The 56,113-nt window shown below is 69.4% G+C and carries 55 protein-coding genes and 1 pseudogene (1 of these 56 running past the window's edge); 36 read left to right on the forward strand and 20 right to left on the reverse strand.

From position 1 onward, the window contains the following. The first annotated feature begins 19 nt into the window (after window positions 1-19). The 4 genes from AC07OA_RS16195 to AC07OA_RS16210 are packed head-to-tail and all read left to right on the forward strand — an operon-like array spanning window position 20 to window position 3,439. Window positions 20-1,321, forward strand: coding sequence for a replication-associated recombination protein A (locus AC07OA_RS16195; protein ID WP_494664837.1), 1,302 nt, complete (start codon window positions 20-22; stop codon window positions 1,319-1,321). Then, window positions 1,318-2,106 (forward strand): hypothetical protein, encoded by a 789-nt coding sequence (locus AC07OA_RS16200; protein WP_494664838.1) that lies wholly within the window; start codon window positions 1,318-1,320, stop codon window positions 2,104-2,106. The genes AC07OA_RS16195 and AC07OA_RS16200 overlap by 4 nt, the downstream gene beginning before the upstream one ends. Continuing rightward, entirely contained in the window at window positions 2,103-2,921 is an 819-nt protein-coding gene (locus tag AC07OA_RS16205; protein WP_494664839.1) for an RluA family pseudouridine synthase, read from the forward strand. The genes AC07OA_RS16200 and AC07OA_RS16205 overlap by 4 nt, the downstream gene beginning before the upstream one ends. A gap of 20 nt (window positions 2,922-2,941) precedes the next feature. Beyond that, window positions 2,942-3,439 carry a CC0125/CC1285 family lipoprotein gene (locus tag AC07OA_RS16210; protein ID WP_494664840.1) on the forward strand — a complete coding sequence of 166 codons (498 nt, stop codon included), beginning with the start codon at window positions 2,942-2,944 and terminating at the stop codon, window positions 3,437-3,439. Here the strand turns inward: AC07OA_RS16210 and AC07OA_RS16215 are convergent. Both AC07OA_RS16215 and AC07OA_RS16220 read right to left on the reverse strand, forming a co-directional pair. Next, window positions 3,436-4,677 (reverse strand): hypothetical protein, encoded by a 1,242-nt coding sequence (locus tag AC07OA_RS16215; RefSeq protein ID WP_494664841.1) that lies wholly within the window; start codon window positions 4,675-4,677, stop codon window positions 3,436-3,438. The genes AC07OA_RS16210 and AC07OA_RS16215 overlap by 4 nt on opposite strands. A 132-nt stretch (window positions 4,678-4,809) precedes the next feature. Then, window positions 4,810-5,940: an energy transducer TonB gene (locus AC07OA_RS16220; protein ID WP_494664842.1), complete on the reverse strand. Its 1,131-nt coding sequence runs from the start codon at window positions 5,938-5,940 to the stop codon at window positions 4,810-4,812. A gap of 141 nt (window positions 5,941-6,081) precedes the next feature. On the opposite strand from AC07OA_RS16220, the gene crcB reads away from it, so the two are divergent. From crcB to AC07OA_RS16235, 3 genes are all read left to right on the forward strand, one after another. After that, on the forward strand, window positions 6,082-6,468 hold the full coding sequence (crcB, locus tag AC07OA_RS16225) for a fluoride efflux transporter CrcB (protein WP_494664843.1): 387 nt from the start codon (window positions 6,082-6,084) through the stop codon (window positions 6,466-6,468). Next, the gene (locus tag AC07OA_RS16230) at window positions 6,465-7,454 is read left to right on the forward strand and encodes an RluA family pseudouridine synthase (protein WP_494664844.1); all 990 of its coding nucleotides are present in this window, start codon (window positions 6,465-6,467) and stop codon (window positions 7,452-7,454) included. Before crcB ends, AC07OA_RS16230 begins: the two co-directional genes overlap by 4 nt. A gap of 62 nt (window positions 7,455-7,516) precedes the next feature. After that, the gene (locus tag AC07OA_RS16235; protein WP_494664845.1) at window positions 7,517-7,723 is read left to right on the forward strand and encodes a hypothetical protein; all 207 of its coding nucleotides are present in this window, start codon (window positions 7,517-7,519) and stop codon (window positions 7,721-7,723) included. On the opposite strand, the gene AC07OA_RS16240 is transcribed toward AC07OA_RS16235, so the two are convergent. Next, window positions 7,720-8,919 carry a hypothetical protein gene (locus AC07OA_RS16240; protein ID WP_494664846.1) on the reverse strand — a complete coding sequence of 400 codons (1,200 nt, stop codon included), beginning with the start codon at window positions 8,917-8,919 and terminating at the stop codon, window positions 7,720-7,722. The genes AC07OA_RS16235 and AC07OA_RS16240 overlap by 4 nt on opposite strands. A 187-nt stretch (window positions 8,920-9,106) precedes the next feature. Between AC07OA_RS16240 and AC07OA_RS16245 the strand changes: the two genes are divergently transcribed. Then, entirely contained in the window at window positions 9,107-11,137 is a 2,031-nt protein-coding gene (locus AC07OA_RS16245; protein ID WP_494664847.1) for a M3 family metallopeptidase, read from the forward strand. Window positions 11,138-11,141: 4 nt separating this feature from the next. Here AC07OA_RS16245 and AC07OA_RS16250 read toward each other — a convergent pair whose 3' ends face one another. Together AC07OA_RS16250 and AC07OA_RS16255 are read right to left on the reverse strand one after the other, a co-directional pair. Next, window positions 11,142-12,443 (reverse strand): DUF1501 domain-containing protein, encoded by a 1,302-nt coding sequence (locus AC07OA_RS16250; protein WP_494664848.1) that lies wholly within the window; start codon window positions 12,441-12,443, stop codon window positions 11,142-11,144. Next, window positions 12,440-13,810, reverse strand: coding sequence for a DUF1800 domain-containing protein (locus AC07OA_RS16255; protein ID WP_494664987.1), 1,371 nt, complete (start codon window positions 13,808-13,810; stop codon window positions 12,440-12,442). Before AC07OA_RS16255 ends, AC07OA_RS16250 begins: the two co-directional genes overlap by 4 nt. A 128-nt stretch (window positions 13,811-13,938) precedes the next feature. On the opposite strand from AC07OA_RS16255, the gene AC07OA_RS16260 reads away from it, so the two are divergent. The 3 genes from AC07OA_RS16260 (at window position 13,939) to AC07OA_RS16270 (ending at window position 16,650) form a co-directional block, all read left to right on the forward strand. Then, window positions 13,939-14,664: an ATP12 family chaperone protein gene (locus AC07OA_RS16260; protein WP_494664849.1), complete on the forward strand. Its 726-nt coding sequence runs from the start codon at window positions 13,939-13,941 to the stop codon at window positions 14,662-14,664. After that, complete coding sequence (locus AC07OA_RS16265) at window positions 14,661-14,987, forward strand: YnfA family protein (RefSeq protein ID WP_494664850.1); 327 nt, start codon at window positions 14,661-14,663, stop codon at window positions 14,985-14,987. Before AC07OA_RS16260 ends, AC07OA_RS16265 begins: the two co-directional genes overlap by 4 nt. Before the next feature lie 130 nt (window positions 14,988-15,117). After that, window positions 15,118-16,650 (forward strand): acyl-CoA carboxylase subunit beta, encoded by a 1,533-nt coding sequence (locus tag AC07OA_RS16270; protein ID WP_494664851.1) that lies wholly within the window; start codon window positions 15,118-15,120, stop codon window positions 16,648-16,650. 51 nt (window positions 16,651-16,701) lie between these two features. Here AC07OA_RS16270 and AC07OA_RS16275 read toward each other — a convergent pair whose 3' ends face one another. After that, window positions 16,702-17,550, reverse strand: a complete 849-nt coding sequence (locus AC07OA_RS16275; protein WP_494664852.1) for an RsiV family protein — start codon at window positions 17,548-17,550, stop codon at window positions 16,702-16,704. A gap of 165 nt (window positions 17,551-17,715) precedes the next feature. Here AC07OA_RS16275 and AC07OA_RS16280 point away from each other — a divergent pair, with 165 nt between their 5' ends. From AC07OA_RS16280 to AC07OA_RS16305, 6 genes are all read left to right on the forward strand, one after another. Beyond that, complete coding sequence (locus tag AC07OA_RS16280) at window positions 17,716-18,204, forward strand: hypothetical protein (protein WP_494664853.1); 489 nt, start codon at window positions 17,716-17,718, stop codon at window positions 18,202-18,204. A 91-nt stretch (window positions 18,205-18,295) separates the two neighbouring features. Beyond that, window positions 18,296-19,207: a polyprenyl synthetase family protein gene (locus AC07OA_RS16285; protein ID WP_494664854.1), complete on the forward strand. Its 912-nt coding sequence runs from the start codon at window positions 18,296-18,298 to the stop codon at window positions 19,205-19,207. Further along, on the forward strand, window positions 19,204-20,160 hold the full coding sequence (locus tag AC07OA_RS16290; protein ID WP_494664855.1) for an ABC transporter ATP-binding protein: 957 nt from the start codon (window positions 19,204-19,206) through the stop codon (window positions 20,158-20,160). The genes AC07OA_RS16285 and AC07OA_RS16290 overlap by 4 nt, the downstream gene beginning before the upstream one ends. Beyond that, window positions 20,157-21,371 (forward strand): ABC transporter permease, encoded by a 1,215-nt coding sequence (locus tag AC07OA_RS16295; RefSeq protein WP_494664856.1) that lies wholly within the window; start codon window positions 20,157-20,159, stop codon window positions 21,369-21,371. Before AC07OA_RS16290 ends, AC07OA_RS16295 begins: the two co-directional genes overlap by 4 nt. Before the next feature lie 6 nt (window positions 21,372-21,377). Next, window positions 21,378-21,851, forward strand: coding sequence for a sterol desaturase family protein (locus AC07OA_RS16300; protein WP_494664857.1), 474 nt, complete (start codon window positions 21,378-21,380; stop codon window positions 21,849-21,851). Window positions 21,852-21,893: 42 nt separating this feature from the next. Beyond that, on the forward strand, window positions 21,894-22,334 hold the full coding sequence (locus AC07OA_RS16305) for a hypothetical protein (RefSeq protein WP_494664858.1): 441 nt from the start codon (window positions 21,894-21,896) through the stop codon (window positions 22,332-22,334). Window positions 22,335-22,496: 162 nt separating this feature from the next. On the opposite strand, the gene AC07OA_RS16310 is transcribed toward AC07OA_RS16305, so the two are convergent. From AC07OA_RS16310 to crtY, 3 genes are read right to left on the reverse strand one after another with little or no spacing between them, the layout of a single operon-like run. Then, window positions 22,497-23,429, reverse strand: a complete 933-nt coding sequence (locus AC07OA_RS16310) for a phytoene/squalene synthase family protein (RefSeq protein ID WP_494664859.1) — start codon at window positions 23,427-23,429, stop codon at window positions 22,497-22,499. Continuing rightward, window positions 23,430-24,950 (reverse strand): phytoene desaturase, encoded by a 1,521-nt coding sequence (locus AC07OA_RS16315; RefSeq protein ID WP_494664860.1) that lies wholly within the window; start codon window positions 24,948-24,950, stop codon window positions 23,430-23,432. Continuing rightward, window positions 24,947-26,134: a lycopene beta-cyclase CrtY gene (gene crtY / locus AC07OA_RS16320; protein ID WP_494664861.1), complete on the reverse strand. Its 1,188-nt coding sequence runs from the start codon at window positions 26,132-26,134 to the stop codon at window positions 24,947-24,949. The genes AC07OA_RS16315 and crtY overlap by 4 nt, the downstream gene beginning before the upstream one ends. A gap of 110 nt (window positions 26,135-26,244) precedes the next feature. On the opposite strand from crtY, the gene folD reads away from it, so the two are divergent. After that, a complete protein-coding gene (gene folD, locus AC07OA_RS16325; protein WP_494664862.1) occupies window positions 26,245-27,123 on the forward strand; it encodes a bifunctional methylenetetrahydrofolate dehydrogenase/methenyltetrahydrofolate cyclohydrolase FolD in 879 nt (292 codons plus the stop codon). Between the two features lie 39 nt (window positions 27,124-27,162). On the opposite strand, the gene AC07OA_RS16330 is transcribed toward folD, so the two are convergent. From AC07OA_RS16330 to AC07OA_RS16345, 4 genes are all read right to left on the reverse strand, one after another. After that, window positions 27,163-27,990 carry a DUF4760 domain-containing protein gene (locus AC07OA_RS16330; RefSeq protein WP_494664863.1) on the reverse strand — a complete coding sequence of 276 codons (828 nt, stop codon included), beginning with the start codon at window positions 27,988-27,990 and terminating at the stop codon, window positions 27,163-27,165. Window positions 27,991-28,170: 180 nt separating this feature from the next. Beyond that, entirely contained in the window at window positions 28,171-28,653 is a 483-nt protein-coding gene (locus tag AC07OA_RS16335) for an Hpt domain-containing protein (RefSeq protein WP_494664864.1), read from the reverse strand. A gap of 122 nt (window positions 28,654-28,775) precedes the next feature. Further along, entirely contained in the window at window positions 28,776-29,558 is a 783-nt protein-coding gene (locus tag AC07OA_RS16340) for an NAD kinase (RefSeq protein ID WP_494664865.1), read from the reverse strand. A 66-nt stretch (window positions 29,559-29,624) separates the two neighbouring features. Beyond that, window positions 29,625-30,746, reverse strand: coding sequence for a DUF2336 domain-containing protein (locus AC07OA_RS16345; protein WP_494664866.1), 1,122 nt, complete (start codon window positions 30,744-30,746; stop codon window positions 29,625-29,627). 150 nt (window positions 30,747-30,896) lie between these two features. On the opposite strand from AC07OA_RS16345, the gene glpK reads away from it, so the two are divergent. Next, complete coding sequence (gene glpK, locus AC07OA_RS16350; RefSeq protein ID WP_494664867.1) at window positions 30,897-32,387, forward strand: glycerol kinase GlpK; 1,491 nt, start codon at window positions 30,897-30,899, stop codon at window positions 32,385-32,387. Window positions 32,388-32,394: 7 nt separating this feature from the next. After that, window positions 32,395-33,345 (forward strand): SMP-30/gluconolactonase/LRE family protein, encoded by a 951-nt coding sequence (locus AC07OA_RS16355; protein WP_494664868.1) that lies wholly within the window; start codon window positions 32,395-32,397, stop codon window positions 33,343-33,345. Window positions 33,346-33,475: 130 nt separating this feature from the next. Here the strand turns inward: AC07OA_RS16355 and AC07OA_RS16360 are convergent, their stop codons facing one another. Continuing rightward, on the reverse strand, window positions 33,476-34,153 hold the full coding sequence (locus tag AC07OA_RS16360) for a uracil-DNA glycosylase (RefSeq protein WP_494664869.1): 678 nt from the start codon (window positions 34,151-34,153) through the stop codon (window positions 33,476-33,478). 2 nt (window positions 34,154-34,155) lie between these two features. Further along, window positions 34,156-34,758: a LabA-like NYN domain-containing protein gene (locus AC07OA_RS16365; RefSeq protein ID WP_494664870.1), complete on the reverse strand. Its 603-nt coding sequence runs from the start codon at window positions 34,756-34,758 to the stop codon at window positions 34,156-34,158. A 56-nt stretch (window positions 34,759-34,814) separates the two neighbouring features. Here AC07OA_RS16365 and folK point away from each other — a divergent pair, with 56 nt between their 5' ends. The 6 genes from folK to AC07OA_RS16395 all read left to right on the forward strand — a co-directional run bounded on the left by folK (window position 34,815) and on the right by AC07OA_RS16395 (window position 41,318). Beyond that, window positions 34,815-35,294 (forward strand): 2-amino-4-hydroxy-6-hydroxymethyldihydropteridine diphosphokinase, encoded by a 480-nt coding sequence (gene folK / locus AC07OA_RS16370; protein ID WP_494664871.1) that lies wholly within the window; start codon window positions 34,815-34,817, stop codon window positions 35,292-35,294. 104 nt (window positions 35,295-35,398) lie between these two features. Further along, window positions 35,399-37,447, forward strand: coding sequence for a M13 family metallopeptidase (locus AC07OA_RS16375; protein WP_494664872.1), 2,049 nt, complete (start codon window positions 35,399-35,401; stop codon window positions 37,445-37,447). Window positions 37,448-37,508: 61 nt separating this feature from the next. Then, the gene (locus AC07OA_RS16380; RefSeq protein ID WP_494664873.1) at window positions 37,509-38,108 is read left to right on the forward strand and encodes a YdeI/OmpD-associated family protein; all 600 of its coding nucleotides are present in this window, start codon (window positions 37,509-37,511) and stop codon (window positions 38,106-38,108) included. 155 nt (window positions 38,109-38,263) lie between these two features. Further along, window positions 38,264-38,623, forward strand: coding sequence for a DNA-directed RNA polymerase subunit omega (gene rpoZ, locus AC07OA_RS16385; protein ID WP_494664874.1), 360 nt, complete (start codon window positions 38,264-38,266; stop codon window positions 38,621-38,623). Window positions 38,624-38,718: 95 nt separating this feature from the next. Continuing rightward, window positions 38,719-40,935 carry a RelA/SpoT family protein gene (locus AC07OA_RS16390; protein ID WP_494664875.1) on the forward strand — a complete coding sequence of 739 codons (2,217 nt, stop codon included), beginning with the start codon at window positions 38,719-38,721 and terminating at the stop codon, window positions 40,933-40,935. Between the two features lie 2 nt (window positions 40,936-40,937). After that, window positions 40,938-41,318, forward strand: a complete 381-nt coding sequence (locus AC07OA_RS16395; protein ID WP_494664876.1) for a DUF6869 domain-containing protein — start codon at window positions 40,938-40,940, stop codon at window positions 41,316-41,318. Here AC07OA_RS16395 and AC07OA_RS16400 read toward each other — a convergent pair. The 5 genes and pseudogenes from AC07OA_RS16400 to AC07OA_RS16420 form a co-directional block, all read right to left on the reverse strand. Further along, window positions 41,315-42,910 (reverse strand): PAS domain-containing sensor histidine kinase, encoded by a 1,596-nt coding sequence (locus AC07OA_RS16400; protein ID WP_494664988.1) that lies wholly within the window; start codon window positions 42,908-42,910, stop codon window positions 41,315-41,317. The genes AC07OA_RS16395 and AC07OA_RS16400 overlap by 4 nt on opposite strands. Before the next feature lie 33 nt (window positions 42,911-42,943). Continuing rightward, window positions 42,944-43,855: pseudogene (locus AC07OA_RS16405) on the reverse strand (GAF domain-containing protein); the annotation flags it as partial. 58 nt (window positions 43,856-43,913) lie between these two features. Beyond that, entirely contained in the window at window positions 43,914-46,373 is a 2,460-nt protein-coding gene (locus AC07OA_RS16410) for a PAS domain-containing protein (RefSeq protein WP_494664877.1), read from the reverse strand. A gap of 67 nt (window positions 46,374-46,440) precedes the next feature. After that, window positions 46,441-47,292 carry a 3-deoxy-8-phosphooctulonate synthase gene (kdsA, locus tag AC07OA_RS16415; RefSeq protein ID WP_494664878.1) on the reverse strand — a complete coding sequence of 284 codons (852 nt, stop codon included), beginning with the start codon at window positions 47,290-47,292 and terminating at the stop codon, window positions 46,441-46,443. Between the two features lie 146 nt (window positions 47,293-47,438). After that, entirely contained in the window at window positions 47,439-47,843 is a 405-nt protein-coding gene (locus tag AC07OA_RS16420; RefSeq protein ID WP_494664879.1) for an NUDIX domain-containing protein, read from the reverse strand. Window positions 47,844-47,918: 75 nt separating this feature from the next. Here AC07OA_RS16420 and AC07OA_RS16425 point away from each other — a divergent pair, with 75 nt between their 5' ends. From AC07OA_RS16425 to era, 10 genes are all read left to right on the forward strand, one after another. Then, the gene (locus tag AC07OA_RS16425; protein WP_494664880.1) at window positions 47,919-48,167 is read left to right on the forward strand and encodes a type II toxin-antitoxin system ParD family antitoxin; all 249 of its coding nucleotides are present in this window, start codon (window positions 47,919-47,921) and stop codon (window positions 48,165-48,167) included. Next, entirely contained in the window at window positions 48,164-48,469 is a 306-nt protein-coding gene (locus tag AC07OA_RS16430; RefSeq protein ID WP_494664881.1) for a type II toxin-antitoxin system RelE/ParE family toxin, read from the forward strand. The genes AC07OA_RS16425 and AC07OA_RS16430 overlap by 4 nt, the downstream gene beginning before the upstream one ends. Before the next feature lie 31 nt (window positions 48,470-48,500). Further along, window positions 48,501-49,085 carry an orotate phosphoribosyltransferase gene (pyrE, locus tag AC07OA_RS16435; protein WP_494664882.1) on the forward strand — a complete coding sequence of 195 codons (585 nt, stop codon included), beginning with the start codon at window positions 48,501-48,503 and terminating at the stop codon, window positions 49,083-49,085. Window positions 49,086-49,090: 5 nt separating this feature from the next. Continuing rightward, a complete protein-coding gene (locus AC07OA_RS16440) occupies window positions 49,091-49,846 on the forward strand; it encodes a pyridoxine 5'-phosphate synthase (RefSeq protein WP_494664883.1) in 756 nt (251 codons plus the stop codon). Next, window positions 49,843-50,244 carry a holo-ACP synthase gene (gene acpS, locus AC07OA_RS16445; protein ID WP_494664884.1) on the forward strand — a complete coding sequence of 134 codons (402 nt, stop codon included), beginning with the start codon at window positions 49,843-49,845 and terminating at the stop codon, window positions 50,242-50,244. Before AC07OA_RS16440 ends, acpS begins: the two co-directional genes overlap by 4 nt. 99 nt (window positions 50,245-50,343) lie before the next feature. Beyond that, window positions 50,344-52,047 carry an Hsp70 family protein gene (locus AC07OA_RS16450; RefSeq protein WP_494664885.1) on the forward strand — a complete coding sequence of 568 codons (1,704 nt, stop codon included), beginning with the start codon at window positions 50,344-50,346 and terminating at the stop codon, window positions 52,045-52,047. Continuing rightward, window positions 52,044-53,771: a J domain-containing protein gene (locus AC07OA_RS16455; protein ID WP_494664886.1), complete on the forward strand. Its 1,728-nt coding sequence runs from the start codon at window positions 52,044-52,046 to the stop codon at window positions 53,769-53,771. Before AC07OA_RS16450 ends, AC07OA_RS16455 begins: the two co-directional genes overlap by 4 nt. Before the next feature lie 362 nt (window positions 53,772-54,133). Then, window positions 54,134-54,982 (forward strand): signal peptidase I, encoded by an 849-nt coding sequence (gene lepB, locus AC07OA_RS16460; RefSeq protein WP_494664887.1) that lies wholly within the window; start codon window positions 54,134-54,136, stop codon window positions 54,980-54,982. After that, window positions 54,979-55,683, forward strand: a complete 705-nt coding sequence (gene rnc / locus AC07OA_RS16465; protein WP_494664888.1) for a ribonuclease III — start codon at window positions 54,979-54,981, stop codon at window positions 55,681-55,683. The genes lepB and rnc overlap by 4 nt, the downstream gene beginning before the upstream one ends. A 159-nt stretch (window positions 55,684-55,842) precedes the next feature. Further along, window positions 55,843-56,113: the beginning of a GTPase Era gene (gene era, locus AC07OA_RS16470; RefSeq protein WP_494664889.1), read on the forward strand. 683 nt of this gene lie beyond the right edge of the window; 271 of the gene's 954 nt are visible here — the first part of the coding sequence; its start codon is at window positions 55,843-55,845; its stop codon lies beyond the right edge, outside the window.

Below are 56,113 nucleotides of genomic sequence, written 5' to 3' on the forward strand. Positions count from 1 at the left end.
TCCCTGCTAGAAGAGACTCATGTCCGATCTCTTCCAGGCCGCCGGCCTGACGCCTCATGCGCCCAGCCCGCTGGCCGACCGGCTGCGGCCCCAAACCCTCGACGAGGTGGTGGGCCAGGAGCACCTGCTGGGTCCCGAGGGGCCCATCGGCCGCATGGCCGCCGCCCATCGCCTGGCCTCGATGATCCTGTGGGGTCCGCCCGGCACCGGCAAGACCACCATCGCCCGCCTGCTGGCCAAGGCCGGCGGCTATGAGTTCATGCAGATCTCGGCGGTGTTCTCGGGCGTGGCCGATCTGAAGAAGGCGTTCGAGCAGGCCCGCGTGCGCCGCTCGGCCGGCCAGTCGACCCTGCTGTTCGTCGACGAGATCCACCGTTTCAACCGCGCCCAGCAGGACGGTTTCCTGCCCTTCGTGGAGGAGGGGATCGTCACCCTGGTGGGCGCCACCACCGAGAACCCGTCGTTCGAGCTGAACGGCGCCTTGCTGTCGCGCTGCCAGGTCTTCGTGCTCAAGCGCTTGGACGAGGCGGCGCTGGAAGCCTTGCTGGTCAAGGCCGAGACGGCCGAGAACCGCAAGCTGCCGCTGGACCCCGAGGCCCGCTCGACCCTGGTCGCCATGGCCGACGGCGACGGCCGCTATCTGCTGACCCTGACCGAGACCCTGCTGGCCATCGGCACGGACACGCCGCTGAACCCGACCCAGCTGGGGCAGTTCCTGCAGAAGCGCCGCCCCGCCTACGACAAGGACCGCGAGGAGCACTACAACCTGATCTCGGCCCTGCACAAATCGGTGCGCGGCAGCGACCCGGACGCGGCGCTGTACTGGCTGGCGCGGATGCTGGAGGGCGGCGAGGACCCGTTGTTCATCGCCCGCCGCCTGGTGCGCATGGCCAGCGAGGACATCGGCGCGGCCGACCCTTTGAGCCTGCTGCTGACCACGGCCGCCAAGGACGCCTACGACTTCCTGGGCTCGCCGGAGGGCGAGCTGATGCTGGCCCAGTGCGTGGTCCACATGGCCAGCGCGCCCAAGTCGAACGCCGTCTACACCGCCTACAAGGCCGCCCGCCGCCTGGCCAAGGAGACCGGCAGCCTGATGCCGCCGGCCCACATCCTCAACGCCCCCACCAAGCTGATGAAGACCCTGGGCTATGGCGACGGCTATGCCTACGACCACGACGTCGAGGGCGGGGTGTCGGGCCAGAACTACTTCCCGGACGGCATGGCGCGGCCCGTCCTCTATGAGCCCAAGCCCATCGGGGCCGAGGCCAAGGTCAGGGAACGGCTGGACGCCTGGAACCGCTTGCGGAGAGACGGCAAGTGAGGCTTTCGCCCGCGGTCCGGACGATCGCGCTCATATCCCTGGGCCTGCTGCTGGCGGGCGTCGTCCTGCTGGTCCTGGCGGCGATCACGCCGTGGCACACCGATTCCAACGCCTATTTCGGCGAACTGCAGCGCATCCGCGCCACGCTCTATTTCGGCCAGCCCAGCGCTGCGGACTTCCACCAGGCCACCCTGCGGTTCGACACCCTCCAGGCGCGCTATGCGACCCACAAGTGGCTCTATGCCGATCTCGGCTATGCCTGCCTGACCCTGGCGGTCTGCATGGAAATCCTCGCGGCCTTGGCCGCCCGGTTCGGCGCGCGGCTGTTGCGGACCCAGAAGAACGCCCTGATCGTGCTGGGCGTCACCGTTCTGGCCCTGGTCGCCACCCTCGCGGGCCTGGCGGCCGAGCCGCTGCACCGGTTCTATCGCGAGCAGTTGCCCGAGTGGTCGGACGCTCTTGAGATTCCGTTGGCGGGCGCGGTGATCACCATGATCCCGCTGACGACGATCACCCTGCTGCTGGTGGTCCCGCCGCTGATCCTGCGTCGCCGGGCCGAGGGGGCGCTGCTGGTCTTCACCCGGCCGCCGCACTGGCCTTCGATCCTGGCCAACACCGTCTACGGCCTGCCGCTGCTGTTCGCCGTGTTCCTGGTGTCGAGCGTCGCCTCGCGCGGCGGCTGGGCCCTGGCGCCGGCCGGACTGATGCTGTCGTGGCTGTTCCTGAACGGCCGGGCGCTGTGGATCGCGCCGCCAGAGCTCTCGAAAGCGGAGGTCGCCGCATGAGCCGTCCGCCCCCCGGCAAGCCGCCCCGGCGCCCGCCTGGCGTCGCCAAGCCTAAGGCGTCCGACACGCCCATCGTCCTGTCGCCCGAGGAGATCGCCTTCACGCGGTCGCTGGTGATCCACGAGGACGACAGCGTCTTCGTGCTGAACAAGCCCGCGGGCCTGTCCAGCCAGGGCGGGCGCATCCAGGCCCACACCCTGGACGACCTGCTGTGGGCCCTGGCCCGGCGCGACCGGCCCCGGCCGCGCCTGATCCATCGCCTGGACCGCGACACCTCCGGCGTGATCCTGACCGCCCGCACCAAGCCGGCAGCGACCTTCCTGGGCAAGGCCCTGATGGGCAAGCGGTTCCGCAAGACCTATCTGGCCATCGTCACGCCCGGCGCGCCCGAGCCGCGCGGCGGCCAGATCGACAGCCCCCTGCGCCGCGAGTCCATCGGCCGCGAGGCCTATATGCGGGTCTGCGCGCCCGACCACCCGGACGCCGAAGCCGCCCGCAGCCGCTATCGCACCCTGGCGGCCACTGACGGCGCGGCCCTGGTCGAGCTCAGCCCCGACACCGGCCGCATGCACCAGCTGCGGGTCCACATGGCCTCCATCGGCCGGCCCATCGCCGGCGACAGCCGCTACGGCGGGGCGCTGATGCTGGGCGGCGCGCCGGTGCCGCGCCTGATGCTGCACGCCGTTCAGCTGGTCTTTCCGCATCCCGAAGGCGGCGAGCGGCGGATCAGCGCGCCGATCCCCGACGACATGCGTATGGTGCTGGACAAGCTGGGCCTTGCCATTCCGGAACAGGTGCGGCCGGATACCCGTTAAGCCTGACAGGAGATTCCGCCATGAAACGCCTGATCGCCATCGCTCTTTCCGCCGCCGTCCTGACCGCCTGCGCCACCTCGCCGACGCTCTACGCGCCCAAGTCCGCGCCGAACGGCTCCGGTTATTCCGAATATCGCCTCGAGGCGGGCCGCTATCGCGTCACCTTCCAGGGCAATCCCGGCGCGCCGGTCAACCAGGTGTCGGACTACGCCCTGCTGCGCTCGGCCGAGCTGGCCCTGCGCGACGGCTACGACTGGTTTCGGGTCGCCGACCGCAACACCCAGCAGACCGGCTCGGGCCGGGGCTCGACCCTGTCGATCGGCGGCGGCTCGGGCAGCTACGGCCGCAGCAGCGGCGTGGGCGTGGGTCTGGGCACCAGCTTCAACCTGGGTCCGGGGCCGGCGGTCAGCAGCTCGATGGAGGTGGTGTTCGGCAAGGGCCAGCCGCCGCGCGACGCCGACGTCTACGACGCCCGCGCCATTGTCCGCACGGTGGGGCAGGGGCGGGCGGCGGTCTAACCCGCCGCCTTCTTGGCGCTGGCGGCGATGGGATTCGAGGCCCGGAGCGCCGCGTGGGTCAGGCCGGCCGTCTCGGCGGCGGCGAAATAGCCCTCCGCCGGCAGGCCCTGCAGCGCGACCATCGGGGCCAGGCCCTTGGCGTCGCGGCCGAAGGCCATGATGTCGGCGGCGATCTTCTCGGCCGGACCGCCCAGGTCGCTGGCGTCCAGGGTCAGGCCGTGGAGGCGGGCGTCGCGCAGGACGCGCAAGGCTTCCTTCTCGGGTGGCACCCGAGCGATGACGCCGCGCGTCAGGGCCTTAAGCAGGCCGACCACTTCCAGCAGGCGTCCGGCGGGCGTGCCGCGCGTGACGTCGACCAGCTCCATCATCACCCCGCCGCGCAGCAGCGCGAGGGACAGGCCCGAGGTGCCGGTCAGCATGTCGCGACCGCGCTGGGTGCCCAGGCTGCGGAACGAGGCCGGCACGATCAGGTCGGGGCGGTCGTGGCCCTGGGCCGCGCGGGCGAAGACGGCGGCGTACTTCAGGGCCGCCTCGTCGATGAAGGCGGCGTCGCGGTCGGGCAGGCGCGAGATGGCGCGGGCGCTGATCTGCTTGCCCGAGCCCAGGTGGGTGACCACCGGCTCGATGCGCACGGCCGTGGCGATGTTGCGCTTGAGGCTGATCACGTGCTCGAGCGTGAAGTCCACCCGCAGGGCCGCGCCGCCGGCGGTGGTGAAGGCCACCGGGGTGCGGCGGGTCTCTTCCAGCGGATCGATGTCGAAGCGGATGGGCGAGCGGACCGAGTCGCGGCGGGCGCGGGCGGCCAGCACCACGGCCGGATCGATCGGACGGCAGACGACGCCGCCGGCTTCGATGCCGATCACCGCGCGCACGCCCAGGTCGGTGGGCTCGGCCGCGCCCAGCAGATGGGTCAGCACGTCTTCCAGGATGCGCACGCTGGTGGCCTGGGCCGCCAGGCCCTGGTCGTTGTTCATGGCGATCAGGAAGTCGTCCTCGCCGACGCGGGCCCGCAGGTCGCTGCGGTCCAGGTGCTCGGCCAGCTTGCGCTCGACATAGGTCCAGACGTCGACGCGCTTCTTGTCCCACCAGTCTCCCGCCCAGCGGCGGATGGCGCGCACGCTGATGACGTTGACCGAGCCGCGAGCGATCAGCTCCGACCCCGCCAGCCGTTGGAGCACAGGTCCGCTAAGAGCCAGATGCTCGTTGCGATCGTCACTTTGGCTCGAATCGAAGGGCATGGGGGCCTTAGAGCGGGAGGAGCTCATAGGATGCCTTTTACAGCCTTAACGGTCGGTGCAGGAACAGGGTGTCCGAAACAGGTTAACGCACCGCGCCCAAAGGTTGAACTGGGCATTTCACCTTAGGGGCGACTAGTCGAAGATCGGCTCGGGGTCGGGGATGGCGTAGACCACCGGCACCAGGCATCCGCGATAACCCTCCGGCGGAGCCGCGGGCTTGGCGCTCCACAGCAGGCCCCGGGCCGCCTCGCCGAACGCGGCGGTGGGTTCCGACGCGATGACCTGGACATTGCCGACTTGCCCCCAGGGCGCGACGTCGAAGCGCAGATAGGCCCAGCCGGAGATCTTCCGGTCCGAATAGGCGCGGGGATAGGTCTTGGCGGTGGGCAGGTTCAGCGCCGCCTGGGTGATGTCGCAGCTGTCGCCGGGGCGCGCGAAGCTGGCCAGTTTCGGCTGGGATGGCGCGGGCGTCTCGCGCGGCGCGGCGGCGAAGACGCCGTAGCAGGCTTGGACCGGCTTGCCGGGCAGGAAGCGGCTGCCGGCGATGGCCGCCGCCGCCGAGTCCGCGAGGGCGGGGTCTCCGGACTGGGTCTCGACCCGGACGTTGATCGGGGTTCCCTCCGCGTCGATGTCGTAGGTCACCGCCGCCCAGGCCGGATTCAGGTCGCGGCCGTCGAAGCGGCGCAGGTCGGGATAGTTGATGGTCTTGGGCTGGCGGCGGTTGGTCCCGCAGTCGCCGGCCTTGGAGACGGTCTGGCGGACCAGGGCGGGCGTATTGCGGCGTTCGAACGCGATGATCTCGAACAGGCTGACGCGGCGGGCCTGGGTGATGGGCGTGCGATGCGGGACGAAGGCGACCTGGCAGCCGGAAGCCGGCGCGCCGGGGGCGAAGCGCCAGCTGGCCAGGGCGGCCAGGGCCGCGTCGGAGGGGGCGATCACGCGGGCGGTCTCGGCGCGCTTGATGTCGGTCACCTGGCCCGAGGCGTCCACCGAGAAGGACAGCGGCTGGGCGTCGCTGTCGACGATGGGCGCGCCGTTGGGCGAGGTCTTGGGAAGGGGCGGGCTCAGCCGAGGATGAAGGACGGCGGCCTCGACGACCCGCGCGGCGCGGTTCCCGTCGCAGACCACCTGGGCGGGCGGCGGATCGAAGGTGATCACGTCCATCTCGGTCAGCGACCGGTCGATCACGGGAAGGGGCGGGGGAAGGACGTCGGCGATGGCGGGCGTGGCGATCAACAGGCTCAGGACGAACACACGCAACATGAAGACACCCTCGATGACGTGGTTGAGATGCTACCTAGGGTTATGGCAGGAGACAATCACGGGCGTATGTCGGATGAACCATCTTTCGGCGCCTTTTCGGTGCGGCTTGGCGTTCGCGGCCGCCCGGCGCATAAGGGCGCGATGAACAAACTCCTCCTCGTGGCCGCCGGAGGCGCTCTAGGCTCCGTCGCTCGCTATCTGGTGGGCGGTCAGGCCTTGCGCCTGCTCGGGCCGAACTGGCCGTACGGCACCTTCACCGTCAACCTGACCGGCGGCTTCCTGATGGGGCTGCTGGCCGCTTGGCTGGCCCTGCGGGGCGGCGCGCAGCAGGAGCATTGGCGCGTACTGCTGGGCGTCGGCGTCATGGGCGGCTTCACCACCTTCTCGGCCTTTTCGCTGGAGACCGCGCTCATGATCGAGAAGCGCGCCTACGCTCAGGCCTTCACCTATACGACCGCCAGCGTGATCCTGTCCGTGGCGGCCCTTTTCGCGGGCCTCTTGATCGCCCGCCGGATTTTCGCGGCATGAAAGAAGTTCGAACCCTCTTTGTGGACGCCGGCGAGGACGGGGTGCGCCTCGACCGCTGGTTCAAGCGGCGCTGGCCGCACCTGAACCACATCCAGCTCAACAAGCTGTTCCGCTCGGGCCAGGTCCGGGTCGACGGCTCGCGCGCCAAGGCCGACACCAAGCTGGCCGCCGGCAGCCAGATCCGCGTGCCGCCGCTGCCCGACGCGCCCGACCCTTCCGAGAAGGGCAAGCTGTCGCCGCGCGACATCGCCTTCGCCAAGTCGCTGGTGCTGTACGAGGACGAGGAAGTCCTGGCCCTGAACAAGCCGGCGGGCCTGGCCGTGCAGGGCGGCACCAAGACCACCCACCACATCGACAAGCTGCTGAGCGCCTGGGGCGAGGGCGTGGACCGCCCCAAGCTGGTCCACCGCCTGGACCGCGACACCTCCGGCGTGCTGCTGCTGGGCAAGACCCCCGGCGCGGCGGCCAAGCTGTCGGGCGCTTTCGCCCGCCGTCGCGCGCAGAAGACCTATTGGGCCATCGTGGCGGGCAACCCGCACCCGACCGAGGGCGTGATCGAGCTGCACCTGGCCAAGCGCGGGGTGGGCGACCGAGAGCTCGTGGTGCCCGCTGAGCCTAAGGATCCGGACGCCCAGCCGGCCGAGACGGAGTTCGTCTCGATCAGCCGCGCCGGACCGCGCGTGACCTGGATGGCGCTTCGTCCGCACACCGGCCGCACCCATCAGCTGCGCGCCCACATGAAAGCCATCGGCCACCCGATCCTGGGCGATCCGAAATACAGCGACGACAAATCCGCGCCGCTGTCCGAGGGTCTGAAGCTGCAGCTGCACGCCCGGTCGATCATCCTGCCGCACCCCACGGTCGGCACCCTGGCCATCGAGGCGCCGCTCAGCCCCGAGATGAAGGCCGGCTTCGCCAAGTTCGGCTTCTCGGAGGACGAGGCCGAGTACGACCCGTTCGCGCGCCGCCAGACCAAGCGCCGCTAGTCGGCTTGAGTGCGCCTCTGGGCTGTGGAATGATCGTCGCTCAATCCTGAGGGGCGATCTCCATGGCCTTCGTCACGTTCACGCGCCCGGACGACTCGCCGGTGTCGGTCAACACGACCGAAGTTCTCAGCTTCGCGCCCGTGCCGCCCGACGGTCCGCTGGCGGGGCCGCTGAAGACGGGCACGCGCATCGCCTTCAAGACCGGCAAGCACCAGGACGTGAAGGAACTGGTCCCCGAGGTCGAGAAGCGGCTGAACGCGGCGGGCTAGACGAAAAAGACCAAGGCGTCCGCCAGGTCGTGCGATCCCCTGACCGTGGCGAATTCGGTCCAGGCGTCGCCGCCGCCGTTCTCGTCGATCCATAGCCGGGTGTAGCCGCCGGAATAGGTCTGTTTCAGATAGCCGCCGGCATAGGCGGTGGCGCGGTCGACGCTCAGCAGGTTGCTGATGTCGATGGTTTCGCCGTCGGCGTAGTCGTTGAGGGTGGCGTGGGCCAGCTGGCCGAACACGAAACTGTCGACGCCGGCCCCGCCGGTGATCTTGGCCTCGGAGAAGATCACGATCGTGTCGTCGCCGTTCTCGCCGCGAAGCTCGACCCGCTGGCCGCTGGAGGCGACCAGATAGTCGTCGCCGTCGCCGCCCTCGGCGTAGGAGAAGGGCGTCAGGACGTCGTTCCCGCCACCGCCGCTGATGCGGTCCACGCCCTCGATGGTGTCGTTATGAGCGGTGCCGACCACATGCGTCACGAACAGGCGGTCGGCGCCGAACTCGTCGCTGGTCACAACCACCTCGCCGGAGGAGTCGCGCTGGATGACGACGCCTTGCGTTCCCGCGCCGTAGGTGACGCGGCCGGCCGTGGCGAAGACGTCGGCGTCGCCGTCGGCGGAGGCCTTGATGATCGCCCAGGACGCCTCGACCGTGTCCTCGCCGTTGCCGTCGATCACGATGGTGGCCTGCGTCGAGGCGAAATCGTCCAGAACGATCTGGTCGTTGCCGGCCCCGGCGTCCAGCACCCCGCCGTTGGCCGCGCCGTTGTAATAGTCGTCGCCGCCGAACAGCCTCAGGGTCACGTTGTCCAGGCCGCCCAGCATGTGGTCGCGATATTGCGTGCCCAGGTTCGAATAGAGGATGGCGGTGTAGCCGGGACCCGCCGCCAGCTTGTCGCCGACTAGCGAGGCGTATTGGCTGTCGTTGGACGGATCGCTGTCGCCGTTGACGTCGCCATCGGCCCAGTAGGACGGATCCACCGCCGTGCCGTCGCCCCAGAACCAGCCCAGCGATGTGCGATGGGCGCTGGTCCAGATCGGCGCCTCGTCGACGCTGTGGTCGCCGATAGCGTCGGCGAAGTCGCCCAGCCTGTCGCCCGTGCCGGCCGGAGGCTTGGTGATGATCGTCGCCCCCGTCTTGGCGACGATCCTCTGCAGCTCGTCCCAGTCCACGGGATCGAGCACCCACATCTCCGCCATGGCGTCATCCTCAGCGATCAGTGCGGGAAAGCTGCACGCGATCTCAGGTGGAGCCAAGTGACAATAGTCTGAAATTACTGGTGAAGCTTGGAAAGGGCGCGCGAACGGGCAGGGCTCCGCCTAACGCTGTTGCCCGATGCGGCCGGCGACCTTAGCAATAGCGGGTCACGCTTTTCGGGGGACTTTCATGTCACGCTTTCGTCTCGCGGCGCTGGTCACCAGCGCCATGGTCGCCGCTTCCTCGCCGGCCTTCGCGGCCACGGCGACCGATGTGGAGGTCGATGCGCTGCTGAAGGCTTCGGTGCTGACCCAGACCGATCCGGCAGCCCTGACCCAGCGCTGCGACGCGATCCTGGCGCTGTCGACCAAGGCCAAGACCGATCTGGAGGGCCGCAAGGGACCGGCGACCCTGAAGGACGACTTCGCCGCCTACGACACCCTGCTGCTGGGCCTGGGCGACGGCTCCAGCGAGATGTACCTGATCTCGCAGACCAGCCCCTCCAAGCCGGCGCGAGAGGCCGCCGAGGCCTGCGTGCCCAAGCTGTCGGACCTGAACACCGCCATCTCGCTGTCGCGGCCGATCTACGACCGGCTGTCCGGGATCCCGCTGGCCGGCCTGGACGACAAGACCAGCTTCACCCTGAAGAAGATGCTGACCAACTACCGGCTGGCCGGGGTCGACAAGGACGAGGCCACCCGCGCCAAGGTCGCGGCGCTGCAGAAGGAGATCACCGAGATCGGCCTGAAGTTCGCGGCCAACATCCGCGACGACAAGGGCGACATCAAGCTGAAGCCCGAGGATCTGGCCGGCCTGCCGCAGGACTATGTCGACAGCCACAAGCCCGGTCCGGACGGCGTGATCCACCTGACGGTCGACTATCCCGACGTGTTCCCGGTACTGGATTTCGCCAGCAAGCGAGACACCCGCAAGACCGTGATGACCGCCTTCCTCAACCGCGGCTGGCCGGCCAACGAGACGGTGCTGAAGTCGCTGCTGGAGAAGCGCTACGAACTGGCGCGGACCCTGGGCTACACCGACTACGCCACCCTGGTCACGGCCGACAAGATGATCGGCGATCCCCAGCGGGCGGCGCGTTTCCTGGACGAGGTCAATGTCGCGGCGCAGCCGGCGGCCGAGGCCGACATGGCCGAACTGACGGCCTTCGCCAAGACCATCGACCCGTCGATCACCCGCCTGGAGCGTTACGACAACGGCTACATGCAGAACCTGCTGCGCAAGCAGAAGTACGCCGTCGACGCCGCCGAGGTGCGCCAGTACTTCACCTACGACAAGGCGCGCGTCGGCATCTTCGGCCTGGTCTCGGACCTGTTCGGCGCCCAGTTCAAGCCATGGAACACCCCGGTCTGGGACAAGAGCGTCTCGGCCTGGGAGCTGTACGACAAGAGCGGCGCCCTGATCGGCCGCTTCTATCTCGACATGCATCCGCGCGACGGCAAGTACAACCACGCCGCCCAGTTCCCGATCCGTACGGGCGTGGAGGGGCGTCAGGTCCCGGTCGGGGCGCTGGTCTGCAACTTCCCCGCCGACGGACCGATGGACCACACCGACGTGGTGACTTTCCTCCACGAGTTCGGCCACCTGATCCATGCCCTCTATTCAGGCCATACCCAGTACGGCGTGGAATCCATGGGCAACCTGCAGTGGGACTTCATCGAGGCCCCGTCGCAGCTGCTGGAGGAGTGGACCTGGGATTACGACACGCTGAAGACCTTCGCTTCGAACCCCAAGGGCGAGCCCATTCCCCAAGCGCTGGTCGCCAAGATGAACGCCGGCCGCCGGTTCGGCGAACCGGGCATGTGGAAGCGCCAACTGGGCTACGCGGCGGTGTCGCTGAACTACTACAACCGCGCGCCGGACTTCGACCTGGCCACCCAGTTCGACACCCAGGTGCAGCGCTATTCGCTGTTCCCGTCGATGGCCGGCACGCACGACTACGCCAGCTTCGGCCACCTGGATGGCTATTCGGCGATCTACTACACCTACGTCTGGTCCAAGGCGATCGCGCTGGACCTGTTCACCGAGTTCGACAAGGGCGGCATGCGCAATCCGGCCGTGGCGGCGCGCTATCGCAAGCTGGTGCTGGAACCCGGCGGGTCGCAGGACGCCAATGTGCTGATCCAGAACTTCCTGGGCCGTCCGATGAGCCTGGAGGCGTTCAAGACCGACCTGCAGAAGAAGAGCGGGCAGAAGAAGTAGCCGGTCAGACCAGCCCCGACACCGGCTTCGCCGCCGCGCTGTCGGGGAAGACCGTGGTCTCCAACGCCGCGCGGTCGACGCCCATGTGCTCGGCCAGCACGCCCTTGAACAGGCCGCGCATGTCGAGGGTGGGGCGCACGTCGCGGTTCTCGAACAGGGCGTCCTGGCGCAGGGTGGGCCAGTCGCCGATGATCCCGCCCTTCTTCAGGCCGCCGCCCAGCACCAGGGCGGTGGAGCCCGTGCCATGGTCGGTGCCGCCTGTGCCATTGACCCGGGCGGTGCGGCCGAACTCGGTGGCGGCCACCACGACGGTGTTCTTCCACTCTTCGCCCAGACCCGTGTTCAGTCCGTCGAGCACGGCGTCCAGATAGGACAGGCGGGTGTTCAGCTGGCCCACCTGGCCGGCGTGGGTGTCCCACCCGTCCAGCGAGATGGCGGCGATGCGCGGCCCGCCGTCCTGCACCATGAAGCCGGCCAGGGTGGCGCCCAGCTTGCGCGCCGCTTCGCGACCCTGGCGCTGGGTGGCGATGGCCGGGGGCGGCGGCGGCATGGCCTGGGTGGCGACGGCGTTCTGCCACATGGGCTTGGACGCCATTGGGGGAGCCATGGCGGCCGCGTCGGTCGAGACGGGCGTCGGGGCTGGGTTAAGGGCGGTCATCGCCGCCTGGGCCATGGCCTCGGTCTCCAGGCCTCGCGCGAAGGCGGGGCCCATCATCGGGTCGGACTTGTAGAGGTCCTGCAGCAGGGTGGGCAGGCGGGCGGTCTCGTCGACCCCCGCGCCCGGCGACCAGCTGGCGGCCTGGACCTTGCCCCGCAGGATCAGTGGCGCGGTGGCGCCCACCGACAGGGCCTCGACCTTTGACGGCCCCAGGACTTCCAGCGTGCGGTTCAGCCAGCCGGTATTGATCCCGTATACCTGGGCCGCGCCGGTCTCCAGCACGTCCTGGGCCTCGAAGTGCGAGCGGGCGCGGTCGGGGCTGGCGATGGCCGGCGCGATGCGGGCCTGGCCCTTCAGCGCCAGGGCGTGGACCGACTCCAGGGCCGGGTGCAGGCCGAAGGTCCCGTCCAGCTTCAGCGCCTGGTCGGGCGCCACCGCCACCGCGCCGCGCAGGGCGGCATAGTCCGGATCGCCGACCGGCGGGCTGACGGTCAAGCCATCCATGCCGCCCCGACAGATCACCACCACCATCTTGCGTTTGGCCATCGCCCCTTCGGCGGCGAAGGCCGAACCACCCACGAAACTGACCGTGACGCCCAGGCCGGCGGCCTGCTGGAGCAGCGAGCGACGAGAAAGAGGAGCGTTCATCGGCGTTGAAACTCCGGGCTCATCAGCAGCAGGGCCATGGCCTCGCGGCGGGTCTCGGCCCGGGCCACGGCCTTGGCCACCGGCGGGGTCAGGCGCGCGCCCAGGGCCGACTGGGCGAAGGCGTCGGGGTCCAGCCGGTCGGCGGTGACGGCGGCGAAGCCCTCGCTGAACCTCAGGCGCTTGATCAGGGCGTCGGGCGCGCACCAGGTCTGGGCCTGGTCGTCCCAGCCCTTGGGGGAGGGGGCCGAGAACGGCTTCTGGCCCAGGCCCGTCAGCACCGGCGACAGCTTGCCGATGGCCGACGGCTCGGCGCCCACCGCCCGCCAGGTGGAGATGGCGAACTCGTAGGGGGTCTTGAACTTGGCGGGCGTCGGGTCCCAGGCCTCGGGCGAGGCGACCAGGGTGCGGGCCAGCTGGTCCAGCCGGCCGCCGCTGTCGAGGTAGCTCTTCTCCAGCCGGGCGACGAGGGTGGGCGGCGGCGCATCGTTGACGAAGTGGACGGCCAGCTTGGTCGCCAGGTGACGGGCCGTGTGGGGGCTGGCGGCGAGGTCGGCCATCACCGCCAGGGCCTGGTCCTCGCCGCCCTGCGGATAGCGCTTGCCCATCACCGTCCGCGCGCCGGGCTCGTGGGCGTTGTCGCGGAACAGGAAGCGATGGGCATTGGGGTCCTGGGGGCGGCCGACGCTGAAGCCGGTCATGGCCCGGGCGAATTCGGTGACGTCGGTTTGGGAATAGCCGGCGTCGACGCCGACCGTGTGCAGCTCCAGGATCTCGCGGGCCAGGTTCTCGTTCAGCCCACCGGCGTCGTCGGCGTTCTGGCGGCGACGCAGATAGGCCGCCGCCTTGCTGTCGGGGCCGACCGAGCGGGTCTGGTCCAGATACAGCAGCATGGCTGGATGGGTGGACGAGGCCACCAGCAGGTCCTCGAAGCGGCCGAAGACGTGCGGGCGGATGGCCTCCTGCTCGAACGGCCCCACGATCGTGGCGGTGGTCAGCTTGGTGGCCGAGACGGTGAAGTGGTTGGCCCAGAACAGCGTCCAGCGCTCGCGGAAGGCCGCGTCGGTGTTCGTCCCCAGCCGGGCGCGGGCCAGGAAGTCGCTCCCGGCCTGGTCGCGCAGCATCTTTTGGGCGTCCTTCACCGGATCGGCCTTGGGGTCGCCGTCGGCCTTGGCGGCCTGCTTCTGCATCCGGTAGTCGACCAGTTCGGCCAGGCGCTGGGCCGAGCTTTCGCCGTCGCTTTCCGGCTGGTCGGCGCCTTCGGGGCGGATCTGGGCGGTCAGGAAGCCCTGGGGATCGCTGCGGGCCGCCGCGATCTCGCCCGGCCGCGCGCCCAGGCCGAAGCGGGTGGCGGCGATGGCGGCCATCATCTCGTCGGACGGAAGGCTCAAGCCGGAGATCTCCCAGGGATCGCCCGCTCTTGCGTCGGACGCATTGTTTGATCCATTCAACGCGTCGAAATCGCTCTTTTGATGTCCGGACCGAAAAGAAGTTCCCCTTGGCCGACAAGCCCGACCTGCTGCAACGTCCCCGACGCTTCTACAAGGCCGCCACCGCCGGTCCTGTGGAGGGCGGCTTCGCCGTGCTGCTGGACGGGCGCACCCCCAAGTCGCCGGCCAAGTCGCCGCTGGTTCTGCCGACCCTGGCCCTGGCCCAACTGGTCGCGCAGGAGTGGGAGGCCCAGGTCGAGGTGATCGACTCCACCGCCATGCCCGCCACGCGCCTGGCCTTCACCGCCATCGACCGCATCCGCGAGACCCGGGCCGAGGTGGCGCGCGAGGTCTCGGCCTATGCCGGCTCGGACTTGCTCTGCTACTGGGCCGAGCACCCCACGCCCCTGGTCGAGCGCCAGAAGCGCGACTGGGGCGGCATGCTGGACTGGGCGCGGGCGGAGCTGGACCTGCACCTGAAGCCGGCCAGCGGGATCATCCACACCGCCCAGTCGCCGGCCGCCCTGGCCTCGGTCGAGGCCCTGGCCCTGACCATGGACGACTTCACCCTGGCCGGCGTCGCCTACGGCGCGGGCCTGCTGGGCTCCACGGTGCTGGCCCTGGCCCTGCGGGCGGGCAAGGTGACGGGGCGCAAGGCCCTGGACCTGTCGCGGCTGGAGGAGATCTTCCAGGCCGAGACCTGGGGCCAGGACGCCGAGGCCGTGGCCCGCGCCGAGGCCCTGGCTGTCGAGGCCCAGGTGCTGGAGCGCTGGTTCGCGGCGCTGAGGCGTTGAAGACCGTCGTCCTTTACGTCCTGGCCGCCGCTTTCGAGATCGGCGGCTGCTACGCCTTCTGGCGGTGGTTGAAGCAGGGCCAGTCGGCGCTGTGGGCGGCGGTCGGGATCGTGGCCCTGGCGGTGTTCGCCTGGCTGCTGACCCGGGTGGACAGCCCCGCCGCCGGCCGGACTTTCGCGGCCTATGGCGGCCTCTACATCGCCGCCTCGCTGGTCTGGATGCGGGTGGTGGAAGGTCTGCGACCGGATCGTTGGGACTTGGCCGGCGCGGCCGTCTGCCTGGTCGGCGCCGGGATCATTCTGTGGGCGCCCAGGGCCGCCTGACGTCCTTAAGCGTCTCCGCGATCATTGCTGCACTGCCGCAGGGTACGGCTTGCCACGTAAAGCTCGCGCCATTACGGCTCGCCCCATAAGGTGGCAGCCAAGGCCCAGTAGAGAGCAGGGGAGCGTCCGCGTGCAGCATATTCTCGAGGAACTCGATCGTCGTCGCGAGCAGGCCCGGGCCGGCGGCGGCGAAAAGCGCGTGGCCGCCCAGCACGCCAAGGGCAAGCTGACCGCGCGCGAGCGCATCGACCTGCTGCTGGACGAGGGTTCGTTCGAAGAGTTCGACATGTTCGTCGAGCATCGCGGCGTCGAGTTCGGCATGGCCGAGCAAAAGGTCCCCGGTGACGGCGTCGTCACCGGCTGGGGCACGATCAACGGCAAGGTCGTCTACGTCTTCTCCAAGGATTTCACGGTGTTCGGCGGTTCGCTGTCGGGCGCCCACGCCCAGAAGATCGTCAAGGTCCAGAAGATGGCCATGAAGGTCGGCGCGCCGATCATCGGCCTGTTCGACGCCGGCGGCGCGCGCATCCAGGAGGGCGTCGACAGCCTGGCCGGATACGCCGACATCTTCCTCGAGAACGTCATGGCCTCGGGCGTGGTGCCGCAGATCAGCGTGATCATGGGCCCCTGCGCCGGCGGCGACGTCTACAGCCCGGCCATGACCGACTTCATCTTCATGGTGAAGGACACGAGCTACATGTTCGTGACCGGCCCTGACGTCGTGAAGACCGTGACTAACGAGGTCGTCACCGCCGAGGAACTGGGCGGAGCTCGGGTGCACGCGGCCAAGTCGGGCGTGGCCGAAGGCGCGTTCGAGAACGACCTGGAGGCTCTGACCCAGGTGCGCCGCCTGGTCGATTTCCTGCCGTCGTCCAACCGCGAGCCGGCCCCTGAGCGCGAGAGCTTCGACGAGGCCTATCGCGCCGAGGCCAGCCTCGACACCCTGATCCCCAGCGATCCGGGCAAGCCCTACGACATGAAGGAACTGATCCTGAAGATCGTCGACGAGGCGGATTTCTTCGAGATCTCAAGCGAGTGGGCCAAGAACATCGTCGTCGGCTTCGCCCGCATGGACGGCGAGAGCGTGGGCATCGTCGCCAACCAGCCTCAGGTGCTGGCCGGGGTGCTGGACATCGACTCCAGCCGCAAGGCCGCCCGCTTCGTGCGGTTCTGCGACGCCTTCAACATCCCGATCATCACCCTGGTCGACGTCCCGGGCTTCATGCCGGGCACCAAGCAGGAGTACGGCGGCCTGATCAAGCACGGCGCCAAGCTGCTGTTCGCCTATGCCGAGGCCACCGTGCCGAAGATCACCCTGATCACCCGCAAGGCCTATGGCGGGGCCTATGACGTGATGAGCTCCAAGCACCTGCGCGGCGACTTCAACTACGCCTGGCCCACCGCCGAGATCGCGGTCATGGGCGCCAAGGGCGCGGTCGAGATCATCTTCCGCCAGGAAGCCAAGGACCCCGAGGCCCTGGCCGCCCGCGAGGCCGAGTACAAGGAACGCTTCGCCAATCCGTTCGTGGCGGCGTCGCGCGGCTATATCGACGACGTGATCATGCCCCACAACACCCGCAAGCGGATCGTGCGGGCGCTGAAGAGCCTGAAGGGCAAGGAACTGTCCAACCCCTGGAAGAAGCACGACAACATCCCGCTTTAGGGGACGCGGCTGGGGACACGCGCATGCGCGTGTCCCCAGCCGTTGTACCGTCTACTTCGCCACGTCCATCGTCACGCTGAGCGTGCCGTCCGGATTGCCCATCGACTTGGGAACGCCGCCGAAGGCGCCGGCATAGGTCGGCGCCAGCAGGCCTTGGAACGCCGAGACCGGCACGGTGACCTCGTAGTCGCCCTCCGAATACGGCCCGACCACATAGGGATCGATGATCGCCGTCAGGCCGCCGATCTTGCCGGGCAGGGCCGAGGGAGCGGGGACCAGCACCGTCTCGCTCCACTTGGGGCACGAGAACATGTCGTTCAGCGGCACGGCGCCCTCGCGGTGGGTCTTGGCCGTGGCCACGGCGTCGCAGATGGCCTTGTCCAGCGCGCTCATGTCGGCGCCGTCGCGGAACAGGGCCTTGGGCAGGATTTCCTTGTTGGCGGCGGTGTCCCACAGCAGCGACGCGCCGCCGTGATTGGGGTGAGCGCCGCCGGTGTCTTCGAACCACAGGGCGCGCAGGGCCACCAGGGACGGGGCCTCGGCGGCCAGGAACCACTGGCCTTGCCGGCCGTAGGGCCGCCACGGGAACTGGCCGGTCGAGGCCTTGCGGTCGCTCTCGGCCTTGGCCGCGAAAGTCTTCAGCCCCGCCACCTCGCGGTCGTAGAGCATGGTGTGCAGGGCCGGATAGTTGGCGATCTCGGCGGGCAGGCGCAGGGCGACCTTGGCGGCCGCGTCGGTCTGGTCGAAGGCCAGGGGGCGGACGGGCGCGGCCGGCGCCGCCGGGGCCGGAGCGGCGGCCGGTGCGGGCGGCGGCGGCTGGCTCGTCTTGGGGCCGCAGCCGGCCAGGGCGGCGGCGAGACCGAAGGCTGCTATCGAGGCGGCGATCACGGGGGTTTTCATCGTCATCACTCCTGAACGCGGCTCGCGCTCGACCGGCTCCACCGTGCCGCGCCTTGCTCGGGCCGTCCATCGCGCGATTTTCGGGGATGGGAGCGGCGGCCGTTTGCCGCTAGACCGGCGAAGGGCTGGACGGAGGGGACGATGAGGCTTCGGGGATCTTGGATCGTGCCGGCTGTCGGCGCGATCCTGCTGAGCGCGTGCTCGACCACCGCGCCACCGCCGCCGACAGGCCTGGCCGGACCGGCGGCCGCGCCCGCCGGGATGAAGTGGAACGCCTTCGCCACGCCCGACGACGAAAGGCGCCTGGCCTATGGTCTGCCCGACAGCGACGTGGTCGGGATCACCTTCTCGTGCCGCCGCAAGACCCCGGTCGTCGGCTTCTCCACCACCGTGGCCAAGGGCAAGGCGGGGGGCGGGACCATCCGTTTCCGGTCGGGCAAGGCCGAAGGCCGCTACGCCGCCCGACTGATCCCGTCGGAACTGATCGACGGCCTGGAAGCGGCCGGCGACATATCGCTGACCGACGCCGTCCTGATCGCCTTCGAGAAGACCGGCCTGATCAGTCAGGTCGAGGACAAGACCTATCCTCAGGACGCCCGCACGGACGCGGAACGAGCGGATATCAAGCGCTTCTTCGGCTTCTGCCGAGGCTGACCGGAGCCTCGCCCCACGGGCGAGGACCTTTCGGTTGACGCCCGCTCGGGGGCGCCGTTCAAATGCCCGGGCCCGCGTCGGGGCGTACAGCATGGCCGCGACTCGAGAGATGGACGACCAGGCCGCCTTCATCCAGAGAGTCGAGGCCCTGCGCGCCGGGGTCGATCGGCGGCTGGCCGAGCTGGCCCCGGCCGTGGGCTCGGCGCCCGACCGGCTGGTCGAGGCCGTCCGCTACAGCCTGCTGGCCCCCGGAAAGCGTTTCCGCCCGATGGTGACCCTGCTGGCCGCCGCCGAGTGCGGGGCGCCGGAAGGGGCGGCCCTGGACGCGGCCTGCGCCTTCGAGATGGTCCACGCCGCCTCGCTGATCCTGGACGACCTGCCGGCCATGGACGACGCCGGCCTGCGGCGGGGCCTGCCGACCATCCACCGGGCCTTCGACGAGGCCACGGCGATCCTGGCCGGGGTGGGACTGCTGAATCACGCCTACGCCACCATCGCCGCCGATACGGGCCTGCCGGCCCCGCTGCGCGCCGAACTGGCGGGCCGAGCGGCCCAGGCGGTGGGCTTTTCGGGCCTGATCGCCGGCCAGGCCCGCGACCTGTTCGACCGCGACCAGACCCGCGACCAGGCCGCCCTCGAACGGCTCAATCACGAGAAGACCGGCGTCTTGATCATCGCCGCCGCCCAGGGCGGGGCCCTGATCGCCGGCGCCTCTGACGCGACGGTCGAGGCTCTGGGCCTGTTCGCCCGCCATATCGGCCTGGCCTTCCAGATCCGCGACGACCTGATCGACGCCCAGGGCTCGGCCGAGGGCGCGGGCAAGGACGTCGGCAAGGACGCGGCCATGGCCACCGTGGTCTCGACCCTGGGCCTGGCCGGCGCCCGCCAGGCCATGGACGAGCACCTGGCCGAGGCCTCGGCGGCCTTGGACCGCGCCGGCTGCGGCGGGCTCTTGGGCCGCTATGTCGGCGAGCTGTTCGCCCGGCGCAAGGCGGCGGCGTGAGCGAGGCGGAGACCGCGCCGGACCCTATCCTGAGCGTGACCGGCGTGGTCCACGCCTATGGCGACAGGCCCGCCCTGCGCGGCGTCGACCTGAGCTTGCGGCCCGGCGAGATCTACGCCCTGCTGGGTCCCAACGGGGCTGGCAAGACCACCCTGATCCGCGCGATCTGCGGCCGCATCCGGCCCGACGGCGGGGTGGTGCTGCTGCAGGGCCGCGATCCTGCTCGCGTCCCGGCCGCTCGGGCGGGCCTGGGCTTGGTCCCGCAGGAGATCGCTCTCTATCCCAACCTGACGGTGGCCGAGAACGTCGAGACCTTCGCGGCCCTGTCGGGCGTACCGCGCGCGGCCATGGCGGCGGCCGTGCGGCGGGCGCTGGACCTGACCCGCACGGCCGACCGCGCCGACGAGCCGGTCAAGCGCCTGTCGGGGGGCTATCAGCGCCGGGCCAACATCGCCGCCGCCATCGTCCACGAGCCGTCGCTGCTGATCCTGGACGAGCCGACGGTAGGGGTGGACGTGGACGCCCGCGAGGCGGTGGACGCGGTGATCCGGGGCCTGCGCGACCTGGGCGTGGCGGTGCTGATCACCACCCACGACCTGGACCAGGCCGGCGCCCTGGCCGACCGGGTGGGCTTCCTCAGCGATGGCTGGATGGCGCTGGAGGGCGCGCCGAGAGCCCTGATCGCCGAGGCGTTCGGGGCGCGGATGGAGATCCTGGTCCACCTGGCCGAGGCGGTCGATCCGGCCGGCGAGCGCCGGCTAACCGCCGAGGGCCTGGCGCCCACGCGCCGGCCCGGGGTCTGGGCGCGGCTGGACGCCGACGGCTATGCAGCGGCCGGACAACTGGACGCGCGCCTGCGCGAGGTGGGCCTGGTCCCGCGCGAGATCGGGGTGCGCGAGCCCTCCCTGACCCACCTGTTTAGCCTGGTGGCCGAGCGGGCCGAGGCCGCATGAGCCTTCGCCCGGCGATGATCGCGGCCATGACGCGGGTGATGGCGCTGGACCTGTGGCGCGACCGCGGGGCGCTGCTGATGACCTTCCTGCTGCCGCCGCTGGTGTTCCTGATCTTCTCGTCGGTGTTCGCGGGCGCGACGGGCGACAACATCCAGCTGAAGCTGGCGGTGGCCGACGTGGCGCGGACGGCGGACTCGGGGCGGCTGGCGATGGCGCTGACCAAGTCCTCCGACGTGCGGGCCGAGCTGGTGTCGCCGGCGACGGCCGAAGAGGTCCGCCGACGGGTCAAGGCCGGTCAGGCCGATGCGGGCCTGGTGATCCGATCCGATCCGGCCTCGGCCGAGAAGCCCTTCCTGATCGTGGCCGACCCCAGCCGCGCCGTCGCCGCGCCCCTGGCCCAGGCCCGGGTGCAGCAGGTGCTGGCCGCCGCCCTGCCGGACGTCGCCATGCGCCGCACGGTGGCCCAGCTGGAGCCGGCCCTGGGCGGGCTCAGCGACGAGCAGGTCGAGAACGCCGACAGCGCCGCGGCCCTGCTGCGCGACACGCCGCCCAAGGCCGGCGACGACGGCGGCTTCTTCGACCGCGAGGCGGTGCGCGAGACCAAGGCGGGCGGCGGGGTGATCGCCTATTATGCCGGGGCGGTGACGATCCTGTTCTCGCTGTTCTCGGCCATGCAGGGCGCGCTGGGCCTGATGGAGGAGCGGCGCACCGGCGTGGCCGACCGCCTGCTGGCCGGGGTGGCGGGCATGGGGCCGGTGGTCAGCGGCAAGTTCGTGTTCCTGGTCGGCCAGGGGCTGGTCCAGGCCCTGACGATCTTCGCCACCGCCCAGCTGGTCTACGGCGTGGCGGTGGTCCAGCACGCGGGGCCGTGGTTCCTGACCACCCTGGCGGCCAGCGCCTGTTCGGCGGGGTTGGCCCTAGGACTGGTCTCGGTCTGCCGCACGCGCGACCAGGCCCAGATGCTGTCGACCTTCGTGATCCTGATCCTGGCGGCCGTCGGCGGCAGCATGGCCCCGCGCTTCCTGATGCCGCCCTGGCTGCAGCAACTGGGCTGGCTGACGCCGCACGCCTGGGTGATCGAGGCCTACCAGGCCATCCTCTGGCGCGACGCGGGGATCGGCGCGGTGTATAAGGCCTGGGGCGTGCTGACGCTGGCCGGCCTCGCGGGCCTGGCCGTCGCGCACGTGTCGGCGCGCCAGTTGCGGCGGTAGGAGACGATGGAAAGACTAGGCCTCTACCTGGCCCTGTTCCTGGGCGCCCTGGCCTTCATGGAAGGCTTCGCCTGGGTCACCCATCGCTATGTCATGCACGGCGTCGGCTGGGTCTGGCACAGGTCTCACCACGAGCCGCGCACCGGCGCCTTCGAGCTGAACGACCTGTTCGCGGTGGTCTTCGCCGCTCCGGCCATCGTGGCGATCTATTTCGGGGTGCACGGCGTCCCGTGGCTGCTGCCCATCGGCCTGGGGATCACGGCCTATGGCGCGATCTATTTCGTTTTCCACGACGGCATGGTGCATCAGCGGTTCAAGGTCCCGCTGGGCAAGTCGCGCTATTGGAAGCAGCTGATCCAGGCCCACCGCATCCATCATGCCGTGCACACCAAGGATGGGGCGGTGTCGTTCGGCTTCCTGCTGGCGCGGCCGGTGCGGGAGCTGAAGGCCAAGCTTCGGGAAAAGGGCGTCGACGCCTGAGATCGAAACGCCGCCAATGCGCGGCTGGGGGAGGGGGAAGAAATGACGGAAACAACGATCAAGACGCCCTGGCATCTGTGGCTGGTGGGCGTGGTCGCCGTGCTGTTCAACTTCATCGGCGTCTTCGACTTCACGATGAGCAAGGTCCAGGGCGCGGCCTATATGGCCAGCGCGGGCATGACCCCGGCCCAGATCGCTCACTATCAGGACATGCCGTTCTGGATGACCGCCGACTGGGCCCTGGGCGTGTTCGGCGCCTTCGCCGGCTCGGTGCTGATCCTGCTGCGCCACAGGTTGGCCTGGCCGGTGCTGGCGGTGTCGCTGGCGGCCTTTCTGGTGAGCCTGCTCTACACCTATGTGCTGACTGACGGCGGCAAGATCATGGGGCCGCAGATGGGGGTGACCAGCGCGATCATCGCGGGGTTGCTGGCGTTTTTCGTTTGGTACGCGTGGTGGATGACGCGGCGCGGGGTGTTGAAGTAGAGGCCCGAGCGGCCCGCACTTGCCCCCTTCGGGCCTTCGGCCCTCCTTCCCCCGTAGGGGGAAGAGGACGCGGTTGTTGCGGCAGCGCGCGTCCTCCGCCCCCTACGGGGGCGGACAGACCGCGCAGCGGTCAGGTGGGGGCAAGTCGGTGCGCCTCGGCGCCTAGATTCGCGACCACATCGCCGGCCGTTCGGGCGCCTTGCCCCAGCGATCCACCGTCGTCGCCCGCAGAGCCAAGACCCCGCCTTCCAGCGCTCGCCAGGCCTTCATCCGGCCGCTGACCACCACCCGTTCGTCCCAGGCGCCGGTTCCGGCCTTCACGACGTCCAGGCCGATCTGGCGATAGACCCCGCGCGCCGCGCCGATGGCCCACGCGCAGCGGAACGGCAGGTCGCGCAGACCCCAGCGGGCCGAGGCGTAGTAGGGCTCGGCGGCATCGACGAGACGCCGGGCCAGGGCCGCCACGGCCGGCCGATGGGCCGGATCGGCGACCACATCCTCCGGCACGCCCAGCTCGGCTAGCCAATCGCCGGGCACGTAGACCCGGCCGTTTCTCGCGTCCTCGACGATGTCGCGGGCGATATTGGTCAGCTGGAAGGCCAGGCCCAGGTCCTGAGCGCGGCGCAGGGTGGGCAGGGCGTCGGGCTTCACGCCCATGACCAGGGCCATCATCGTCCCGACCACGCCGGCCACGCCCCAGCAGTATTCCAGCAGTTCGTCGAGCGTGGCGTAGCGACGGCCGGAGACATCCATCGCGAAGCCGTCGATCATGTCCAAAGCATAGCGTTCGGGGATGCCCCGGCGCAGGGCCACGGTCTGGAAAGCGGCGAACACCGGATCGGTGGGCGTCTCGCCCGCCAGGGCCGCGCGGGTCTGGGCGTAGAGGGCTTCCAGCCGCGCGGGGGCGTCGGCCACCGGGCTCATGCCGTGGCCCAGGGTCTGGCCGTCGATCACGTCGTCGCAGTGACGGCACCAGGCGTACAGCATCTCGGCGTCGGCCCGGGTCTGGGCGTCGAACAGGGCGGCGGCGGCGGCGAAGCTCTTGGAGCCCTTCTGGATCGCCTCGCGACTCTGGGCCTGTAAGGCGTCGCTCATTCAGCCGGCCTCATCGCCGCCGTCGATGGAGTCGTAGTCGTCGATCATCAGCCCCGCCGTCGCCTTGGCCGAACCGACCACGCCGGGGATGCCCGCGCCCGGGTGCGTTCCGGCCCCGACGAAATAGAGGTTGGGGATCACGTCGTCGCGGTTGTGGGTGCGGAAGAAAGCGCTCTGGGTCAAGATCGGCTCCAGCGAGAAGGCCGCGCCCTTCCAGGCGTTGAGGTCGGTCACGAAGTCGTCCGGCGTGATGAAGCGGCTGGTGACGAGATTGGCCGAAAGTCCTGGAATGTAGTGCTTTTCCAGATAGGCCAGGATCTTGTCGCGATACTTCGGCCCCTCGACCGACCAGTCGATGTTCGCCGTCTGCAGGTTGGGCACGGGTGACAGGGCGTAGAAGGCCGAGCAGCCTTCCGGCGCCATGGCCGGGTCGCTGGCGGTGGGGTGGTGCAGGTACAGCGAGAAGTCGTCGGCCAGGCCGTCCTTGCCGTAGATCTCGCCGATCAGCTCGCGATAGCGATTGCCGAAGCAGATGGTGTGGTGGCGGATCTCGGGGTGGGTGGTCTTCAGCCCGAAATAGACCACGAACAGCGAAGGGCTCCAGCGCTTGGCCTCCAGGGCCTTGCCCACCTTGGCCCCGCGTGGATCGTCCGCCAGCAGGGCCCTGTAGGTGTGCATCACGTCGGCGTTGGAGGCGACGGTGTCGAAGGCCTCGAACTGGCCGTCGGCCTTGATCACCCCGGTGACGCGGCCGGCCTTGGTGGTGATCTTCTGGATGGGCGCGTTCAGATGGATCACGCCGCCCAGGTCTTCGAACAGCTTCGCCAGCGCCCGGATCAGGGCGTGGGTGCCGCCGCGCGGGAACCAGACGCCGCCGCGTCGTTCCAGGGCGTGGATCAGGGCGTAGATCGACGAGGTGGCGAACGGGCTGCCGCCGACCAGCAGGCTGTGGAACGACAGCGCCTGGCGCACGTGCTCGTCTTTCACGAAGCCGGCGACTTTGTCGTAGACGCTGCGCCAGGCCTGCAGCTTCATCAGGGCCGGCGCGCTGGCGATCATGCTGCCGAAGTCGAGGAACGGCACGGCGCCCAGCTCGACATAGCCCTTTTGGTAGAGCTCTTCCGAATAGGCGTGGAAACGGCGATAGCCCTCGACGTCGGCCGGGTTGCGCTTGGCGATCTGGGCGTCGAGCTGTTCCTGGTCGTTGACGTAGTCGAAGACGTCGCCGTCTTCCCAGACCAGCCGGTAGAACGGATCGACCGGCAGCAACTCGACATAGTCCTCGATCCGGCGGCCGGAGAGTTCGAACAGCTCCTTCAGGCAGTCGGGATCGGTGACCACCGTCGGGCCGGCGTCGAAGGTGAAGCCCTCCTGCTCCCAGACATAGGCCCGGCCGCCGGGCTTCTCGCGCCCTTCGAAGACGGTGACGTCGAAGCCCGAGGCCTGCAGGCGGACGGCCAGGGCCAGTCCGCCGAATCCGGCGCCGATCACGGCGGCCTTCGGCTTTGGCGTCGTCGTCATGCGTCCTGTCCCCCGAACACCGAGCTTTCGCCGATGCATTTGATGGCCGCCGAGATCGGCACCGGCGGCTTGCCGACCAGGATGCGGATCTTGTCGAACCGCGTCAGCCGCGCCGCATAGAAGCGTTGGATCAGGCCCGGCGACAAGCGGTAGAAGCGCTCCAGCACCTTGTAGCGGTCCTCGGGCGCGCAGGCCCGGAACAGCATGCGGTTCAGCAGGCGCAGGAACCGCCGCCGCCGCCAGACCGACTTGGACTGGGCCTCGACGCAGGCGCGCACGGCGGCGCTGGTGACGCGGGGCAGGGCGGCCACGGCCTCGGCCAGGCGCGCGGCGTCGGGCAGGGAATAGCCGGTGGTCGGCTGGAACAGGGCCGCGCGCAGGCCCACCTCGGCGACCTGCGGCCGGGCCTCCCGCCAATAGGCCTCGATGTCGCCTCCCAGGGCGATGGGCAGGACGCCTTCTTCCTCGCGCTCGACCTCTACGATCTTCCAGCCCTGGGCCTTGGCGTAGGCGGCGATGGCCTTGCGCAGGGCCGCGCGGTTCAGGGCTGGGCCGTCGCTGTAGCGGGTGTCCTCGACCAGCACCCGCGTGGCGTCCAGCGGCAGGACGTAGACGAAGCGATAGCCGTCGTCCTGCGGGACGGTGGCGTCCATGATGATCGGCCGGGTCAGGCCGTGGGGGGCGGCCAGGCGCAGGCCCTGGCCGACGAACTTCTGGTAGCCCAGGGCCAGGCTCCGGCTCTTGCGCGGCCCGCGGCCGTCGATCACCGCCCCGGCCACGATCACCCGGCCATCGGCCAGGGTCACCTGGTGCGGATTGACGTCCGACACGGTGGCCGAAAGCCAGGCGTCGGCGCCTAGCGTAGCGGTCACCACCTGATGCAGGCGCTGGGAGGTGATGGCCAGGTAGTCGGTCGGCAGGTGGCGGCTGTGCCCGGGGAAGCGCACCTCGTAGCCCGACCAGCGGTGGACGATCAGCGGTCGCAGCCAGCCGGCCACGGCGGGATCGACGTCGGTGGCGAAGTGGCACCAGGTGTGTTCGCCGCCGATGGTGGGGCCCTGCTCCAGCAGCACCACGCGCAGCCGGGGCCGCAGGCTCTTGAGCCGCAGGGCGATCAGGCTGTTGGCCAGGCCGCCGCCCACCAGGACGACGTCGGCGCGTTGGGAGGGGAACGCGGACACCATGCTTCGGCTCTAGCATGATTGGACGAAGCTCAAGCGACTTCCGATGCGCGTCCGCACATATTGCGTGCGACCGGGGGAGGCGGTAGGCAGCGCGCGAACAGGAGGCGCCGATGTCGCAAGCCAGAATCATCGACGGCAAGGCCTTCGCGGCCCAGCTGCGCGAGCAGGTCGCCGCCGAGGTCGCCGCTCTGAAGACCGAGCATGGCCTGACCCCGGGTCTCGCCGTGGTGCTGGTCGGCGAGGATCCGGCCAGCCAGGTCTATGTGCGCAGCAAGGGCGAGCAGACCACCGCCGCCGGCATGCATTCGGAAACCCACCGCCTGCCGGCCGAAACCACCCAGGCCGAGCTGCTGTCGCTGGTCGACCGCCTGAACGACGACCCGGCCATCCACGGCATCCTCGTGCAGTTCCCCGTGCCCGACCACATGAGCCAGATGGCGGTGGTGGCGGCGATCTCGCCCGACAAGGACGTCGATGGCCTGACCGTGACCAACGCCGGGCGCCTGGCCAGCGGCCTGCCGGCCCTGACCGCCTGCACGCCTGCCGGCTGCATGGTGCTGCTCAAGGACGTGGTCGGCGATCTGCGCGGCAAGCGGGCGGTGGTGATCGGCCGCTCCAACCTGATGGGCAAGCCGATGGCCCAGCTGTTGCTGGCCGCCGACTGCACCGTCACCATCGCCCACTCGCGTACGGCCGACCTGCCGGCGGTCTGCCGCGAAGCCGACATCCTGGTGGCCGCCGTGGGCCGTCCCCAGATGGTCAAGGCCGACTGGATCAAGCCGGGCGCCACGGTCATCGACGTGGGCATCAACCGCATCCCCAAGGAAGACGGCAAGACCCGCCTGGTCGGCGACGTCGACTTCGAGGGCGCGAAGGAAGTCGCCGGCGCCATCACCCCGGTGCCGGGCGGGGTGGGGCCGATGACCATCGCCATGCTGCTGGCCAACACCGTCAGCGCCGCCAAGCGGCTGAACGGCATCGCGGAATAGGGTGGTCCATCCAGGGCTTCTCAGCCCGATGATGTTTGATCACACGTCGCGAAAGTAGTCGCGCAAGCGCGTATAGGCTTCCAGCACGAGGGGACGATCCCGCTTTAGCGACGCAATGTAGGGTGAGCACTTGTCGTAGTAAAAGCTCATGTTTCCCTTCAGGTTTTTCTCGATTAGCTCGAGGTCGAGGTCGCCGCGTTCGACACCGGCCGATATGAACTCGAAGTAGTTCAGGATGTAGCGAAGGGATTGGACCGGATCGTGATCCTTGGGATCGGTCGAACTGACCAGGCGATCGATTTCGGCCTTGGTTACCTGCGGGAAGGGGCCGTCGCCGAATGCGACATTGAACGTCTTCAGATGGTTGACGAAAGCGGGCTGGGCGAACCTGGTCGCCACGATATTGATGGTGTGCTGCACGCGCGCGTTTCGATGGGCCACCCAGCCGGCGACGCCCCAGCCAATGGCGGCTACCGCGATCGCCGCGACCGTGGCCGTCGCGGCGAACAGGGGATAGGTGTCGGAGTCTTCCAGGTCGGCCTTGCCGAGCAAGGCGGCGGCAGCGGCGGCGCAGCCCAGCGCGATGACAACGACCAACAGCGGAACCGGGGTGAACGGACTCGAAATCCGCAGTTTGCTATATGACGAGAACTGGGAGGTTTGGCGTATCGCTCTTTGCTCGGCCACGCTGGCCGCGCGCCGGAACCTCTCTTCCTCGACTTGCGTGAGTTGGAACGGCGCGAGCGAGACGCTGTCTCCCCCGCTGTGGATCGCTCGGAGAATGTCGCGGCGGATTTGAGGGGATCGGAAGACCAAAGCCTTGCGCCATATAGCAAAACAGCCCCTTTCGGGGCTGTTGAATCTCAAGAGGATTCGATGCGATTAACCGCCGGGGATATCTTCAGCACGCATTGGAATCTCCATCCGTTGGCCTGAATATAGGAGTGACATATTGGCTGCGTCAAGGTTGAGCTTGGCCTTGGGGCGCCTCTGATCTTGTATAAACAATGCCCGTTGAAGGCCCGCGTTCCGCGCCGTCGGCTCCGATCAGGCCGCCAGATATTCGGCCACGCGGCCTTCCAGCTCGGCGGCCAGCACCTTGCCGACCGGGTGGGTGTCGACCTTGATGTCGTCGCGCACGCAGGCCTTGATGGCGTCGATGTGGGCGTCGACCAGGAACATCGGCGCCGACAGGCGGGTGGCCGGGTCGTCGATCAGCCGGCACAGCGAGGCGGCCAGGCGCGTGATCAGCGGGAATTCGTAGGTGGCGCCCAGGCCCTTCAGGTCGTGGGCGCGCAGATAGAGCCGTTCCACCGTCTCGGCGTTCAGGCCCTGGGCGCGGACGTCCTGACGGGCGGCCTCCAGCTTGACGATCTCGTCGTTGAGCCACTGGGCGAAGTTGCCCGAGAGGCTCTTGAGCGCGGCTTCGGCCTTGGCGATCGCCGCCATGTCGATACCGCCTCGACCGCCAACCTTGAGCTTGAGCATGTTAGGCACCTGAATAACTTCCGCGGCGGACTTGCTGGTCACGGACGCTTCCCCCTAGGCAATGGTCTGAAATGTAGGATCAAAGGCGTTAAGATTAGATGAGACGCCCATTTCTACCCTGACCACAGCCCGGGCATTGCCCTGGCCACTCGTCCCCCGACCCCTTAGGCCGAGAACTGCTCCGTCAGTACCCGCTCCTCGAGGCTTCGACCGGCGTCGAAGAGCATGGAGAGGCTGGCGCTGCTGTCCTCGGCGATGTGAACCTCGACGACGTCGCGGACCTCGAAATTGTCGGCCACGGCGCTTACGGGTCTTTTATCGCATTCCAGGACCTCGAACGTCACCCTCGCGGTCTGCGGCAAAAGCGCGCCACGCCAGCGGCGGGGGCGGAACGCGCTGATCGGCGTCAGGGCCAGGACCTGGGCGCCGATGGGAATGATCGGCCCGTGGGCCGACAGGTTGTAGGCGGTCGAGCCGGCCGGGGTGGCCAGCAAGGCGCCGTCGCAGATCAGCTCGCCCATCCGCACCTTGCCGTCGATGCTGATGCGCAGCTTGGCCGTTTGGCGGGTCTGGCGCAGCAGCGACACCTCGTTCATGGCCAGGGCCCGGTGCTGCTTGCGGTTGGAGTCGATGGCGACCATCACCAGCGGCCGGATCACCGCGCGCTCGGCGGCGTTGATCCGCTCCAGCAGGTCGTCTTCGCTGTACTCGTTCATCAGGAAGCCGACCGAGCCGCGGTTCATGCCGTAGATCGGCGTGCCGTTGGCGATGGTCTCGTGCAGGGTCTCCAGCATGAAGCCGTCGCCGCCCAGGGCGACGATCACTTGCGCGGACTCGTCGCCGACGTCGCCGTAGCGGGCCGCCAGGCGGTCGCGCGCCTCCTGGGCCTCGGGGCGGTCACTGGCCTTGAAGGTCAGGCGAGTCACGAACGGCTGGGGCTGGAACATGCCGCCAAGTGGCTGGATCGGCGCGGTCTTGTCAAACGGGAGAAAGCCGTGCGGAGCTAGGCCCTGTCAGGCCGCGCTGACCGCTTGGCGGAAGGCCATGGCCGCGATGTCCGGGGCGAACGGGCCGAAGGCGCCGCTGGCCTTGCGGGCGGCTTCCGCGCCGCCGCCGGGACGGCCGCCGTTCAGCTCGCGCACCAGGGTCAGGATGGTGGGGAAGACGCTGCGGTCGATGCCCACGGCCGAGCAGGCCAGGGCCAGCAGCTCGGGGCGGTTGCTGTCGATCGCCCGCCGCACCTGGCGCACGTCGAACTTGCCCAGGCGGGCCAGGGCGAACAGGAACAGCGGCAGGCGGCGCTCGCGCAGCACCCGCAGCAGATAGCCGGGACGCAGCTGGCCGGCGGCGTCCAGCTTCTCGACCAGGGCCGCCTCCATCTCCTCGCGGTCCTCGTCGCTGACCAGGCTGAGCTTCTGCACTCGGGCGGTGACCGTGCCTGAGTGGGCGTCGCGCAGGGAGGCCTCGACGGCCTGCGCCATGCGGGCGGAGTCCAACTGGAAGCGAGCGGTCAGGGCGTCGCGTAGGGCGCGGCCGACCCACAGGTAAAGTTGCTCGGCCAGGTCGCCCGACAGGTTGGGGTGGCGGGCCAGGGGCGAGCGCAGGGCGACCACTTCGCGGGCCTTGTCGACCAGGCGGCGCAGGGCTTCGGGGGTGAGCTGGGCGGTGGGGTTGGAGGCGAGAGCCGTCAGCACGGCCGACTCGTCCTTGGCCAGGATCGCCTCGACCACGGCCGGCGACAGGTGTGGGCGGCGGGCGATCTCGATCTGGTGTTCCAGGGTGGCCTGGACCAGCAGGCGGATCAGGTCGTGGTCCTGCAGGATCGGGCTGCGGGCGATGATCGGCCGGGCGATCTCGATCTCGTCCAGGGCCAGGATGTTGATCAGGGCCGGCGGCGCCCATTCGGCGTCGGCCAGGCGCTGGGCCAGGCGGGCGCGGATGTCGCGCTCGGCCTCGACCACCAGGGTCATGAAGATGGAGTCGAGCAGGATCTGGATTTCGGGGGCCGCCGGGCGGCCCGCCGCCTGGCCGGCGTCGCACAGGTCGACGATGCCCGAAAGCAGGCGTTCGCGATCGTCCGGCTCGCGGCTGCGGGCCAGGGCGAGAAGCTGCGCGGTCTGGGCGGACTGGTTCACCAGTCTCCTCGAAATCAAAGCTTAACCAAGACGACCTTGGCCGCCCCAGATGAAAACATGCTTAAACAGGTGAAGCCATGGAACGATGAGATAAGCGGCGCGATGTCGCAGGAAAAGATCGTCACGAAGTCGCAGGGAGACGAACCACGCATGGGCCAACCGCTGATCCTCGCGCTCGACCAAGGCACCACCAGCACCCGGGCCATCCTGTTCCAGGCCGACGGCAAGCCGGTGTCGGACGCGGGAAGGCCGCTGCGTCAGAGCTATCCGCGCGACGGCTGGGTGGAGCACGACGCCGAGGAGATCTACGCCGCCTGCGTGGGCGTGCTGCGCGACGCGGTCGAGAAGAGCGACCGCGACGCGGGCGACATCGCCGCCCTGGGGATCACCAACCAGCGCGAGACGGTGGTGGTGTGGGACAAGGCCACGGGCCGTCCGATCCATCCGGCCATCGTCTGGCAGGACCGCCGCACGGCCGACGTTTGCGACCGCCTGCGGAACGAAGGCCACGAGCCGGTCGTCACCGCCGCCACGGGCCTGCTGCTGGATCCCTATTTCTCGGGCACCAAGATCGCCTGGATCCTGGACAAGGTCCCCGGCGCGCGGCGGCGGGCCGAGGCGGGCGAGCTGCTCTGCGGCACCATCGACAGCTGGGTGATCTGGCGGCTGACCGGCAAGAAGGCCCATGTCACCGACGCCACCAACGCCTCGCGCACCCTGCTGTTCGACATCGAAAAGCAGGACTGGTCGGACGAGATGCTGGCGCTGCTGAACGTGCCGCGCGGCCTCTTGCCGGCGGTGCTGGACTGCGCGGCCGACTATGGCGAGATCACGCCCGACATCCTGGGTCGCCCCTTGCCGATCCGCGGCGTGGCCGGCGACCAGCAGGCGGCGCTGATGGGGCAGGGCTGCATCCGGCCCGGCGAGATGAAGGTCACCTACGGCACCGGTGGCTTCATGCTGGTCAATACCGGCGAGGACCGCCCCCGCTCGGCCTCGCGCCTGCTGACCACGGTGGCGGCGCGGATCGGGGGCAAGACGACCTACGCCCTGGAAGGCTCGATCTTCGTGGCCGGCGCGGCGATCCAGTGGCTGAACGAGGGGCTGGGCGTCACCGGCGGACCGCGCGGGGCCGAGGCCCTGGCGCGCTCGGCGCGGGCCGGTCACGGCGTGGTGGTGGTCCCGGCCTTCACCGGCCTGGGCGCGCCCTGGTGGGACGCCGAGGCGCGGGGCGCGATCTTCGGCCTGACGCGCGATGCGGGCCTGGCCGAGATCGCCGAGGCCACCTTCGACAGCTGCGTGTTCCAGGGGCGCGACCTGATCGAGGCCATGCGGGCCGACGCCCCCTCGGCCTTCGACGAGGCCGAGCTGCGTATCGACGGCGGTATGGCCAAGAGCGCCTGGTTCAGCCAGCGCCTGGCCGACCTGACCGGCATTCCCGTGCACCGCGCCAGCTACCAGGAGACCACGGCCCTGGGCGCGGCCCTGTTCGCCGGGGTGGGAGCGGGGGTCTACGCCTCGGTCGAGGACGCCGTGGCGGCGCGGCCCGAGGCCGAGCTGCTGACGCCGGGCGTGAACGTCAACACACGCGAAGAGGCCTATGCGCGCTGGCTGGACGCGCTGCCGAGAGTGCGCTCCTAGGCGCGCCATGACCTATCCGACCGTCGGCCAGATTCGCCGCCTCTCGCCCGAGCTCGACGCCGTCGTCGGGCCGGACGCCGAAATCCAGCAGCTGGCCGACGGCTTCGTCTGGTCCGAGGGACCGGTGTGGGTGCCTGACGGTCAGTACTTGGTCTTTTCGGACGTGCCCGGCAACGTCATGTACCGGTGGAGCGAGACCGACGGCATCTCGGAATTCCTGAACCCCTCGGGCTATGCTGGCCCGCCCACCGATGCCTTCGCCGAGCCCGGCTCGAACGGCATGGCCCTGGATGCCGCTGGCGACCTGCTGGTCTGCGACCACGGCAACCGCGCCCTGGCCAAGGTGGACCTGAAGACCCGCGCCAAGACCATTCTGCTCGACCGCTACGAGGGCAAGCGGTTCAACAGCCCCAACGACCTGGCGGTGTCGAAGACCGGCGCGATCTACTTCACCGACCCCACCTACGGCCTGAAGGGCCGCAACGCCTCGCCGCTGCGCGAGCTGGACTTCAACGGCGTCTGGCGGTTGCGGCCCGACGGCGGGCTGGACCTGATCGACCGCGACCTGACCTATCCGAACGGCATCGCCTTCTCACCGGACGAGCGGCGGCTCTACGTCTCGGTCTCCGATCCCAAGGGGCCGGTGCTGATGGTCTACGACCTGGACGCCGGCGGCCTGCCGACCTCCAAGGCCGTCTTCTTCGACGCCATGTCGCTGAAGGACGCCGGCGGTCCGGGCCTGCCGGACGGCATGTGCCTGGACACCGAAGGCTGCCTCTACGCCACCGGCCCGGGCGGGGTGCTGGTGATCACGCCGGAAGGCGAGCTGATCGGGGTGATCGAGACCGGCGCGGCCGTCGCCAACTGCGCGTTCGGCGAGGACGGCTCGACGCTGTTTCTGACCTCGCACAGCAAGCTGGCGCGGGTGCGGCTGAAGACGACCGGGCTGGTGTGGTGAGGTGTGAAACGGTGTCATCCCGGACAAGCGCGTAGCGCGCCGATCCGGGACCGCCCCGAAGTGCTGAGCTCAGGCGTCGGTCCCGGGTCTTCGCTTCGCTACGCCCGGGATGACAATCGTCTTTTCGCTGCTAGGGATTGGCGTCCAGATACGCCTTCACCCGCGCGAACAGCTCTTCGAACATCGGCGTGGTCAGCCGCCCGGTGTTCGTGTTCAGCCGCGAGCAGTGATAGCTGTTGAACACCCGGTAGGGACCGGCCTGGAACTCGGTGCCATGGCCCGGCAGGCCCGCCGAGGCCTTCAGGCCCAGGGCCTTGAGCAGGTTGCGGCGCGAGACGTCGCCCAGGGTGACGATGGCCTTCAGGTTCGGGAACATCTCCAGCCGCGCGGTCAGGAACGGCCTGCAGTTGTTCTCTTCCGAGGTTTCCGGCTTGTTGCCGGGCGGGGCGCAGCGCACGGCGTTGGTCACCGCGCTGCCGATAAGCTTCAGGCTGTCGTCGGGCCGGGCCTCGAACCGGCCGGTGGCGAAGCCGTACTTGATCAGGGTGTCGTAGAGCAGGGTCCCCGCATAGTCGCCGGTGAACGGCCGGCCGGTGCGGTTGGCGCCCTTTCGGCCGGGGGCCAGGCCCACGACCAGCAACCGCGCCGCGTGGTCGCCGAACGACGGGGCGGGGCCGTTGAACCACTCGGGATAGAGATCCTGGTTCTCGCGGCGATAGGCCACCAGGCGCGGGCACAGCGGGCAGTCGCGCGGCGGCTCGGCGGGCGAGGGCACCACCTCGCCGACGATGTTGGAGTGCTGGCCCATGCTCAGTCCTCGTCGTCCACGTCTTGGGCCGGACCGCGCACCGGATCGGTGACGAAGCGGGGCAGGGGATTGCCGCGCGCCGGGCGGCCGATGATGTTGCCGAGGTCGGCCAGGTCCACGAAGTTGTCGGCCTGGCGGCGCAGGTCGTCGCTGGTCATGGGCGGTTGGCTCTTCATGGTCGAGACCACGGTGACCCGGCGGCCCTTGCGCTGCACGGCCTCGACCAGGGCGCGGAAGTCGCCGTCGCCCGAGAACAGCACCAGGTGATCGACCGTGGCGGCCATCTCCATCATGTCGACGGCGATTTCGATGTCCATGTCGCCGCGCCAGCGCTTGCGGCCCTGGCTGTCGGTGAACTCGCGGGCCGGCTTGGTCACCAGGGTGAAGCCGTTGTAGTCGAGCCAGTCGACCAGCGGCCGGATCGGGGAATATTCCTCGTTCTCGGCGATGGCGGTGTAGTAGTAGGCGCGCACCAGCACCCCGCGCTTGCGGAACTCGTCCAGCAGCTTGCGGTAGTCGATGTCGAAGCCCAGGGCCTTGGCGGCCGAAAAGAAATTGGCCCCGTCGATGAACAGCGCCAGGCGCTCGGTCGGGTAGAAGGTCACTTGGTCTGAAATCCTTGAAAAATCAGTGCGATCAAAATGGATTGGAGGGGGCGACGGTGATCGCCCTGGGCTGCAGCCTGCCCGGACAATACCCGAGTCGCGAGGCCTTGCTCGAGGCCGCGATCCAGGCCCTGGCCTCGGAGGGGCTGGCGGCGGTCGCGCGGTCGGCCTGGTGGACCTCGGCGGCCTGGCCCGATCCGACCGCGCCGGCCTATCTGAACGGCGTCGTCCTGGTCGAGACCGGGGTGTCCGCCGGCGCCCTGCTGGCGACCCTGCACCGCATCGAGGCCCGCTTCGGCCGCGTCCGCGCCGAGCCCAACGCGCCCCGCACCCTGGACCTGGACCTGATCGCCCATGGCCGGACGGTGCTGGACGGGGCGGTGGTCGTGCCTCACCCCAGGGCCCACGAGCGGCTGTTCGTCATGGGACCGCTGGCGCAGATCGCGCCGGGATGGCGCCATCCCGTCAGCGGCCGGACGGCGGCGGAGTTGGCGGCGAACGCGACGGTGGGAACAGACGCGAAGTCGGTGACTTAGCCCGGCACATTGCCAAACTTTAATTCGCTCCCCGACGAAGGCGGCTCGATAGTCCGGCCAAACGTCGCGCCGGCCCTGGAAGCCGCGCCTTTGGGACCCCCTTCATGACCCTGACCCGTTCGCTGCTCGCCTGCGCCGCCGCCTGCGCGCTGCTGTCTTCCGCCCCCGCTTTCGCCGCCGACCTCAAGAGCGGCGTCGACAAGTCGGCCTTCGATACGGCGATCAAGCCGGGCGACGACTTCTGGACCTACGCCAACGGCACGGCGATCAAGGCCAATCCGATCCCGGCCGACCGCAGCAGCTACGGCGTCGGCGAGATCCTGATCGAGAAGACCGCCAAGCGCACCGTCGACCTGATCCAGGGCGCGGCCAAGGACGGCAAGTCGGCCGACGCCAAGAAGGTGGGCGACTACTACGCCAGCTACATGGACGAGGCGGCCATCGAGAAGGCCGGCATCGCGCCGCTGAAGCCGGGCCTGGCGCGGATCGCGGCGATCAAGACCCAGGGCGACCTGGCCAAGGTGCTGGGCGGCAATGTCCGCGCCGACGTCGACGCCCTGAACGCCACCGACTTCTACACCGACAACGTGTTGGGCCTGTGGGCCTCGCCGGCCTTCGACGACACCAGCAAGTACGCGCCGTACCTGCTGCAGGGCGGCCTGGGCATGCCCGACCGCGAGTACTACCTGTCGGACAAGCCGGCCATGAAGACGGTCCGGGCCAGGTACCAGGAGCACATCGCCAAGGTGCTGACCCTGGGCGGCGTCGCCGACGCCGAGGCCAAGGCCGCGAAGATCATGGCCCTGGAGACCAGGATCGCCCAGGCCTCGGCCAGCCGCGCCGACAGCGCCGACGTCCAGAAGGCCAACAACAGCTGGACCCAGGCCGACTTCGCGGCCAAGGCCCCGGGCCTGGACTGGAAGGCCTTCTTCGCCGCCGCCGGCCTGGGAGACCAGCCGCGCTTCATCGTCTGGCATCCGACCATGGTGACGGGCCTGGGCAAGGCCGTGGCCGAGGAGAGCGTCGACACCTGGAAGGACTACCTGACCTTCCACTACCTGAACCACTATTCGAACCTGCTGCCCAAGGCGTTCGTGGACGAGCGCTTTGCCTTCTACGGCAAGGCCCTGTCGGGCACGCCGCAGCTGGCGGACCGCTGGAAGCGCGGCGTCAACTCGACCAACGCCGTGCTGGGCGAGGTGGTCGGCAAGCTCTATGTCGAGCAGTACTTCCCGGCCCAGTCCAAGGCCGAGATCACGGCCATGGTCGACAACATGAAGGCCGCCTTCGTCAAGCGCATCGACGGCCTGGACTGGATGGCCCCGGAGACCAAGGCCGAAGCCCGCCGCAAGGTCGAGGTGCTGAAGGTCGGCGTCGGCTATCCCGACAAGTGGCGAGACTACACCGCGCTTGAGATCGTGCGGGGCGACCCGGTCGGCAACGTCCAGCGCTCGGAGAAGTTCGAGACCGCCTACTGGATCGGCCAGCTGGGCAAGCCGGTGGATCGCGGCCAGTGGGTGATGACGCCCCAGACCGTCAACGCCGTGAACCTGCCGATGCTGAACGGCCTGAACTTCCCGGCCGCCATCCTGCAGGCCCCGTACTTCGACGCCGAAGCCGATGCGGCGGCCAATTACGGCGGCACGGGCGGCACGATCGGTCACGAGATCAGCCACAGCTTCGACGACCAGGGCGCCCAGTTCGACAGCCAGGGCCACCTGCGCAACTGGTGGACCCCCGCCGACCTGGAGCACTTCCAGAAGGCCGGCGCGGCCCTGGCCGACCAGTTCGACGGCTACAAGCCGTTCCCCGACCTGGCCGTGAACGGCAAGCAGACCCTCAGCGAGAACATCGCCGATGTCGCGGGCCTGGCCGCGGCCCTGGACGCCTATCACGCCTCGCTGGGCGGCAAGCCGGCCCCGGTGATCGACGGCCTGACCGGCGACCAGCGGTTCTTCCTGGCCTACGCCCAGTCCTGGCGCGGCTACAGCCGTCCGGAGGCCGAGCGCCAGCAACTGGTCACCGACGGCCACGCGCCGGATCAGTACCGCGCCGACACCGTGCGCAACCTCGACGCCTGGTACGCGGCCTTCGACATCAAGCCGGGCGACGCCCTGTACCTGCCGCCGGAAAAGCGCGTGAAGGTCTGGTAGGGCAGGGGTCTTCCGTCCCGGGCCGAGCGCCCGGGACGCCACCCTTCCGCGAGAACCGCCGATGGCCGCCATCGAAGTCGATCCCGACCACGTCCACGAGTTCGTCGACGCCGACGCCTTCCGCGCCTGGCTGTCGCGTCATCACGACAAGCAGGACGAGGTCTGGATCAAGATCCACAAGGTCGGCTCGGGCCTGCCCTCGATCACCGCCAAGCAGGCCATCGACGTGGTGCTGTGCTGGGGCTGGATCGACGCGGTGCGCAAGGGCTTCGACGACAAGAGCTTCCTGCAGCGCTACACGCCGCGCGGCCGCAAGAGCATCTGGAGCCAGATCAACGTCGACAACGTCGCCCGTCTGATCGCCGAAGAGCGCATGACCCAGCACGGCCTGCGCGAGGTGGAAGCCGCCAAGGCGGATGGCCGCTGGGACAAGGCCTATGGCAGCGGCAAGGGGATGAAGATCCCCGACGACCTGCAGGCCGCGATCGACGCCAATCCCAAGGCCAAGGCGATGCTGGGCAGGCTGACCGAGCAGAACCGCTTCGCCCTGGCCTTTCGTACTCACAACATGAAGACCGAGGCGGGGCGGAAGAAGAAGATCGAGACCTTCGTGGCCATGCTGGAGCGCGGCGAGACGATCTATCCGCAGAAGGCGCGCTAGGAACGGCGATGCTTGCGCATGGAAGTCTGGACTTCTCCGGTCAAACCCGGCATAAGCGCCCCCTCGCGAAAGCCGGGACTCTACCGATGCGGCGTTGTGTAACGCCGCCCGAGGTCCTATTTTGCGATAACCAAGGCTCATAGCCCGAGGAATTCATGGCCCGCGTCACCGTCGAAGATTGCGTCGAGAAGGTTCCCAACCGCTTCGCTCTGGTCCTGCTGTCGGCCCATCGGGCCCGCGGCATCTCGGCCGGCGCCGCCCTGCTCGTCGATCGCGACAACGACAAGAACCCCGTCGTCGCCCTGCGCGAGATCGCCGACGACGTGGTCGATCACGAGGGCCTCAAGGAACAGCTGATCACCACGCTGCAGCGCGTGGACGAGCACACCGAAGCCGAGGAAGAGGCCGAAACCCTCGCCCTGCTGGCCGATCCCACCCACATGCAGATGAGCGAACTGGAACTGGTCCGCGCCCTGCAGAGCGACCGCGACGGCGGTCAGGAGGAGCGGTACTGAGCCCCGACGGCGCAGACCCTCTGATCCTCGAAGCGGCGCCCGCCGCCGCTCCGTCCGAACGCGCGCCCGATGTCTCATCGGGCGCGTCGTCGTCTGTGGCCCCGGCCGCCGACCCGCCTCCGGCGCCCAAGCCGCGCCAGAAGTTCCTCCGCCAATACGAGCTGATCGAGCGCGTTCACGCCTATGATCCGACGGCGGACGAGGCCCTGCTGAACCGGGCCTATGTCTACGCCATGCGCATGCACGGCTCGCAGACTCGGGCCAGCGGGGATCCCTACTACGCCCACCCCATCGAGGTGGCCGGCATCCTGACCGAGTACCGGCTGGACACCGCCACCATCGTCACGGCGCTGCTGCACGACGTGATCGAGGACACCCCGGTCACCAAGGAAGAGATCGCCAAGCTGTTCGGCGACGAGATCGGCGAGCTGGTCGAAGGCGTCACCAAGCTGTCCAAGCTGGAACTGCAGGCCGAGCACGCCCGCCAGGCCGAGAACCTGCGCAAGTTCATCCTGGCCATCTCCAAGGACGTCCGCGTCCTGCTGGTCAAGCTGGCCGACCGTCTGCACAACATGCGGACGCTGCACTTCATCAAGAACCAGGCGAAACGCGAGCGCATCGCCCGCGAGACGCGCGACATCTACGCGCCCCTGGCCCGCAACATCGGCTGCCATAGGATCTGCACAGAGCTGGAAGAGCTGTCGTTCGAGCACACCAATCCGGTGGCCCGCAACGCGATCATCCGGCGGCTGGATATCCTGCGCGCCGAGCAGGGCGGGGCGGTGCAGCTCGTCAGCCAGGAAATCTCCGCGCGCCTGGAGACCGCCGGCCTGCCGGCCCGCGTCTTCGGCCGCGAGAAATCGCCGTATTCGATCTGGCGCAAGCTGCAGCGCAAATCGATCGGCTTCTCCCAGATGTCCGACATCTACGCCTTCCGCGTGATCGTCGACAGCGAGGAGGACTGCTACCGGGCGCTCGGCGTGGTGCATCGCGCCTGGTCCAGCGTGCCCGACCGCTTCAAGGACTTCATCTCGACGCCGAAGCGCAACAACTACCGCTCGCTGCACACCACGGTGGTGGGGCCGCGCGGCATGCGCATCGAGATGCAGATCCGCACCGAGGCCATGGACCGGGTCAACGAAGAGGGCGTGGCCGCCCACTTCCGCTACAAGGACGCCTCGTACGGCCTGGACCTGGAAGGCATGGAGGCCGCCGGCGGCCGCGACCCGCTGGCCAACCTGCGCCAGCTGGTCCAGGTGCTGGAGCACGGCGGCGACAGCGAGGAGCTGGTCGAGCACGCCAAGCTCGAGATGTTCCTGGACCAGGTGTTCGTCTTCACTCCCAAGGGCAAGCTGGTCAGCCTGCCGCGCGGGGCCATGCCGCTGGACTTCGCCTACGCCGTCCACACCAGCGTCGGCGACACCTGCATCGGGGTGAAGATCAACGGCGAGTTGAAGCCGCTGCGGACTCTGCTCAACAACGGCGACGTGGTCGAGGTGGTGCGCGGCTCCAAGCCCGTGGTGCCGCCGGACTGGCGCTCGCTGACGGTGACGGGCCGCGCCCGGTCGGCCATCCGCCGCCACATCCGCCAGACCGAGAAGGAAGAGTTCCTGCGCCTGGGCCGGGCCTCGGTGGAGCAGGTGTTCGAGCGGGCCGGCAAGAAGCTGAAGGACGTGTCGCTGCGGCCGATCCTGGAGCGCTTCGCGCTCGACACCGAGGAGGCCCTGTTCGACGCCGTCGGTCGCGGCCGCGTGCTGCCGGGCCAGGTGCTGGAGACGGCCTTCCCGGGCATGAAGGACATCGACATGGCCGCCGCCACGGCCCGTCGCAAGATCGAGGGCGGCACGGCCGCGCGGCTCTATGTGCGCGGCGGCGGCCTGACCCCGGGCGTGTCGCTGCACTTCGCCCACTGCTGCAGCCCCGTGCCGGGCGACCGCATCGTCGGCATCCTGCGCGAAGACGGCGAGGGCCTGGACGTCCACACCATCGACTGCCCGAAACTGGCCGAGTACGAGGACCGCGAGGACCTCTGGCGCGACCTGAACTGGACCCCGGAAGCCGAGCGCGAGACGGTGTCGCTGGCCCGCCTGCACGCCACCATCGGCAATGCGCCGGGCGTGCTGGGCCAAGTCTGCACGATCATCGGCGAGGCGGGCGGCAACATCGTCAATCTGCGCATGCACCACCGCCAGAGCGACTTCTTCGACGTCGACATCGACGTCGAAGTCCGCGACGCCAAGCACCTGACCAACATCTCGGCGGCCCTGCGCACCTGCCCGACCGTCGAGACCGTGGACCGCACGCGGGGCTAGGCGTGGCGCAGGAGGATCCAGACCTCGCCCTGGCCCGCGCCTGCGTGGCGAGCGATCCCGAGGCCGATCCCGGCGAAGACGGCGACGATCCCTGGTGGCGCCTGACCGAGCGGGTCTGGGACGATCCGGCCGCTGGCCTGAAGGTGGTCCTGGCGATCTGCGACCTCACCGACGACATCGAGGTTCTGGCGGTGGTCGGGGCGGGGGCGGTCGAGGAGTTGCTGGTCAAGCATCCCGCCGAGAGCCTCGAGCCGATCCTGGCGGCGGCCGACCGCTCGCCCGCTTTCCGCAAGGCCTTCCGGTGCGTGTGGACCGCGGGCATGGCGCCCGAAGTGAAGAGCCGCGTGGACGCCGCCCTGGCGGCCTATGGCGGGAACCTCTAGCCGACCGGCTTGCCGCGCAGCATCCGATCCACCCGCCCGGCCAGGTCGGCGACGGCGAAGGGCTTGGTCAGCACCTCCATGCCGGGCTGGATGTGGCCGTGGTTCAGCACCGCGTTCTCGGCGTAGCCGGTGATGAACAGCACCTTCAAGTCGGGGCGCATCACGCGGGCGGCGTCGGCCACCTGGCGTCCGTTCAGCCCGCCGGGCAGGCCCACGTCGGTGATCAGCAGGTCGATCCGGGTCCCCGACTCCAGGATCTTCAGGCCCGTGGGGCCGTCGGCCGCCTCGGCGCAGGCGTAGCCCAGCTCGCCCAGGGCGTCGACGATCAGCATGCGGATGGTCGGCTCGTCGTCCACCACCAGCACCGTCTCGCCGGCGCTGTGCGGGGCGAAGGTCGTGGTCGGATGAGTGTCCTCGATCTCCTCCTCGCCGAAATGGCGCGGCAGGTAGATGCAGACCATCGTGCCCTGGCCCAGCTCGGAATAGATCCGCACATGGCCGTGCGACTGCTTGGCGAAGCCGTAGACCATCGACAGGCCAAGGCCCGTGCCTTCGCCGATCGGCTTGGTGGTGAAGAAGGGGTCGAACACCCGCTCCTGGATGGCCTTGTCGATCCCCACGCCGGTGTCGCTGACGCAGACGGTGACGTACTGGCCCGGCTCCATGCCGCGCTCGGCGGCGGCGCGGCGGTCCAGCCACTTGTTGCCGGTCTCGATGGTGATGCGTCCGCCGTCGGGCATGGCGTCCCGGGCGTTGATGCACAGGTTCAGCAGGGCGTTTTCCAGCTGGTTGGCGTCGACCAGGGTCGGCCACAGCCCGCCGGCGGCGACGGTCTCCACCGCGATCGACGGACCGGCCGTGCGCCGCACCAGGTCGACCAGTTCGGCCATCAGCCGATTGATGACGATAGGCTTGGGCGACAGGGTCTGGCGGCGCGAGAAGGCCAGCAGGCGGTGGGTGAGGGCGGCCGCCCGGCGGGCCGCGCCCTGGCCGGCCGCCAGATAGCGCTCGACCTCGTGCGTGCGGCCCTGCGACAGGCGCGTGCCGATCATCTCGAACGAGCCGGATATGCCCGACAGCAGGTTGTTGAAGTCGTGCGCCAGGCCGCCGGTCAGCTGGCCGACCGCCTCCATCTTCTGAGCCTGCCTCAGGCCGTCCTCGGCCTCGCGCAGCCGCTCCTGTTCGCGCAGGCGCTCGGTGACGTCGTAGACGAACTGATAGGCGCCGACCCGCTCGCCCCGGTCGTCGCGCAGGACGCTGAACCGCATTTCGTAGAAGCGGCGGTCGCGGCCGGGATCGCCGAACTCGCCGATCTCGACGAACTCCTCGCCGGCCAGGGCGCGGCCCCAGACGGCCTGCACCTGGGCCCGGTTTTCCGGCTGGTCGGCCAGCAGGTCCAGCATGCTGTCGCCGACCTTCGGCCGGGGGCCGAAGATCCGCTCGAACTCGGACGCCGCCGCGCCGTTGACGGCCAGCCAGCGGAAGTCCTGGTCGACCACCTGGACGAAGGCGCTGGCGCCCTCGACGATGTCGGCCAGGATCCGGCGCTCGGCAAGGGCTTCGGCCACCCGCGCTTCCAGCGTCTCGTTCATCCGGCGCAGGGCCAGTTCGGCCCGCCGACGCTCGGTGACGTCCTGGAACAGCACCGCCACCTGCTTGCGGCTGGGCGGCTCGATGCGGAAGGCCGACAGCGACAGGTGACGGCCGGTGGCGACCAGTTCCTGCTCGAAGCGGATCGGCTCGCCCGTGGCCAGGACCGCGCCGTAGCGCGCCACCCAGCTGTCGGCCTCTTCGCCGACCATCTCGCGCACCTTCTGGCCCACCACCTCGGGAATGCCGGCGTGGCGGGTGTAGGCGGGGTTGGCGTCGACGTGGATGTAATCGCTGAGCGGGCCGTGGGGGCCGTCGAAGAACTCGATGACGCAGAAGCCTTCGTCCATCGAGTCGAACAGGGTGCGGTACTGCTGGGCGGTCTCTTCGCGTTTGCGCAGGGCCAGCCGAAGGTCCAGCTGGCTCATCACCTGGCGGGCCAGGACCTGGAGGGTGCGCTGCTGCAGCGGCGTGAGCGCCTTGGGCTGGGTGTCCAGGACGCACAGGGTGCCGATCGGCAGGCCGTCCGGGGTCTTCAGCAGCGCTCCGGCGTAGAACCGCAGACCCGGCTCGCCCGTCACCAGCGGGTTGTGGTCGAACCGGGGATCCTGGGCGGCGTCGGGCACCAGGAGGAAGTCCTCCTCCAGGATCGCCTTGGCGCAGAACGAGGTCTCCAGCGGCGTCTCGCGCACGCCCAGCCCGACCTCGGCCTTGAAGAACTGGCGGCCCCCGTCGATCAGATTGACCACGGCGATGGGGGTTTCGCAGATCTCGGCCGCCAATTGGGCGATCTCGTCGAAGGCCGTCTCGCGCGGCGTGTCGAGGACCTCATAGGCGTACAGCGCCTCGAGGCGGCGCGTTTCGCGATCCGGCTGATCGGTGTCCTTCATCGTGATTTCGACACTTGCCCCAAGCCTCGACCGGCATGCCGACGCTATAACCCGCATGCCGCCCCCGGGCTATGACGCATAGCGTGGCAATGGGTTCCCGAAGATCGCGCGGGATCTACCCGGCTTCCAGCTGCTCGCCCGCCGCCGCCTGCCGGAGGATGTGCGACAGCTCCTCGACGGAATACGGCTTGTGCAGCAGCGGAAAGCCGTGATGGGCGTCGGTCGCCAGCACGTGGCTGTAGCCGCTGGTCAGCACCACCGGCAGGTCGGGCCAGCGTTCCTTGATGATCCGCGCCAGCTCCACGCCGCCAATACCGGGCATGACGACGTCGCTGAACACCATGTTGAACGACGGCGCCTGCTCCAGGCGCGACAGGGCGTCCATCGCATTGGCGGTCAGCTCGGTGCGGTAGCCCAGGTCCTGCAGAAGCTGAGTGGCGAACTCGCCGATCGCGGCGTTGTCCTCGACCACCAGCACGCGGCCCTCGTGCTGGCTGCGGACCGAGAGGCGCGGACGCGGGACCGGCGCCTCGGCCTGGCGTGTCCGAGGCAGGTAGAGGGTGAAGGTCGAGCCGAGGCCCAGGCGGCTTTCCACCGCGACGTCGCCGCCGGACTGCTTGGCGAAGCCGTAGACCTGGCTGAGGCCCAGGCCCGTGCCCCGTCCCACCTCCTTGGTGGTGAAGAAGGGCTCGAAGATCCGGGCCAGGTCGTCCTCGGGGATGCCCGCGCCGCCGTCGACCACGGCGACGGTGACGAAGTCGCCCGGGCTGGCCCCATGGCCGCGCAGCGCCGGGATCGCGCCGGCCACGTCGATGCGCACCGTCAGCGCGCCTTCGCCGTCCATGGCGTCGCGCGCGTTGATCGCCAGGTTGATCAGGGCCGTCTCGAACTGGTTGATGTCGGACTCGACGAAGCCGTCCTCGCACCGGATCTGGGTGTCCAGCCGGACCCGAGCCCCCAGGATCGAGCGCAGCATGTCGCCCAGGGCTTCGACCTTGGCGGCGACGTTGAAGCGTTCGGGCTTCAGGGCCTGGCGACGCGAGAACGACAGCAGCTGGCTGGTCAGCTTGGCGGCCCGATCGGCGGTGTCGGAGATGGCGTCCACATAGCGGCGCCGCCGTTCGGCCGGCAGGTCGCGGCTGCGCAGCAGGTCGGCGGACGAGCGGATGACGGTCAGCAGGTTGTTGAAGTCGTGGGCCACCCCGCCGGTCAGCTGGCCGATCGCCTCCATCTTCTGGGCGTGGCGCAGGGCTTCCTCGGCCGTCTTGAGGGCCTCGGCCTGCTTCTTCTCCTCGGTGATGTCGCGGCCGTAGCCGTAGATCAGCCCGTCCTCGAAGGCGGTGTTCCACGAGATCCAGCGCTGCCCGCCGTCCAGCGTGCGATAGCGGTTCTCGAACCCGGTGACCTGGGGGCCGTGGAGGATCCCGTCGAGCGTGCGGTCGGTGATGGCTGCGTCTTCGGGTATGACGAAGTCGGCTATCCGCCGGCCGACGACGTCCTCGATGCGATGGCCCAGGATCCGGGTCCAGGCGGGGCTGACCGACTGGAAGCGTCCGTCGCCGTCGACCACCACCATCAGGTCGCGGGCGTTGGTCCAGATGCGGTCCGAGCGGCGCCGTTCCTCCTCGACGCTGCGGGCCTGGGCGAACGCGCCGGCCGTGCGGTCGGCGACCAGTGTGGCCAGGTCGTTCAGGCCCTCGTCGTCGCGACGGTGGGGGTTGAGGCCGAGCACCAGCGTCGCCGCCGGTTCGCCGTGCGTCCCGGCGATCGGCATGACCATGTACTCGGTCGGGGGGATCGCCCAGGCGCCGGTGGGGTAGGTCGCCGTGGGCAGGGCGTGCCTGTGCGGATCCGCGCTGGTCGCCTCCAGCGGCCAGGCGCGGCGCAGCAGGTCGCGCCCGTCCTCTGTGGCCGAGCACCCCACCAGACCGCCCAGCGGGTCGCGGACATAGGCCAGGGCGAACGGGAAGTCCTCGGTGTTGGCGGCCAGGGCGTCGCAGACGGCCTGGAGGACGGTGTCCTGGGTCACCGCGCCGATCAGGCATTCGCCCAGGCGACGCACGGTCTCCAGCCGGCGCTCGCTGATGACCCGTTCGGTCTCCTCGGTGACCACGCACATCAGGCCGCGTATGTCGCCCCCATCGCGCAGCGGACTATAGGAGAAGGTGTGGTAGGTCTCCTCGGGATAGCCGTTGCGCTCGAGCAGCAGCAGCAGCGCCTTGTTCCAGGTGGGGCGCCCCTCGCGCACCGAATGGACCTGGGGTTCGACGTCGGCATAGACCTCACGCCACACCTCGCGGAACGGCCGGCCCAGGCTGTCGGGATGCTTGGCGCCCAGGGTCGGGGCGTAGGCGTCGTTGTAGAAGAAGCAGAGGTCGTCGCCCCAGCCCAGCCACATCTCGAAGCGGGATTCCAGCATCATGGCCAGCGGCGCCTTCAGGCCCGCCGGCCATTGATCGGGCGGACCCATCGGGGTCTGGGACCAGTCCGTCTCGCGCATGCGGCGCGCCATGTCGCTGTCGCCCGGGAAGACCTGGGCGAGCGTCTGGCTCATGTCGAGCGGCGTATGGGGCACGAGGTTTCCAGCGACGAGGCGACGAACAGCTCAGCTAGAACGCCGCCTGCCGCAAAAGGCTCCTCGCCTAGGCGCGCACGACTTCGTGCAGGGTCTTCAGCGTTTTCAGCAGACCGGCCGCGTCGTCCAGGGCCAGGCAGCTGGGCGCGTCGCACAGGGCCTCGTCGGGGCGGGGGTGGAACTCCAGGAAGACGCCGTCGGCGCCCGAGGCCACGGCGGCCTTGGCGATGATCGGCACGCCCTCGCGGCGGCCGCCCGTCGAGCCGCCCGCCGTGCGCGGGTCGGCGCCCGGCAGCTGGACGGCGTGGGTGGCGTCGATGGTCACCGGCACGCCCAGGCTCTGCATCGCCGGAATGCCCAGCATGTCGACCACCAGGTTGTTGTAGCCGAACGAGACGCCGCGCTCGCACAGCACGATCTGCAGGTCGGGCGCGGCCTCGCGCGACTTGCTGATGATGTTCTTGCAGTCCCAGGGGGCCAGGAACTGGGCCTTCTTGACGTGCAGCCAGCCGCCCTGGGCCGCCGTGGCGCGCGCGGCGGCCACGATCAGGTCGGTCTGGCGGCACAGGAAGGCGGGGATCTGGACGATGTCGGCCACGGCGGCCACCGGCTCGGCCTGGTCGATCTCGTGGATGTCGGTGCAGATCGGCACGTCCAGCTGGGCCTTCACCTCGGCCAGGATCTTCAAGCCTTCCGTCAGGCCCGGGCCGCGATAGCTGGTGATTGACGAGCGGTTGGCCTTGTCGAAGCTGGCCTTGAACACATAGGGCAGGCCCAGCTCGGCCGTGATGGCCTTCAGCTCGCGCCCGACGGTCAGCGCCAGGTCCAGGTTCTCCAGCACGTTGATGCCGGCGATCACCGCCAGGGGCTGGCCGGCGCCCATGGAGATGTTCCAGCGCTTGAGGGTGACGACGGACATGGCGGGGTCTTTCTGAATTGGGACGGCGAACGGGTCGCTCTATGGCGGCAGCTTATGCCCTAGAGTCTGCCCGGTTTCGACCGGGCAGACTCTAGTTTTGAAGTTGGAGCGTGACGGCCGCCGAAACCGGCATCCACTTTCGGCTGTCACGCTCTCAGTGCGGCGACCGCGTCGAGCGTGGCCGCCGTCAGCGGGGAGGGCAGGGCGTCCAGATCGAACCAGCCCCAGTCGGCCAGGGCGTCGGGCTCCTGGATCGCCGGCTCGCCCACGTAGCCGTCGGCGCGATAGGTCACGGCCACCCAGTGGGCGTCCTGGCCGATCATGTCGGTGACGCAGAGGACCGGCCCGGCCACGACCGTGATTCCCAGCTCCTCCAGGATCTCGCGCTCGGCGCAGGCCCGGCCGCTCTCGCCCCAGTCCAGCTTGCCCCCAGGCTGGCCCCAATGACCGGCCTCGGGCTGGCGCTTGCGCTGGACCAGCAGTATGCGGCCCTGGCCGTCGAGGATCGCCGCGCCGCAGCCGACGCGGGGGCGGGGAGGGGTGTCGTTCACGCGGATCGTCCGGTCACTTGAAGCTTGGCGCGACAGGGCGCACCTTGAACCGACACCTGATACAAGGCGTGACCGATGGCGACCAGCGTCCAGCTTACCGATGATCTTGAAAGCTTCGCCCGCGAGTACGTGGATGCAGGCCGTTACGACACGGTGACGGACGTCGTCCGCTCGGCGCTGAATCTCATGCGCGATGTCGAGCGCCAAAGGGCCGAATTCAACGCTATGTTGGCGGCCGCCACGGCGGAAGCTGATCGCGAAGGCACGTACGCGGCGGAAGACATTTTCGCCGAGATTGATGCAAAGCGCGCCGGCGAGCGGTGAGCCGGGCCGAATTCTCGCCGCTCGCCCGGCGCGATCTGATCGAAGCCGAAGCCTGGATCCATGGTGATCGCCCCAGGGCGGCGGTCGCCTTTCGCTCCGCCGTGTTGCGAGGCGCGCGACTGATCGCCGAGCGACCGCTGAGCGGCGTCGAACGCTTGGACGTCGCCGATGCGCCGCATCGCTTTCTGGTCGTCCAGGGCTTTCCCTATTTGCTGGTCTACAACGCCGATCGTCGTCCACCCCTGATCGTCAGGGTGTTGCATGGAGCCCGCGATCTGCCGTCGCTACTCCATGGTTTGTAGACTCGCCCCCACCGGCCTATATCCCCCTCTCATGACCAACGACGACGTCCTCGACGAATTCCGCGCCGCCGGCGCCCTGCGCGAAGGCCACTTCGTGCTGTCCAGCGGCCTGCACAGCCCCGTCTTCCTGCAGAAGAACCTGGTGTTCATGCGGCCCGAGCGCTGCGAGCGCCTTTGCAAGGCCCTGGCCGAGAAGATCATCGCCACGGTGGGCCAGCCCGACGTGGCGGTGTCGCCGGCCGTGGGCGGGATCATCCCGGGCTACGAGACCGCCCGCCACCTGAACGTCGCCTCGATCTATGTCGAGCGCGAGGGCGGCAGCTTCAAGTTCCGTCGCGGCTTCCACCTGGAGCCCGGCCAGAAGGTCGTGATGGTGGAGGACATCGTCACCACCGGCCTGTCGTCGCGCGAGTGCATCGCCGCGATCCAGGAGGCCGGCGGCGAGGTGATCGCCGCGGCCTGCATCGTCGACCGCTCGGGCGGCAAGGTGGATGTCGGCGTGCCGCTGGTCTCGCTGTGCAGCCTGGAAGTCCCGGCCTATCCGGCCGACGCCCTGCCGCCTGAACTGGCCGCCGTGCCGATCGAGGATCCGGGCAGCCGGCGGCTGAAGGGCTGACGGCGATGCTGCGGCTCGGCGTCAACATCGACCACGTGGCCACGATCCGCAACGCGCGGGGCGCGAGCTATCCCGAGCCCGTGCGGGCCGCCGAGCTGGCCCTGGCGGCCGGCGCCGACGGCATCACCGCCCACCTGCGCGAGGATCGCCGCCACATCAGCGACGCCGACATCGCCCTGCTGACCGACCTTTGCCTCAAGCGCGGCAAGCCGCTGAACTTCGAGATGGCGGTCACCGACGAGATGGTCGGCATCGCCCTGGGCGCCAAGCCGCACGCCGCCTGCCTGGTGCCCGAGCGCCGCGAGGAGGTCACCACCGAGGGCGGCCTGGACGTCGTGAAGGGCGCCGATCGCATCACCGAGGCCACCGCCCGTCTGCGCACGGTCGGCGCGCGGGTGTCGCTGTTCATCGAGGCCGACCCAGCCCAGATCGAGGCGTCGGTGAAGGCCGGCGCCCAGGTGGTGGAGCTGCACACCGGCGCCTATTGCGACGCCGCCCGCGAGGGTCATGCCGACAAGGCCGCCGCCATCTTGCAACGGCTGAAGACCGGCGCCGAGCTGGCCGCGAGCCTGGGCCTGGAAGTCCACGCTGGCCACGGCATCGACTACGCCACGGTCAAGCCGATCGCCGCCATCCCGCAGATCGCCGAGCTGAACATCGGCCACTTCCTGATCGGCGAGGCGATCTTCGTCGGCTTGCCCCAGGCGATGCAGCGGATGCGGGCCCTGATGGATGCCGCCCGGCTGGAGGTGGCGGCGTGATCATCGGCATCGGCTCGGACCTGTGCGACATCCGCCGGATCGAGAAGTCGCTCGAACGCTTCGGCGATCGCTTCACCCACAAGGTCTTCACCGAGATCGAGCGCACGCGCTCCGAGCGCAAGCCCGACCGCGCCTCCAGCTACGCCAAGCGCTTCGCCGCCAAGGAGGCCTGCTCCAAGGCCTTGGGCACCGGCCTGAAGGGCGGGGTGCATCTGGCGGGCATGGGCGTGGTCAACCTGCCGTCGGGCAAGCCCACCATGGCCCTGACCGAGGGCGCGGCCGAGCGCCTGGCGTCGATGACGCCGCCCGGCATGAAGGCGGTGATCCACCTGTCCCTGACCGACGACCATCCCTACGCCCAGGCCTTCGTGATCATCGAAGCCGTGCCCGCCGCCTGAGCCGAGCGCTCCACCTTGGGGCGCAAGGCTTGATCCGGCGACATCGTCCGGTTACGCCAGCAAGCTGAGCTTTGCGTAGGCGTTCCCGGGGGGCGGGCTGTGATTGTCGGTATCGATCTGGGCACGACCAACTGCGCGGTCGCGGTGTGGCGCAACGGCGCGGTCGAGCTGATTCCCAACAGCCTGGGCAAGACCCTGACCCCGTCGGCGGTCAGCATCGACGAGACCGGCGAGGTGCTGGTCGGCCTGCCGGCCCGCGAACGCCAGTCGACCCATCCGGACCGCACCGTCACCGCCTTCAAGCGCCACATGGGCAGCCAGAAGGCGACGCGCCTGGGCAAGCAGACCTTCCTGCCCGAGGAGCTGTCGGCCCTGATGCTGCGGGCGCTGAAGGCCGACGCCGAGGCCTATCTGGGCGAGCCGGTCACCGAGGCGGTGATCACCGTCCCGGCCTATTTCAACGACAAGCAGCGCAAGGCCACCCGGCGCGCGGGGCAACTGGCGGGGCTGAAGGTCGAGCGGCTGATCAACGAGCCGACGGCGGCGGCCCTGGCCTACGGCATCCACGAGCGCGACAAGGAAAGCCGGTTCCTGGTCTTCGACTTGGGCGGCGGCACCTTCGACGTCTCGATCCTGGAGATCTTCGAGGGCGTGATCGAGGTTCGCGCCTCCACCGGCGACAACCGCCTGGGCGGCGAGGACTTCAACGAACTGCTGGTCGAGCGGCTGCGGGCCAAGTTCGCCGGCGAGTGGGGCAAGGCGGCGCGCAACGACGACGCCCTCTACCAGCGCCTGCGCGAGGCGGCCGAGCGGGGACGGCGCGAGTTGTCCGGCGCGCCCGAGGCCACCCTGTCGGTCACCTGGAAGGACCAGACCTATACCGACACCATCACCGCCGAGGCCTTCGAGGGCCTGGCCGAGGGTCTGGTGACGCGGCTGCGCGAGCCGGTGCTGCGTTCGCTGCGCGACAGCGACATCCGCGCCGACGCTCTGGACGAGATCGTGCTGGTGGGCGGCGCCACGCGCATGCCGACGGTGCGCAAGGCCGTGACCCGGATGTTCGGCCGCTTTCCGGCCGCCTCGGTCAATCCCGACGAGGCCATCGCCGTCGGCGCCGCCGTCCAGGCCGGGCTGAAGGCGCGGGACGCCGCGCTGAACGAAGTGGTGGTCACCGACGTCTGCCCGTACACCCTGGGCGTGGACACCGTGGAGTTCGGGGCGGGCGGGGCGCTGCGCGAGGGGCTGTTCTCGCCGATCATCGAGCGCAACACCACCATCCCGACCAGCCGGGTGCAGGTCTATTCGACCGCCCAGGACCACCAGACCATGGTGAAGTTCGGCGTCTACCAGGGCGAGGCGCGCTGGGTGAACGAAAACGTCTATCTGGGCGAGATCCGCGTGCCGGTGCCCAGCCGCCCGCGCGGCGAGGTGGCGATCGACGTGCGCTTCTCCTACGACATCAACGGCCTGCTGGAGGTGGACATTCACGTGCCGCTGACCGGCGAGAAGCGCCAGTTGGTCATCGTCGACAAGGAAGGCGTCAGCACCGATGATCTGGACAAGCGTCGCGCCGAGCTGGCCAAGCTGAAGGTGCACCCGCGCGAGGCCGACGCCAATCGCGCGGCCCTGGCCCGGGCCGGCCGCTGCTACGAGAACTTCACCGGCGAGGCGCGCGACTTCGTGGCCGCCCTGATCAGCCGCTTCGAGGCCGTGCTGGACCGCCAGGACGTGCGGGCGTCCGACGCCGCGCGCGAGGAACTGCTGACCGCGCTCGACGGGCTGGAAGGCCAGAGCTACCTGTGAGCCGGCCGCCCTGGTCGATCCTCGGCTTAGCGGCCGGCGCCGACACCCAGGCGATCCGCCGCGCCTACGCCCAGAAGCTGAAGGTGACCAATCCGGAGGACGATCCGGAAGGTTTCCAGGCCCTGCGCGGGGCCTACGAACACGCGATGGAGCTCAGCCGCCAGCACGCCCGGTGGCGGGAGGAGCGGGAGCAGGCGGACGAGGCGACGACCGCCGAGGATCTGATCGAAGAGCACGTCGCCCTGGCCGATGACGCGCCGCCGATCGCCGAGCAGGAGCCCGAGTCGACGCCGGCGCCCGAGCTCGATCCCAGGGCGGCGATGTTCGCCGAGCATGACCAGGCTTGCCGCGCGCTGGTCTCGATGATCGTGGACCCGCAGGGGCCGGCCGCGCCCTTGCTGCTCAGGGCGGCCCTCAAGCGCGTGCTCGACGCCCGGGCCATGGACGACCTGCGCGTCCACGCCGACACCGAGCGGTGGCTGGCCTATACGCTTCTGCAGCAGGCTCCGCGGGCCGACGCCCTGGTCGCGCCGGCCGTGGCCTATTTCAACTGGCAAAGCCTGGAGTCGCGCCGCGACACGCCTAACGAGATCCTGGCTCTGCTGCATCGCCTGGGCGACCTTGGCCTGCTGGACGAACTGCGTACGCCCCGACACAAGTTCCATGACGCCTACAAGGCCTTCCTGAAGCCGCCCAAGCCCAAGGGCTTGCAGACCTTCGCCACCTATTGGAACGCCGATCGCGTCCGTCTTCTGCTGGAGCGGATGACAGGGCGCCGGGCCTCGATGCTGTCGCTGTTCGATCCGCAGGTGGTCCAGGCCTGGCAGGGTTTCCTCAAGCGTTTCCGTTTCCCGGTTCGTCGCGCGGCCGGCGTCGCGGCCGTGGCGCTCTGCGTCGTCGGCCTGATCCTGGGTGTGATGATCGACGGCGGGTTCTTCATGGAGCCCTACCAGCGCAAGATCCTTCGCACCCAACGCCAGCCGGATCGGGCCGAGGTCTGGGTCGACCTCTGCCGCTACCAAGCGCGAAACGCGCTCGATCTCCAGATCGCCGGAGGCAATTGCGACGCCGCGCTCCTGCGTGATCCTGAGTCGCTGATCGCCTTGGACAGCCGGGCCCAGGTGGACCTGCTGACCGGTCAGTTCGAAGCCGCCCGGAAGGTCTATCTCGACATCCTGACCCGCAGCCCCAACGATCCTCGCGCCCTCTACGGACTGGGGCTGGCGCTGCAGCGCCTGGGGCAGGGGGAAGAGGGCGTGGAACTGCTGCGCCGGGCCAGATCGTTCGATCCCAAGGTCGGCGACGGTTTTGCGCTGACGGGCCTCAAACCCCAGCCCGCCCTGACGGCCGAACAGCTACGGCCGATGCAGCCGTCCGCGTCGGCCATCGAGCCCGACGGGTGGACACGCGCCGGGGGACCCCGCCCGGTCTTCGACAAGGCTCCCGATTGGCGCGTCACGCCTTCCCGGACCGAGATGGAGCGCTACTATCCCAACGACGCGCTGGACGCGGGTGTCGCGGGCGAGGCGACGATCACGTGCCGGGTGCGGACCACCGGAAAGCTGGACGACTGCTACGTCCATAGCGAAGCCCCGTATGACAAGGGGTTCGGCGATGCGGCGCTGAAGCTGGCCAAGACCTTCGAGATGAACCCCGCCCACTATCGCGACGATCTGGTGGACAACGCGCCCGTCACCATTCCGCTCAAGTTCCAGCGTCCCTGAAGCCGGTCCTGTTCTTGCACCCCGCCGCTCGTGCGTCGGTGGGGGCGTCAGAGTGGGACGAGTCATGACCTTCTGGGTGGATGTGCAGGCCAGGGCGCGCGGTTCGCGCCCAGCTTTTCGGTGGGCGGCGCGATCGCGCGGGACCTTGATGCCGTGGCAAAAGCGCCCCATGACCTGGCTGCTGGCGGGCTGGGCCGTGCTCGCCCTGGTGTTGTTGGCGGCCTTCGCCACAATTTAGGCCCCCATTGCACGGTCAAGCTGTCGCCTGGGACGGCGCGCCGCGCTTGCTCCCGTCGTAAAGCCCGTCTAGCTAGGCTCGTCGGGTTCGCCCGACGTCCATTTCGCCGAGAGCCGCGCCGCGCATGACCGACACCGCCGACATCGAGACCCCCGACGAAAAGGGCGGGGCGGTCAACGAGTTCATCGAGATCGTCAAGACGGTGGCCTATGCCCTGGGCATCGCCCTGGTGCTGCGGGTGCTGCTGTTCCAGCCCTTCACGATCCCGTCGGCGTCGATGGAGCCCAACCTGTACCAGGGCGACTACATCATCGTGTCGAAGTTCAGCTACGGCTGGTCCAAGCACTCGATCCCGTTCAGCCCGGGCATCTTCGACGGCCGCATCTTCGGCAAGGCGCCCAAGCGCGGCGACATCGTGGTGTTCAAGCTGCCGCGCGACACCAAGATCGACTACATCAAGCGCCTGATCGGCCTGCCCGGCGACCAGGTCCAGGTGCGTGGCGGCGTGGTCTATATCAACGGCAAGCCGCTGGACCGCAAGCCGCTGGCCCCGGCCATGGTCAACACCGGCTACGGCACCATCCGCGCCGACCGCTTCGAAGAGACCAACCCCGAAGGCCGCCAGTACGCCACCCAGGATTATGGCCCCGACAGCGACGCCGACAACACCGGCGTCTATGTGGTGCCCAAAGGCTGCTACTTCTTCATGGGCGACAACCGCGACAACAGCCTGGACAGCCGCTTCGATCCGCAGATGCCGCTGTTCAAGACCGGCTCGGGCGTCTGCGCCTGGGATCCGGGCAACGACCAGTATGTCGGCATGCAGGAAGGCGTCGGCTTCGTGCCGGCCGAGAACCTGGTGGGCCGCGCCCAGCTGATCCTGCTGTCGTGGAACGCCGACGCGCACCTGTTCAAGCCCTGGACCTGGTTCACCGAAGCCCGTCCCAGCCGCTTCTTCCGCGTTCTGAAATGACAGACCGGCGCGCCGTCGCCGTCGGCGACCTGGAGCGCCGGATCGGTCACACCTTCCAGGACCGCCAGTTGCTGGAGTTGGCCCTGACCCACGCCAGCGTGGGCGACGGGGCCAAGACCAAGCTCGGCGACAACGAGGTGCTGGAGTTCATCGGCGACCGCGTGCTGGGCCTGCTGGCCGCCGAGGCCCTGGCCGAGCGCTTCCCCAAGGCCAAGGAAGGCGAACTGGCCCCGCGCCTGAACGCCCTGGTCAGCCGCGAGACTTGTGCGAGAGTCGCCCGCGCAGCGCAGTTGGGTCCTGCGCTGCGGCTGTCGGCCTCGTCCAGCAAGATCGGCGGCCGCGAGACCGACTCGATCCTGGCCGGCGCCGCCGAGGCGCTGATGGCGGCTCTCTATCGCGACGGCGGGTTGGAGGCGGCCCGGCGGGTGTTCCTGGATCTGTGGTCGGGCGAGTTCGACAAGGCCGCCGAGGGCAAGCCGCGCGATCCCAAGACCGCGCTGCAGGAATGGGCGCAGGGCAAGGGCAAGCCGCTGCCGACCTACCGCGTGCTGGACCGCACGGGTCCGGACCACGCGCCGGTGTTCACGGTCGAGGCGTCCGTGAAGGGCGTCGATCCCGCCATCGCCAAGGGCAAGTCGCGGCAGGAAGCCGAGAAGGCGGCCGCCAAGGCGCTGCTGGAGCGGGAAGGGGCGGGGGTCTGACGCTTGCCCCCACCTGACCGCTTCGCGGTCTGTCCGCCCCCATAGGGGGCGGAGCCAAGCACGCGCAGCTCTTCCCCCTATGGGGGAAGACGATCGCGAAGCGATCCGTAGGGGGCAAGTAGTCGCCCCCGACCTTCATCGGTGCTACACGCACCCGCAATGACTGAAACCACCCCCCAAAACACCCGCGCCGGCTTCGCCGCCATCATCGGCGCTCCGAACGCCGGCAAGTCCACCCTGGTCAACCGCATGGTCGGGGCCAAGGTCTCGATCGTCACCCAGAAGGTCCAGACGACGCGCTTTCCCGTGCGCGGCGTGGCCCTGACCGGCAATACGCAGATCGTCCTCGTCGACACCCCCGGCATCTTCACCCCGCGCCGTCGCCTGGACCGCGCCATGGTGCGCTCGGCCTGGGCCGGCGCCGAGGACA

The organism is Caulobacter sp. GW821-FHT09B08, from assembly GCF_059418225.1.

Bases quoted from the DNA above. Each gene is read 5' to 3' on its own strand.
- AC07OA_RS16195 (WP_494664837.1), top strand. From the start codon at position 20: ATGTCCGATCTCTTCCAGGCCGCCGGCCTGACGCCTCATGCGCCCAGC.
- AC07OA_RS16205 (WP_494664839.1), top strand. From the start codon at position 2,103: ATGAGCCGTCCGCCCCCCGGCAAGCCGCCCCGGCGCCCGCCTGGCGTC.
- AC07OA_RS16210 (WP_494664840.1), top strand. From the start codon at position 2,942: ATGAAACGCCTGATCGCCATCGCTCTTTCCGCCGCCGTCCTGACCGCC.
- AC07OA_RS16215 (WP_494664841.1), bottom strand. From the start codon at position 4,677: ATGCCCTTCGATTCGAGCCAAAGTGACGATCGCAACGAGCATCTGGCT.
- AC07OA_RS16220 (WP_494664842.1), bottom strand. From the start codon at position 5,940: ATGTTGCGTGTGTTCGTCCTGAGCCTGTTGATCGCCACGCCCGCCATC.
- crcB (WP_494664843.1), top strand. From the start codon at position 6,082: ATGAACAAACTCCTCCTCGTGGCCGCCGGAGGCGCTCTAGGCTCCGTC.
- AC07OA_RS16230 (WP_494664844.1), top strand. From the start codon at position 6,465: ATGAAAGAAGTTCGAACCCTCTTTGTGGACGCCGGCGAGGACGGGGTG.
- AC07OA_RS16235 (WP_494664845.1), top strand. From the start codon at position 7,517: ATGGCCTTCGTCACGTTCACGCGCCCGGACGACTCGCCGGTGTCGGTC.
- AC07OA_RS16240 (WP_494664846.1), bottom strand. From the start codon at position 8,919: ATGGCGGAGATGTGGGTGCTCGATCCCGTGGACTGGGACGAGCTGCAG.
- AC07OA_RS16245 (WP_494664847.1), top strand. From the start codon at position 9,107: ATGTCACGCTTTCGTCTCGCGGCGCTGGTCACCAGCGCCATGGTCGCC.
- AC07OA_RS16250 (WP_494664848.1), bottom strand. From the start codon at position 12,443: ATGAACGCTCCTCTTTCTCGTCGCTCGCTGCTCCAGCAGGCCGCCGGC.
- AC07OA_RS16255 (WP_494664987.1), bottom strand. From the start codon at position 13,810: ATGATGGCCGCCATCGCCGCCACCCGCTTCGGCCTGGGCGCGCGGCCG.
- AC07OA_RS16275 (WP_494664852.1), bottom strand. From the start codon at position 17,550: ATGAAAACCCCCGTGATCGCCGCCTCGATAGCAGCCTTCGGTCTCGCC.
- AC07OA_RS16285 (WP_494664854.1), top strand. From the start codon at position 18,296: ATGGCCGCGACTCGAGAGATGGACGACCAGGCCGCCTTCATCCAGAGA.
- AC07OA_RS16295 (WP_494664856.1), top strand. From the start codon at position 20,157: ATGAGCCTTCGCCCGGCGATGATCGCGGCCATGACGCGGGTGATGGCG.
- AC07OA_RS16300 (WP_494664857.1), top strand. From the start codon at position 21,378: ATGGAAAGACTAGGCCTCTACCTGGCCCTGTTCCTGGGCGCCCTGGCC.
- AC07OA_RS16305 (WP_494664858.1), top strand. From the start codon at position 21,894: ATGACGGAAACAACGATCAAGACGCCCTGGCATCTGTGGCTGGTGGGC.
- AC07OA_RS16310 (WP_494664859.1), bottom strand. From the start codon at position 23,429: ATGAGCGACGCCTTACAGGCCCAGAGTCGCGAGGCGATCCAGAAGGGC.
- AC07OA_RS16315 (WP_494664860.1), bottom strand. From the start codon at position 24,950: ATGACGACGACGCCAAAGCCGAAGGCCGCCGTGATCGGCGCCGGATTC.
- crtY (WP_494664861.1), bottom strand. From the start codon at position 26,134: ATGGTGTCCGCGTTCCCCTCCCAACGCGCCGACGTCGTCCTGGTGGGC.
- folD (WP_494664862.1), top strand. From the start codon at position 26,245: ATGTCGCAAGCCAGAATCATCGACGGCAAGGCCTTCGCGGCCCAGCTG.
- AC07OA_RS16340 (WP_494664865.1), bottom strand. From the start codon at position 29,558: ATGTTCCAGCCCCAGCCGTTCGTGACTCGCCTGACCTTCAAGGCCAGT.
- glpK (WP_494664867.1), top strand. From the start codon at position 30,897: ATGGGCCAACCGCTGATCCTCGCGCTCGACCAAGGCACCACCAGCACC.
- AC07OA_RS16355 (WP_494664868.1), top strand. From the start codon at position 32,395: ATGACCTATCCGACCGTCGGCCAGATTCGCCGCCTCTCGCCCGAGCTC.
- AC07OA_RS16360 (WP_494664869.1), bottom strand. From the start codon at position 34,153: ATGGGCCAGCACTCCAACATCGTCGGCGAGGTGGTGCCCTCGCCCGCC.
- AC07OA_RS16375 (WP_494664872.1), top strand. From the start codon at position 35,399: ATGACCCTGACCCGTTCGCTGCTCGCCTGCGCCGCCGCCTGCGCGCTG.
- AC07OA_RS16380 (WP_494664873.1), top strand. From the start codon at position 37,509: ATGGCCGCCATCGAAGTCGATCCCGACCACGTCCACGAGTTCGTCGAC.
- rpoZ (WP_494664874.1), top strand. From the start codon at position 38,264: ATGGCCCGCGTCACCGTCGAAGATTGCGTCGAGAAGGTTCCCAACCGC.
- AC07OA_RS16400 (WP_494664988.1), bottom strand. From the start codon at position 42,910: ATGAACGAGACGCTGGAAGCGCGGGTGGCCGAAGCCCTTGCCGAGCGC.
- kdsA (WP_494664878.1), bottom strand. From the start codon at position 47,292: ATGTCCGTCGTCACCCTCAAGCGCTGGAACATCTCCATGGGCGCCGGC.
- AC07OA_RS16425 (WP_494664880.1), top strand. From the start codon at position 47,919: ATGGCGACCAGCGTCCAGCTTACCGATGATCTTGAAAGCTTCGCCCGC.
- pyrE (WP_494664882.1), top strand. From the start codon at position 48,501: ATGACCAACGACGACGTCCTCGACGAATTCCGCGCCGCCGGCGCCCTG.
- AC07OA_RS16440 (WP_494664883.1), top strand. From the start codon at position 49,091: ATGCTGCGGCTCGGCGTCAACATCGACCACGTGGCCACGATCCGCAAC.
- lepB (WP_494664887.1), top strand. From the start codon at position 54,134: ATGACCGACACCGCCGACATCGAGACCCCCGACGAAAAGGGCGGGGCG.
- rnc (WP_494664888.1), top strand. From the start codon at position 54,979: ATGACAGACCGGCGCGCCGTCGCCGTCGGCGACCTGGAGCGCCGGATC.